Raw genomic sequence first — 53,453 nt, forward strand, 5'->3', positions numbered from 1 at the left:
CAAAACGCGCAAAACTGTTCGCGATGTCCTCGCACACCTGTTCGCGATGTCTCCGGTCCAAACACCCTTGTGGGAGAAGGTGGCCTCGCGAAGCGAGGTCGGATGAGGGGTGCTCCAGCTTGGCACCGGCGGCGCTCCGTCCAACACCCCTCAACCGTCTCGGCGCTGCGCGCCAATCCACCTTCTCCCACAAGGGGAGAAGGAAGAAGCTGCCGCGCTACTCCGCCTCGGCCACCATCTGCCGTCCGCCAGTCCAGTCGCGCCAGGCGCGCTCATCGCCACGGAACACGTTGAGGTCGATGCGGCCTCTTACGCCGTGCGACAGGCCGGAGCCGGAATATTGCCAGAACAGCCATTTGCGGTCGGGATAGACCTTTGACGGGTGCGCCGCCACGGCGCGCAGCCAGAACGGATAATCGGGGAAGGCGCCCCTGAGATTGTCACGGTAGAAGTCGGGCGCGGTGTAGATGATCGGCCGCTGGCCGTAGTAGCGCTCGAGCTTGTCCATGAACACCTGCATCTTTTCCAGCACCTTTTGCCGCGATGGGCGGCGCTTGCAGCTGGAGTCGCCGTTCCACTCGACGTCGATCACCGGCGGCAGCGCACCCTCGACCCGCGGCACGTTGCGGATGAACCAATCGGCCTGCTCGCCGGCGGTGCGGCACCAGTAGAAGAAGTGGTAGGCGCCGCGCTTGAGGCCGGCGGCATCGGCACCGCGCCAGTTCCTGGTGAACATCGGGTCGAGATGATCGCCGCCGTCGGTGGCCTTGATGTAGGCGAAATTGGCGCCCTGGGCACGCAGCTTTCCCCAGTTCACATTGCCCTGCCAGCGCGAAACGTCGACGCCGTGGACGGCGAGACGCCTCGGCGAGGAGGACTTGCCGAAATTGATCGGCTTGGCATCGCGAAAACCATAGCGCGTGACCGGTTCGGCAAGCATTGCTGGTGCCGCGCGTGTCAGCCGCTTCGGCGGCGACATCAGCGCGATCACCTCGGCCGGCGGTTCGACGTCCTGATCGGGTACGTCCATCGCGACCGGCTGTTCGTCCTGCTCCTGTTCGGCAAAAGCGGGCGCAGCATCAGTTTTCGCCACGGATGCCACCGGCGCGGGGGGGCGCACAACCGAGCTGGTGGTCTGGCTGGACGGCACTTGCAGCGCATCGACGCCGGAGGTCGACGTGCAGCCGGCAAGGCACAGCGCTGCGATCGAGAAGATGACGACGCCTGATGACCGCATCTGGACCTGTACGCAAAACACAACAGACCGAAGGCAGGACAACGCCGCCGGACAAACCAAGCTGGATTCCTAACAAGAAACTACCAACAAAGTTTGAATCGAATTGTTAGGGCTTTGCAGCGGGACGTTGGCCGGGCGGAGGTGTGCTGTCCCTCCAATGTCCGGCCACGTCGCTGCCTCGGCTTGACAACTCACGGCATGAGATTAGTCTCTACTAATCTTACGGTGTAAGGCACCACGTGGAGGACGTCATGCAGCCCGCCGCCCTGTCAGAATTGCAGCCCGTAGTCCCGCCGGAGCCATGCTCGCCCGCCATCGGGGTCGACGAGATACCTCGCAACCTCAGTCGCGCCATCGAACGCGCCGAGGTCAATGCGTGGCTCGATCTCTATCGCGCCGCCCCGGCAGACTTTGCCGCAAGGCAAGGCCTTGCCATCGCCGAAGATGGCGATCTCGTCTGGACCACCTGCACGACGATCCCGTTCATCCATTTCAACTGCGTCAAGAATTTCGGTGTCGATAGCGCAGCCACCGAGAGCCGGCTCGACGCGCTTCTGGCGCATTATCGCGACGCCGGCATTCTGCGGCCCTGGTTCTACACCAACCCACACACCGAGCCCGCGACGCTCAGCTGCTGGCTCGAGGCGCGCGGCCTGCAACGTCAGGGCGGCTGGGAACGCATCTTTCGCGACGCGACGCCATTGCCCGCTGAGCCGCTTTTCCCGACGGAGGATGCCTTGGTCGAGCGGGTGACGCCGGCAACGGCAAGGGAATGGGCTGGGTTCATCGACAGGCAATATCGGTTGCCGACCTCACCGTGGTTGCTGGCGCTGGCCGGCCGGCGCGGCTGGCATCATTACATGCTGCGGCGGGAAGACGCGGTGGCGGCGGTGCGCTCGATGTTCATCGGCGCCGACGGCATGGCCTGGAGCGGCATCGACGCGCCGGTGCCCGGCATCATGGCGCCGAGCTTCGACCTCGATGCAATGCTCGGCGAAGCGATGGTGCGCGACGGACTTGCGGCCGGTGCAAAACTGTTCGTGGCCGATATCGAGGCGCCGCGCGCCGAACGCGACGGGCCGGCCTATCGCAACTATGCGCGCCTCGGCTTCACGCTTGCCTATTTCCGCAGCCATTACAGCTACTTGCCGGCAAATTCCGGCTGACCGCTTCAAGACCCTAGCTGCACAACCACAGCTTGTGACAGGTCGTGGCCATCAGGTGGGCCGGCGGTACAAAGCGATCGTTGACCGGCGCATCATCGTCTACCCGGCGGACCTTTTCTTCGAGCAGCGTACGAAGTTCTGCCGGTTGCACGCGGTCGCGCTCCATCACCAGCTTGATCATCGGATCACTCAAGAGCTCGTCCAGGGTGTTGATGCTGTCGTTCATTCCGTCGCCTCCTCGACTGCCGCCCGCACGCAATAGATAGGCAGCAATGATGGCCCGCCAATGACGCTTTGCCGGCTATCTCGTGTCGCTTTGGATTAAATTTTGTCCAGATTTCACCTCAAGCCGGAGGTGGCGCGCCTTCATATTGCGGCAGGCCGTCATCGATCTGCACCCAGGGCTGCTTCGAGGCGGTCCAGATATGCATCTCAGGCCTGAACACCGAGGGATTCATCGAGGGAGCCGGTGGTGATGCCGATGATGCCGGCGGAATCGCGCCGGGAAAACATCGTCGTGCCGCAGCGCGGGCAAAAGCCGCGCTTGAGATCGGGCGAGGAATTCACCGTCGCCAGCGGTCCGTCGACCGTCACATCGTCGATGCGGAACAGCACGCGCGCGTTGAAGGCGGCACCCAGCGCCTTCTGGCACAACCGGCAATGGCAGACGCGCTCATTGATCGGTGCCGCCTCGGCGCGGTAGCGCACCGCACCGCACAAACACCCGCCCTGATATCTTGCCATCACCCGCGTCCCTGCCCTGTGAGGATAGGCGGCATACCTATCGATAGGCGTGGCAGCGTCAATTGAAAAGCTTTGATGGCGCCATCTATAGCTGTGATGCGGCCAATACACGATTGGCCGATGCGCCGGGCCAAGGCCCCATGGGCGACATGCCGGCCATCTCGCGGAAGACGGCCGGCAGACAATTGACTGGGCGTCAGTTCGTTTCGTTGACGACCTCGTCCCAGGTCTTGACCTTGGTCTGGCCATTGAGGAACGGCGGCGCGGCAGCTGTCAGTTCCGGCGCGAAGAACACATCGTAGTGGGTGCGGTTCGGCACGATCGCCAGGCGGTTCTGCGACAGGTTCTCGCGCATCCAGCCGGCGTCCTTCAACCCGCCGCCGAGCATCTGATAGAACTTGATCTCGTGCTCGGGCCGGTACATGTCGCTGTCGCCGAACACCAGCATCACCGGCATTTTCAGCTTCGGCACGTCGGCCGAATAGTCGTAGTCCTTGCGCATATAGGCGCCAAGTTGGTCGAGCAGTTTCGGAAAATCCTCCGGATGCGGCGCAACCGCGACGTAGGATTTGTACATCGGCGTGTCCTTCATCATGTCGGCCATCGCCGCACCGACCTGTGCCTGCTGGCCACGCATCTCGGCATAGAAGCCGTCCGCGGCATAGCCGGTCGAGACCAGCACCAGGCGGCGCACCGTTTCAGGCTGCTGGACGGCCATGCGGAAGGCGACGCCGCCACCCAGCGAATAACCGATGACGTCGACCTTGTCGTAGCCGAGCGCCTTGACGATCGCCGCCATGTCGTCGCCCATCGCCTCCAGGCTGAGCGGCCGGTCGCCGAGTGCGGTGCGGCCATGGCCCTGCAGGTCAACGCCGATGACGGTGCGGTTCTCGGTAAGCTTCGGCAGGATCGGCGCGAACATGTCGGTCGTGCCGAGGCCGCCATGCAGCGGAAGCAGCGGCTCGCCCTTGCCGTAGACGGCGTAATAATAGTTCAGGCCGTTGATCGGCAGCAGGCCGGATTTTTCCGGCGTCGGCAGTGTTGCGGTTGCGGTCGTCATGGCGGGCTTGGCCTCCTCTGCGTTGATGGTGCCCGGCGCGGCAAATAGCGCGGCGGCCGAGGCGAATATGGCGAAAAATACCGATCTGGACACGTCAGTCTCCCTCTCCCGTTTGCATCAAAGTCGCTTTGCGACCTCCTCAAGCTGTTCGGCGCACTGGCCCCAGCCCTCGTGAAAACCCATTTTCTCGTGCTGTTCACGGTCGGCGACCGACCAATGCGCGACGCGGGCAATGTAGCGGGTCTTACCCTCGCCCTCGTCCTCAAAGGTCAGCACGACCGTCATGAACGGCTTTTCGGACGGCTCCCACGCCTTCGTATAGGCATCGGTGAAGACGAGCTTTTTGCCCGGTACGACTTCGAGGAAGATGCCTGGATTCGGGAACTCCTTGCCGTCGGGATCGGCCATGACGACAAGGGTGGAGCCACCGGTCCGCACATCCAATTCGGCGCGCGGCGTCATCCACGGCTTCGGCGAGAACCATTGCGTCAACAGCTTTGACTCGGTCCAGCAGCGATAGACGTTCTCGTGCGGCGCATCGATGATGCGCGCGAGAACCAGCTCGCGATCGGAGTTGGGGGCGATGTCGAGCTTGGTGGTCATGGTGTTTCCTCACATGTCGGCTTTGGCTTTCGTGTCTAGGACGAACCGACAAGACGCAAGCCGACACGGCCCGCGAAAAAATCCGCGGGACAGGAGATTCGAACGACGGAAATAAGTGGCTTCAGTGGCGCTTGGCTTGCACCAGATAGGCGTCGATCTCGGTCTCGCCGAGCCACTTGGCCGCTTCCAGCCGATGCAACCCTTCGACGAGGATATGGCGCTTGCCGTCATGGCGCACCTGGATCGGCATCTTCATGCCGTTTTCCAGAATGTCCTCGGCCAGATGGCGGACGGTCTCGGGATGCAGCGTCTTCTTGCGCGCCGTCGGCACGTAGATATCGTTGACCCTGACCTTTTGCACTCTCAGCATATCGGCTCCCGTGGCGGACAAGGCCGCCCTTTGTGAGATAGTCTGTTTGTCAGGCAAGGCCAAGGGAGCAGCCCGGCAATGGCTGGCCCGATCGTTTCCAATTGACGCTTGGCCGGCGGATGGCGGAAATGGCGGCCTTCGACCTTAGCGGTGTCCATGAACCATCCGCCGACCGAGTTTCCCGATTTCGGACTGACGCCGGAGCAGCGACGCCAGGCGGTGCGCAGCCATTACTGGGAATGGCCCGGTATGGATGGCGGGCGCGGCGAAATCTGGTGCTACAGCGACCGTTTTTCCTATCGTCCTGGCGACATGGTGGCACTGCATGTCAGTTCGACGGCCGCCGGTTTCGGCATCGCGATCATCCGCGACGGCGGCGCGGAAACGACAATGTTCGAAGGGACCGGAATCGCGGCGCGCTGGCAAGATACGCCGGACCAATGTTCGGTCGAAGGCTGCGGCTGGCAAGCGTCGTTCGAGTTTCGCATCGGCGACGACTGGCCGTCCGGCGCCTATCGCGTGACGCTGACGGCAGATGGCCGGGACGGCAAGCCGATCCGCTGCCACCATCTTTTTATCGTCGCGCCGCAGCCCGGCAAGAAGCCTGGCCGTGTGCTGCAGGTGGCGGCCACCGGCACCTGGCTCGCCTACAATACATGGGGCGGTTCCAACCATTACGAAGGCATCACCGGGCCAGGCCGGGACCAATATGCACGAATGGTGTCGACGCAGCGGCCTTGGTGCCGCGGCTTCGTCGTGCTGCCCAAGGATGCGCCGCGCGTGCCGCTCGAAGTCGCGGTGCCGCCGAAAACCGTGCCGCGCTATCCGCACATGGAATGGGCCTTTGCCACCGGCCATTCGAAGAAATACGCCTCAGCCGGCTGGGCAAGCTACGACAGCCATTTCTTCCGCTTCGCCGAGCGTGCCGGCTACGCCGTCGATCTCGCCAGCCAGCACGATCTGCATTTTTCGCCCGACATTCTCGACGGCTATGACTGCGTCGTCTTGGTCGGCCACGACGAATATTGGACCTGGGAAATGCGCGATGCGGTCGACACCTATGTCGAGCGCGGCGGTCATGCGGCGCGCTTTGCCGGCAATTTCATGTGGCAGACCAGGCTGGAGGACGAAGGCCGCCGGCAGGTCTGCTACAAATACCGCGCCCGCGCCGAGGACCCGGCCTATCGCGGCGGCGATATAAGGCGCGCCACCAATTCCTGGGAAGCGCCGGAAATCGGCCGGCCGGGTGCGGCGACCTTCGGCCTCAACGCGACAAGAGGCGTCTATGCCGGCTGGGGCGGCTGCGCGCCGCGCGGCGTACGCGGCTTTCCGGTCTACCGGCCGGAGCATTGGGCGTTTGCCGGCACCGGCATCTACTATGGCGACCTGCTCGGCGCCGACAGCCATGTCTATGGCTACGAGGTCGACGGGCTCGATTTCGAGATCCGCGGCGGCCTGCCCTACCCCAAGCCCGACAGCGGTGCACCGGACGGGCTGCAAGTGCTGGCCGTCGGCATGGCGAGCCAGGTCGAGGAAAGCGCCGACATTGCGTTCGAGGACCAGTTTCTCGGCGACGAGGACGGACGCTTCACCGCCGAGACGCTGTTCGGCGAGGCAAGCGATGCCAACCTCGACAAGGTCAAACGCGGCAACGGCATGATCGTCAATTTCCCGCGAGGCAAAGGCGAGGTGTTTCACGCCGGAAGCTGCGAATGGGTTGCCGGCCTGCTAAGGCAGGATGCGATGGTCGAGCGCGTCACCAGAAATGTCCTCGACCGCTATCTTGGAAAGCCATGACATGTTGAAGTCTCCTGCCCCGGAAACTCGCGAAGCCTCGCATCTGTTTTATCTATCCAGCCTGCGCCGGCCGCTGATCGACCGCGCCGAAGGCATCTACATGTGGACGCAGGATGGCCGCCGCTTCATCGACGGATCGAGCGGTCCGATGGTTGCCAATATCGGCCACTCCAATCGCAACGTGCTCGACGCGATGAAAAGGCAGATGGACCGCGCCACCTTCGCCTACCGCCTGCATTTCGAGAACGAACCGGCCGAGGAGCTCGCGCGGCAGCTGGCCGCCAAACTCCCTGAAGGCATGGACCGCATCTTCTTTGTCTCCGGCGGCTCGGAAGCGACCGAATCCTGCATCAAGCTGGCGCGGCAATGGGCGGTCGCCACCGGCCAGCCCAGCCGTTGGAAGGTGATCTCGCGCTTTCCCTCCTATCATGGCGGCACGCTCGGCGCGCTCGCCGTTACCGGCGACGATGCGCTGTCCGAAACATTTGTGCCGATGATGCAGATGATGCCGACCGTGCCGGCGCCCATCGCCTGGCGCGACCGCGACAATCTTTCGATGGAACAGCGCGGCATCCGCTACGCCGACATGCTGGAGGAAAAGATCCTCGCCGAGGGACCGCAGAGCGTGCTCGCCTTCATCATGGAGCCAGTCGGCGGCGCTGCCACGGCAGCACTGGTGGCGCCGGACAGCTACTATCCGCGTATCCGCGAGATCTGCGATCGCTACGGCATCTTGCTCATCCATGACGAAGTGATGAGCGGTGCCGGCCGCACCGGAAAATTCCTCGGCGGCGACCACTGGAACTGCAAGCCCGACATCGTCGCGCTGTCGAAGGGGCTGGGCTCTGGCTACGCGCCGCTCGGCGCGCTGGCGGCACCGATGCGGCTGGTGCAGCCTTTGCTCGCATCGGGCGGCTTTCAGCACGGCCATACCTACGCCGGCAACCCGCTCGCCTGCGCCGCCGGGCGCGCCGTACTCGGCGAAATGGATCGCCTCGGCCTGATCGCCAACGCGGCTGTCATGGGCGAGCTATTGATGGACGAGCTGAAGGGATTGGCGAAGCGGTTTCCGTTCATCGCCGACGTCCGCGGCAAGGGCCTGCTCACCGGTGCCGAAATGGTCGCCGACCCAGAAACGCTGAGGCCGATCGAGCCGGCAAAGAAGGCCACCCAGCATCTGCTCGACCTCGCCTACGAGCGCGGCCTGATCATCTACGGACGCAAGGTCAAGGGCGGTGTCGACGGCGACAATTTCATGGTCGCGCCGCCGATGATCGTCACCGCCGCGCAGATCGGCGAGATCGTATCCATCATCGGCGACTCGCTCGAGGTGCTGGCCGGCGAGCTCGACCTGCCGGTCGAAGGTTGAGGCGACCATGGCACCGCGCAAAGTCATTATCACCTGTGCCGTCACCGGGTCGGTACACACCCCGTCGATGTCGCCGCATCTGCCCGTGACGCCGGACCAGATCGCCGCAGACGCGATCGCCGCCGCCGAGGCCGGCGCTTCGATCCTGCATCTTCATGCCCGCGACCCCAAGGATGGGCGGCCGACCGCCGACCCCGAGGTGTTCATGCAGTTCCTGCCGCGCATCAAGCAGGCGACCGATGCGGTGATCAACATCACCACCGGCGGATCGTCGCTGATGACGCTCGACCAGCGGCTGGCCGCGCCGCTCAGGGCCGAGCCGGAAATGTGTTCGCTCAATATGGGTTCGATGAATTTTGCGCTGTTCCCGATGCTCGAGCGGCCGCGAGAATGGCAGCACGAATGGGAGCCGAAGCTGCTCGAGGCTACCCGTGACACGATCTTCAAGAACACCTTTGCCGATATGGAGACGGTGCTGGAAAAGCTTGGGCGCGGCTGTGGCACGCGTTTCGAATTCGAGTGCTACGATGTCGGCCATCTCTATTCGCTTGCGCATTTCCGCGACCGCGGGCTGGTGTCGGGACCATTGTTCATCCAATTCGTGTTCGGCATATTGGGTGGTATCGGCGCCGATCCAGAAAACCTGGTCCACATGAAGCGCATCGCCGACAAACTGTTCGGCGAGAGCTACCGGTTTTCGGTGCTGGCCGCCGGACGCCACCAGATGCCGATGATCTCGATTGCGGCGGCAATGGGCGGCAACGTCCGCGTCGGGCTGGAGGACAGCCTCTACGACGGGCGCCAGCTCGCCAAGTCCAATGCCGACCACGTCCGCCGGATCCGCGGCGTGCTCGAAGGGCTGTCGCTGGACGTCGCAACGCCGGCCGAGGCACGGCAGATGCTGGCGCTCAAGGGCGGCGACCGCGTGGCGTTCTGAGATGCGGCCGTGACCAACCCACCGTCAAGAGACATTGTCATCCGCCCCGGCCGGGTTGAGGACGTCGAAACCATCCACGCCGCGCTCCTGCGGCTCGGCGCGCATGTCGGCGCACATCAGGAGATCACCTCGACAGCTCAGGATCTCCGCACCTATGGCTTTGGCGAAAAGCCTGCCTTCTCGACCTTGATCGCCGAAGTCGGTGGCGAATTTGCCGGGCTTTGCTTGTATTTTCCGATCTTCTCGACATGGATGGGACGGCCCGGCGTCTATGTGCAGGACCTCTATGTCGAGGATCGTTTTCGTGGCGGCAGGATCGGCGAGCGCCTGCTGCGCCGGGTCGCGGCGCAATGCCGGAAGGCAGGCGGCGTCTATCTCAGGCTGTCCGTCGATACCGACAACGAGACCGCCAAGGCTTTTTACGAACGGTTGGGCATTGCCTGGTCGAGCTACGAGCAGGTGCAGAAGATCGTCGGCGACGCCTTTTTCGCCTTCGCCGATGCACCGGAGGAGCCAACATGAAAGCCTTCTATGCCGAAGAACAGAAGCGCCACGACCCGAAGGCGTTCCTCTCAAGCGGCGCGCCGCAGCCCAATCCGGAAAGGCCGGAACGGGTCGAGCGATTGTTGGCCGGCGCAAAGGCTGCCGGCTGCACGATCGAACGGCCGCGGGATCACGGGCTCTGCCCGATTGCGGCGGTGCATACGCCGGAATACCTCGATTTTCTCCAGCATATCTTCGCGCGCTGGCAGCGCATCGAGGGCGCCTCGGCCGAGGTCATCCCCAATATCCATCCGATCGCGCGGAACGGCTCCTATCCGGCCTCGGCGGTCGGCCAGGCCGGCTACCACATGGCCGACACCGCCTGCCCGATCTCCAGCGAGACGTGGCAGAGCGCGCTTTGGAGCGCCTGGAGCGCGGTTGAAACCGCCGAGGCGGTGATGTCGGGAGCGCCGGCCGCCTATGCGCTGTGCCGGCCGCCCGGCCATCACGCCTTTGCCGATGTCGCCGGCGGCTTCTGCTTCATCAACAATTCGGCCGTCGCTGCACAGGTTCTGCGCAAGCAGGCGGCGCGGGTGGCGATCCTCGATGTCGACCTGCACCACGGCAACGGCACGCAAGGCATCTTCTATGCCCGGCCGGACGTGCTCACCGTGTCGCTGCATGCCGACCCGGTGCGCTTCTACCCGTTTTTCTGGGGCTATGGCGACGAGCGCGGCGAAGGCGCCGGCCTCGGCTACAATCTCAACCTGCCGCTGCCGCGCAAATCCGGCGATGCAGCGTTCCTCGAAGCGCTGGAGGCATCGTTCCAGCGCATCAACGCCTTCTCGCCCGATGCGCTTGTGGTGGCGCTGGGGCTAGATGCCTTCGAAGGCGATCCGTTCGGCGGGCTGTCGGTGAGCACGCCTGGTTTTTCGCGCATTGGCGAGGTGATCGCCGGGCTCGGCCTGCCAACGGTCATCGTCCAGGAAGGCGGCTATCTCTGCGACGAGCTCGGCGACAATCTCACCGCCTTCCTCACCGGTTTTGGCGGCGCCCACAAGCGATGATCCGCCCGCGAGGGCCGCTCAGGATCGTTCCTGCCTCAGCATGGCGACAACGCGATGCACGCTCTCCAGCGTCTCGTCGATTTCGGCTGAAGTGTTGTAATGAGCGATGCCGATGCGCACCACCCCCTGCTCGGCCGGAATGCCGAGCTGGTGGACGATCTCCCAGGCGTAGTTGTGGCCGGACCACAGGAAGATGTTTTCGGCATTCATCTGCCGCACGATCGTCTCCGGCACGATGCCTTCGACAGTGAACGACACCGTCGGCACACGCTCATTGATCCGCTTCGGATCGGTGATGCCGTGGATGGTCAGGCCGGCAATATCCGACAGACCGCCGATCAGCTGTCGCGTCAGCGGGTTCTCGTAAGCGATTGAAACTTCGAAGGCCTTGGCGATTTTCAACCGACGCGATCCTTGCGGGCCGGCTGCCGCGCCCAACTCGGCAAAATAATCGACAGCCGCCGACAGGCCGGCCATCAATTCAATTTGCGGCGTGCCAAGCTCGAAGCGCTCCGGCAAGGCATTGGACGAGCAACGGCACTTATACGGCTTAAGCGCATCGATAACGTCCAGCCTGCCCCACAAAATTCCCATATGCGGGCCGAAGAACTTGTAAGCCGAGCAGATCAGGAAATCGCAGCCGAGGTTTTGGACGTCGATCAGGCCATGCGGCGCGAACTGGACGGCATCGACGTAGACCAACGCACCAGCCCGCCTGGCGATGCCGGTCAACGCCTTCACCCGGTTGATCGACCCGGTGAGATTGCTGGCGTAGTTGAGCGCGACGAGCCGCGTCCTCTCGGAAAGCAGCGCGGCGAGCGCCGCCTCCTCGATCTGCCAGCTCTGCTGGTCGAAAGGCAGCCAGCGCACGACAAGGCCAAGGTCTTCTGCCAGTTGCAGCCAGGGCGAGACGTTGCCCTCATGGTCCATGCGGGTGAGGATGATCTCGTCCCCGGGCTTCATCGTGCGGCCGAGCGTTCGCGACATGTGGTAGGTCAATGTCGTCATGTTGGCACCGATGATGATTTCTTGCGGGCTCGCAGCGCCGAGAAAATCCGCCATCGCCAGGTGGGCCTCGTCCACGATGTCTTGTGCTGCAACGGTGGTCTCGAAGAAGCCGCCGAGGTTGGCATTGGTGGTCAGCAAGCAACGCGATACTGCATCCGCCACCGCCTGCGGGACCTGCGTGCCGGCAGGATTGTCGAGATAGATGCGCCGGCGGCTCTTGTCGGTCAGCGACAAAGCCGGAAATTTCGCGCGCACCGCGTCGATCCGGAAGTCCACGGCTGTTCCCCTCTCCTTATGACGATCGGACAACCACGTCCCGACGCATCAAGGGCACGGATTGCCGACGCGCTGGTGGATCGCATCAACGGCTTTCTGCATGTCCTCGGTCCAGACCACGTCGGCGGAAGAGAGCGCCATTTCGAGTTGCGAAATGGTGGTGGCGCCGATGATGTTCGAGGTGACCAAGGGCCGGTTCGAGATATAGGCATTGGCAAACAGCGCCGGCTCCATGCCGAAGGTGCGCGCCAACCGGTTGTATTCGAGCTGCACCTCGGCAGCATTCGGAGTCTCGTAGCGCTGGCCGCGGTTGAACAACTGCGAGCGCGAGCCCTGCGGCCGCGCGCCATGATCGTATTTGCCGGTCAAATAGCCTTGCGCCAGCGGCGAATAGGCAAGCAGCGACACCTGCTCGCGCTCGCAGACTTCGGCAAGGTTCACCTCGAAGGTGCGATTGACGAAATTATAGGCGTTCTGCAGCGAGGCGACGCGCGGGCCGAGGCCCTTGTCGGCTTCGGCGATGAAACGCATGACGCCCCAGGAATTCTCGTTCGACAGGCCGAAATGGCGGATCTTGCCGGCCTTCACCAGTTCATCGAATACGGCAAGCGTCTCGGCGATCGACGTCTCGCCCTCCGGCACGCCGGCGGCATCGGAGCGTCGCGGCACAGCGCCGATGCGGTTCGGATTGGCGCCCCACGGCACGTCGCGTTCCGGCCAGTGGATCTGGTAGAGATCGATGTAATCGGTATTGAGCCTGGCCAGCGATTTTTCGACTGCATCGAAGATGTCGGCGCGCACCAGCTTCGACGGGCGGTCGCCGCGAAACCAGGTATTGGCGGTGCGGCCGACCACTTTCGAGGCGATGATCACCTGGCCGCGATTGCGCTTCTCCTTCATCCAATTGCCGATGATTGTCTCGGTACGGCCTTGTGTCTCCGCCTTGGGCGGGATCGGATAGAGTTCGGCGGTGTCGATGAAATTGACGCCGCGAGCAAACGCCAGATCCATCTGGGCGTGACCGTCCGCCTCGGTGTTCTGCTGGCCCCAGGTCATCGATCCGAGGCAGATCTGCGACACGAAAAGATCGGTCTGGCCGAGACGGCGTTTGTGCATGGAGTTTCTCCGGCGGGAATTTTGCGCGGCTGCGCGAGAAGGAAGCAACAGCATACAGGAAAGCGCCGGCCGCTTCCAAGCCCGCCGCCGGCAGGCCAGGCGACTTTCTCAGGACGCCGACGAACGGGGTTTATCCCCGCGGCCAATAAAAAGCCGGACTGCATGTGAATGCAGTCCGGAATTTCGCCAGGAATGGCGAGCAAAAACCGGCCAAGTGCCGGCACTGACTCCTACGGTCGAAGCGCCGCAGAAGTTTCGCCGGAACAGCCGAATTATGTCAAAAAAGATCGGGGCAGCATGGCTGCCATGCGAATGCTGCACTGCACAATCGTCACGATTCGGCTATATTGGAGACCGTGGAGGATCAACAGGGGCTTGAATCATGGGGTTCTTCACTGAAATGTTCGCCCGTCCGCGTCCGCGGGAACAGCTGCGTTATCGTGCGGCACTGGCGCTGCTCCATTCGATGAGCAATGCCGATCGCGCCGATATCGGCGTCAAGCCGGCCGATTTCCCGCGCATCGCCCGGGAAATGTCCCTACGCTAAACAGCGCGCCGTGAGATATCCCGCCGCAGCGGATATCTCACGAGCGAATCTCAACGCAATCCGAGGAAGATCGACTTGCCCAATGGCACGCCGTTGTGGCGCAGGATGTCGTAGGCGGTGGTCAGGTGGAAGTAGAAATTGGGCATGGCGGCATGCAGCAGATACTGCATTCCCGGCATCGAAACCTCGCGTGCCGCAAGCCGCAGTTCGATCATCCTGTCATCTGAACCATCGAATTCGGCCGCCGAAAATGTCGCGAGATGAGCCAATGTCTTGGCAAGGCGGGCCTGCAGATCAGCGAAGCTCGCCTCATTGTCCTCGTATTTTGGCACCTCGCGCCCGGCAAGCCGCGACGGCGCGCCCTTGGCGTGATCGGTGGCAATCTGTACCTGCCTGGTCAGGGCGAACATGTCCGGCGCCAGCCTCGCCGTGAGATACACCTGCGGGTCGATCTTGCGATCAGCGGCATTTTGCTCGGCAATGTTCAGCACATTGGCTAGTGCCTTCAGCCTCGCCGAAAATACCGGCACGGATGCTTCATACATTGATATGGTCACAAGAAATCTCCACGCGGCCCGACTGCCCACGGCGAGAGGTAGCGCTTTCGCAGGCGATTGTTCAAGCGTCACCACGCCGCCGCAATCGATATGATAGGATTTTTCATCGAGTGGAGGTTCCCGATGAGACGCGCCCTTTTTGCAGCGACCGCTTTTTTCTCCCTTGCCGCTACCAGCCAACCGGTGCTCGCCGCCGACGCGCCTTACATAGACGACAGGTCGGATGCCGAAGCGGTCATCCGGTCGCTTTATAGTGCCATCAGCCGGCACGAATTCGCGCGCGCCTGGGACTATTTCGGCGACACCAAGCCGGCCAAGGACTTCGATGCTTTCGTCAAAGGCTATGACGGCACCGACACGGTCGAAGTCAAAATCGGTGGTGTGTCCGAAGACGGTGCTGCCGGCAGCATCTATTACAGCGTCCCCGTCGCCATCCGGGCGACGGCCAACGACGGCAGCGAGAATGTCTTTGCCGGTTGCTACACGCTGCGCCAGATCAACGCTTCGATCCAGGAACCGCCATTTCGCTCGATCTTCATCGACAAGGGTGCGCTGAAACCCTCAAAGGCCGATTTCGAGGATGCCGTGCCGGCAAGCTGCGGCGAAGGACCGACGCCGCCGAAGAAGGACGCAGCGCTTGAGCAGGCCAAGAAGGCCTTCGCAGCGACCTATGGCGACCAATGCGACAAGGACATGCCCGGCGGCGATCCGCGAGGAGAGCCGGACGCCTACTCGCTCCGCTACAAGGATGCGGGGGCGGCCGAAAACGAGCCCGAACGCGAGACACGGCTGTTTCGCTTTTTCTGCTCGATGGCCGCCTACAATGAGAGCGCAGTCTATTACATCTACGACGACGTATCGGGCGTCCGGCAATTGCAATTCGCGTCACCGGAACTCGATATTCGCTATGAGAACAACAATAGCGAAGGCAAGGTCGAGGGCATCAACATCATCGGCTTCCAGACCGACGACCAGTTGGTCAACTCCGAATATGACGAGGCCACCAAAACGATTTCATCCTCGAACAAATGGCGCGGCGTCGGCGACGCCTCGTCGGCCGGCACCTACCTGTTTCGCCACGGCAATTTCTCGCTGGTGCAGTATGAGGTCGATGCCTCTTATGACGGCGAGATCAACCCGCAGACCGTGCTCGACTACAACACCGCGCCCTAAGGGACCTTCGATAACATCCAGTTGAGTGTGTCCCGCCAGTCGGTCATGCGGATCGGCGTGCCATGTGTGCCGGTCTCGAAGCGGACAAAGCGGGTCGGGTAGGCTTTCGATTTGCCCAGAATCGATCGGAAGAAGGCTTCCTGTTTCTCGATTGGAAACACCGGGTCCTTGCTGCCCTGGCCGAAGAAGACCGGCACACGGCGCTTGAATGCGGAGCTTGAGAAGAAACTCTCGTCCCACAGCGAGCCGAGCAGCAGCAGCCCGTCGATGCGCCCGCCGGAGTCCTTGCGCCCTGCCAGCTTCCAGCACAACGCGCCGCCCATAGAGCCGCAGGCGACGAAGATTTTTGCGCGCGGCGACTGTTCGGCATAGTGGCCGATCAATGCGGCGATCTGGGCGGCACCGGTGTCACCGAAATCGGAAAAATCCGGCGACAGATAGAGGCCGCCATTACCGGCCATCAGGTTCTTGATACGGTTGAAATTGCCGCCGAAAGTGAAATCGTCAGCACCCTGCTTACGGCTACCGCCCTGCCCGTGCAGATAGAGCACGATGATGCTGGCGCCCTCGGCGTTGCCGACCGCGATGTGGCGGACATCGCCGGCATCGGTCTTCAGCAACAAATCCTGCTGCACCTTGCGCACACCGATATCGGTGTATTGCGCATGCACCCGGCGCTCAGGCACTTCGTCGCGGGCGTTGATATCGCGCAGCTCACGATAATCGATGACCGTATAGGCGCCGTTGCTTTCGGACGAAAGTGTGGCCGGATATGCGAACAGATCGTCCTTGAAGGGTTTGAGTTCGAGAGCGTTGGCGTAGGCTGCACGAGAGAGCGACAAAAGAATCGCCATCAGCAGGGCCGGGAGGCCGGAGGGAGGCAAGCGGAACCGGAAGCAGGAACGAAAGGCCATCCCTCAGCCATGCGTTTTTCGGCTTCGGTTTGTCAATCCTGCAGCACGCCGCCAGCGCTTTCCAGCGCCTCGCGCGTGTCGACATCGACGGCTGCCCCTTCGCCGATCTCGACGTCGATGACGTCGAACCCTTCGGCCTCGACCAGATGGCGGGCCCCGGTATCGCCTTCGAGGTGAGCGATCGCGGCAAACAGCGAACGCGGCAGCAGCACGGGATTGCCGCGCCGCCCATCGTGCGAGGCCCGCACCACCGATCGGCCTTCGGACCTGCAGAACGCCTCGATCAGCCTGTCGAGGTCGGCCGAGGCGACGCCGGGCATATCGCCGAGGACAATCATGGCGCCGGCGGCGTCGCCGGAAATCTTGGCGATGCCGGCCTTCAGCGACGAAGACAGACCCTCGCCGAAATCCGGATTGTCGGCGAAGGTCATATCGAGGCCAGACAGTGCATCTCGCACGCGCTCGCGCTGGTGGCCAGTGACGACGATGGTGGCCGCGGCTTTCGAACCGACCGCGCGTTCGGCAGTGCGACGGACCAGCGGCTTGCCGTCGAACAGCGCCAAGAGCTTGTTCGGCCCGCCCATGCGGCTGGAGCGGCCGGCGGCCAGAAGCACGATCTCGACCTTTGGTTCGGCTTTGGCCGGCAATGGCTCGCGCGGTTGCGGCCGCGTCGGAATTTCCATCAACAACCCGCCGACACCCATGCCGGCAATATCCCTGGCGGTCACGTCGAGACCGGCGATCAGCCGGTCGAGCACCCAGTCGAAGCCGTTCTCCTTGGGACTGCGGGCGCAGCCCGGCGCACCGATGATGCGCTTGCCGCCGAGTGTGCCGAGCACCAGCAGATTGCCGGGATCGACCGGCATGCCGGCGCGGATGACAGTGCCGCCCGCCCTTTCGATCGCAGCAGGAACGACGTCGCCGAAATCGGCCATCGCCGAAGCGCCGAAGATCACCACCATATCGTTGTCGCGGATCAGCGAGGCCGCAGCCTCGGCGACGGGGATAATTTCATGCGGGGTTCGACGCTCCGCCGTCAGCCTGCCGCCCGAACGCGCCAGGCGCGCTTCGGTGACGCGCAGCGTCTTGTCGAGCACGCTGGGTTTGATGCCGGGCAGCACCGTCTGGATGACGCCGACGCGCACCGGCTGATAGGCGTTGACCGCAAAGATCTCGCCGCCCGCGCAGATCCTTGCCACCGCATCGACCAAAGCGGAGGCGACCGCAAACGGAATGATCTTCACCGTTGCTACCGTCTGACCTTTTTCGACCGGCGCATGCTGCGCGAGCGTGGCGATGGTGATCGTCGGATCGACGGCGTTGATGGCGTTGATCATCGCCGCGTCGACGGTGAACATGCCGGCAGCCTGCGCGTGGAGGTTGACCCTACCTGTCGCGGCGGGCTTCGCCTCGATGTTGCGATGGATCATGGATGCGGCGATCTTTTCGGCAGCGACGTCCTCGCTGAGATCATCGGGCGCCAACACCGCCGCTACGACCTCGGAAATGCCAGCGGCCTTCAACAGGGACACATCCCCGGCGCTTAGCCTGTGCGCCTTGCGGAAGCGGCGCTCTCCGACCGTGGTGGCGTGCGCAAGCACTGCCCCTTCGGCCGTATCGATCGCAACGGGACCAAATTTCACGCGACCGCGCCTTTGGATTCGAGGCCGCGGGAGCGAAAGGCGTGGATCGCTTGCGCCAACACCGCGACGGCGATCTCGGCCGGGCTGGCAGCCCCAATGTCGAGGCCGATCGGGGCATGAATGCGGGCGATCTGGTCGGCTGTCGCTCCCGAAGCCAGCAGGCGTTCCACACGTTTGGCGTGGGTCTTGCGGCTGCCGAGCGCGCCGACATAAAAGCAGCCGGCGTCGAGCGCCGCCTTCAGCGCGGAATCGTCGATCTTCGGATCGTGGGTGAGAGCAGCCAGCGCCGTATAGCTATCGAGCGGCTGACGCGTCAGCACATCCTCTGGCCATTCGGCATGCAGCGCGATATCGGGAAAACGATCGGGCGTGGCAAAGGCCGTGCGCGGATCGATGATCTCGACAGGATAGCCGGCGATCCTGGCCATCGGTGCCAGCGCCTGGCTGATGTGGACGGCGCCGATCACCACCAGCCGCGGCTGCGGCAGATGTGCGTTGAGGAAGAAGGTCCGTCCCTCAGCTTCGACCGAACCGGAATTGCCCGTGCGAAATGCCTTGGCGATGGCCGCCCCGAGTTCGCCGGCTACCCGGTCGCCCTCGCGCACGACACGGTCGCGGCCGTCGTCGAGATCGGTGACCAGGATTGCCGCGCGGCGGGCGCGGCGTTCGGCGTTGAGTGTCTTCAGCGCATAGGGATCCATTCGAGATCAACCCAATCTTTCTACATAGACCTTGATGCGGCCGCCGCATGACAGGCCGACTTGCCAGGCGGTCTCGTCTGCGACGCCGAATTCGAGCATTTTGGCCGTGCCGCTATCGATAACATCGACCGCCTCGGTGACCACCGCGCCTTCGACGCAGCCGCCAGAGACTGAGCCGTGGAAATTGCCTTCCGCATCGATGACCAGGTGGCTGCCGACCGGGCGCGGCGCCGAGCCCCAGGTCTCGACCACAGTGGCAATGGCGACATCCTTGCCGTCCTTCATCCAGCCCTCCGCGATGATCAGCGGGTCGCGGGCCTCATCGAGATAGATACTGCGTTCCATGATTTTCTCCCTGGCAGACATGTGGTTATGCGACGCGCTTCACGCCAGCCTCGATCCACGGGCGCGCGTCGACCGAACGCATAAAAACAGCACGGTTGCCAGCGACCGGTCCGCACATAATCCGCACGGGTTAACAGATCGAGCGTCTCGTCGACCGTCCGCGGCGTCGGACGCGGTTTTCAACTCGGTCATTCTGTTTTCGCGGGCGCGGCCATCTGAAAGCCTCTACAAAGCGTGGTAGCCGCGGTTGTGATAGATCAGCGGCCGCAAATTATCGCCGATGCGCAAACCTGTAACTTGGCCAAAAAGCACACGGTGGGTGGCCAGATCCTTGGAGTCGATCAGTTCGCAGTCGAAGACGGCGAGCGCGCCCTTCAGCGTCGGCGCACCGGTCGAGATCACATCCCATTCGGCCAACGCGAAACGCTCCTCGACCGGCAGGCCGGTAATGCCGGAAAAGCCGATCGACAGCGGCTCCTGATCCGAAGCCAGCGTGTTCAGGGCAAATTTGCCGTTTTCCACGAACGGCTCGTTCTTGGGATTTTCACGATTGAGGCAAACCAGGATGGTTGGCGGCGTGTCCGACACCGAGCAGGCCGCGATCACCGTCGCGCCGCGCCTGCCGGCAGGGCCATCGGTGGTGACTACATGCACATGGCCAGCAAAATGGGCCATCGCGTCGCGGTAGGCCTGCGGCCCGATGTCATTCTTCTTCAGCACCGATGATTTTCCACTAGTCAGAACCAACCGTTATATATGGGGGGATATTGCAGGCCACAAGCGAAGTGCTTGACCTATATCCCGAATTCGCGTGTTGCGCCAAAGCTGGCCAGCCTTTAGGTCTTGACGGCATTGGCGCCGGCAACCACGCGACCGGCGTGGAGGAATTCTTCGCTCGCATGCGACCTTGGACAACCACGATAGCGGTGCTGGCCTGGCTCTCGGTCGCCTGCAGTGCAAATGCCGAGACGCTGCTGGTCGGCGTCGCGGCACCTTTGTCGGGGCCGTCGGCGATCCTCGGCAAACAGATCGAGGCCGGCGCGACAATGGCGGCTGAAGCGAACGATGCCGAAATCAAGACGATCGATGACGCCTGCACGGCCGACGGTGGCGCCGCCGCCGCGCGGGAGTTCACCGCGGCCAAGGTCAACGTCGTCATCGGGTTTTTGTGCACCGACGCAATCGAGGCGGCTCTGCCGATCCTCAAGGATGCCGGCATACCGGTGATCACCGTCGGCGTTCGCACGGAAAGCCTGACCGACCGGCGCGCCAAGACCGGATGGCCGATCTATCGTCTCGGGCCGCGCGGCGACGACGAGCGCAATGCCGTTGCTGCCATCCTCACCCACCTATGGCAGACCGAGCTGTTCGCCATCGTCGACGACGGTACGATCTATGGCCGCGAAATGGCCGAGACATTTCGGGCAGCCGCCGAGCAAGCAGCTCTGAAGCCGGTGTTCGTCGACACGTTCCGGCCGCAGCTCGACAACCAGATCGGCCTGATCGGCCGGCTGAAGAAAGCCGGCGCAACGCATGTCTTTGCCGGCGGCGACGGCGATGATGTCGCCGTTATGGGCCGGGATGCTGGCCAGCTAAATACCGGCATGGTGTTTGCCGGCGGCGAAGCGTTGCGCGCGCCGCTCGGCGACGTGCCTTATGCCGTCGGTACGCTGATGATCGCGCCGCCCGAATGGGCCGATGTCGCCGACCCCAAGGTGCTGCAGAGCTTTGCCGGACAAAACATCGTGCCGGAAGGTTACACGCTTCCCGCCTATGCCGCGGTCGAGATCGCCAAGGCGGCGTCGGCATTGACGCAAAGCTCCGGCGAGAGGCTGGCCAATGCACTGACCGCACATGACTTCACCACGGCGATCGGACCGATCCGCTTTGACGAAAAAGGCGACCTGACGCAAAATCCTTATCGCGCCTTCCGTTTCGACGGCGGCCGTTTCTTGTCGGCGGAGAGCCAATGATGTCCAGCACGGGGATGTTCCGTACCGGTCCGCGCAATCTCATCACCGACGTCGCCGGCGTGCGTGTCGGCAGTGCAGCGAATGCGACGTTGAAATCCGGTGTGACCACCGTCATCTGCGACGAACCAGCCGTGGCCGGCGTGCAGATCCTGGGCGGTGCGCCGGGCACCCGCGAAACCGACCTGCTCGAGCCGCACAATTCGATCCACGCCATCCATGCCGTGGTGCTTTCGGGCGGCTCGGCTTTTGGCCTCGACGCCGCGTCGGGGGTGCAGGCGGCGTTGCGCGAAAGAGGCATCGGCGTCGAGGTCGGCGGCTTTCGCGTGCCGATCGTGCCGGCGGCGATCCTGTTCGACCTGCGCAATGGCGGCGACAAGGATTGGGGCCGGTATCCGCCTTACCGCGACCTCGGCTACGAAGCCGCGCAAGCCGCCGCGATCGACTTTGCGCTCGGCACCGCCGGCGCCGGTGCCGGCGCGCTGAGCTCCGGCCTGAAGGGCGGGCTCGGCTCGGCCTCGACGGTGCTGGACAGCGGCGTCACCATCGGCGCGCTCGCCGCCGTCAACCCGACCGGCTCGGTGACGGTCGCCGGGACCCGCCATTTCTGGGCGGCGCCGTTCGAGATCGGCGACGAGTTCGGCGGGTTAGGCTATCCCCACCCGATGCCTGACGATGCCAGAATGGTCCTGCTGAAGTTCCGTGACAAGCATGCGACAGAACAGGCGGAAACCGGCGCCAACACGACCATCGCCGTGATCGCCACCGATGCGGTACTCACGAAGGCCGCCGCCAAACGTCTGGCGATATCGGCGCATGACGGCTTTGTCCGTGCCATTTGGCCGACACACACGCCCGCAGACGGCGATCTGGTCTTCGCGCTGGCAACGGGCAAGAGCGGCATCGAGCTCGCACCCAACGATGCCGTCGATCTCTACGCCGCGGCCGGCGCCACGATGGCACGCGCCATCAGCCGCGGCGTCTTTGCCGCGACGCCGGCCGAGGGCGATCTGTTCCCGGTCTGGTCGTCGCGCTGAACGCGCAACGCTCATTCGGGTGAGCCGTAATCAGACTGGATTATGATCAGGTGGGTTCGGATTTTTCTTCCTCGAAGGTGACCGCAACATCCGAGTTTGCCGACAGCCGCACCTTCTGGCCCTCGACCTCGGCGACAAGGCTGAGAGGAATGAAGTGGTGATGGCCCCTGTGAGCGCCCTCGCCGCTGTCGCGCTTGGTCAGCTTTATGCGATCTCCGTCAACCTTGTCGACGGTACCGACATGGACGCCGTCGGCGCCGATCACTTCCATACGTTCGCGAATCTTGGCTGCATCTGTCATGGGGGTCTCCCTTAGAGCGCCGCGCGTCCTTTTGAACGCGCAAAGGACACTCTAAACATTTTGAATCAATGCATCGTGGCTTCCGAAAATCGATCCTGATTTTCGGAAGGCACGATGCGGTGAAGCTGCCGACAATAACAAACGACGGCCGGATTGGATGCATCGACTTTGTGTTTCAGTCAGCACGATCTTTTGACGGCATCGTGATAGGAATTTAACGGCGTCGACCGCCGGAATGGAAAGTCCCATGCGAAATCTTGCCCTGTTTGCCGTCTGCCTGCTTGCCCCGCTCGCAACTTTGGCCGCCGCCCACGCAGGCGATGTCGCCGAGCTTGAGATCCTCGGCTTCAGCCGTGATGGCGGGGGGTCTTTGCCTTCGAGGAATACAGCGTCCAGGACGGATCCGGATTTCCCTATGCGATCCGCTATTATATCGACACGGCCGACGACAGTTTCCTCAAGGGCTCGCCGATACGTGTCCGGCTCGACGACGAGAATGCCACGGTGGCCGCAGCGCGGCTGCAGGCCCGGCAAAGGGGCGAAGCGATCGTCAGTCAGGCGGAACTCACGGCAAATCGCGGCATCACCGCCGGCTTCAACCCGGTGACCGAGCTTTCTGCCGATCCCTTCCGCATGGTGGTCAATCCGCGCCCGATCTTCTCGCCGGTCGACGATCCGCTCGAGTTCCGGCTCGACCAGATCGGCATGAACGACACCGAACGCTGCCAGAGCCAGGGCGAGATCAATGGCTTTCGCCTGCTGCGCATCGAGGCGAAGGATGGCGGCCAGACGAGGATCATTCACGAGGACAAATCGATCCCGCAAAGCAGAGGCTGTCCGAATGGCTACCAGATCGGCGCGGTTCAGACATTTTCGCTGGATAGCCTCAGCGCCTATGCCGTGCTGATCGCGGTGCGCCAATACGGCTTCGAAGGGCCGGACTATCGCTGGATCGCGGTAACCGGTCGCCTGTGAAGTTCCCCGCCATGCGCTATCGCGCTCTGGGCCGTCTCCGCCGCTCCTTGCCGCCGCTGCGCACCGCATTTGCCGGTGCCTTGTTGTGGGCCATGGCGATGGGCGCCAGCGCGCTGCTCAATCTGCTGTTGTACGATTGGGAGACCCCGGCGAAGGTCCGCTTCGTCTCGCTGCTTTATGCTGCCGGCGGCGCGCTGGCCTTCCCGGTTGGGCTGTTTCTGGCGCGGCTCGTCTCGCTCGGACGCCACTGGGAAATCGCCCTCGCCGCCGCCTTCGTCTGCCTTCTCGCCGCGACAATTACCTTCACCGGCGGCCTCTTTGGGCTGCAATACCGCTCCTACTATGTCCAATGGCATGCACCCGCGCTCACCATCACCTGGGTTTTCCAGTTCGTGTTCACGATGTTGACGGCGCTCTACCAGTTCGTCGTCCTCGGCATCCGGCTGTATTTTCCGCTCGGTTTCATTGCGCTAGCTGTCGCCAGCGTCTGGTTTGCGCGCCAGCAACGTTGAGCATTTTGCCTGCCTCTGTTAGGACGCGGGCAAATGCTCTCGCAAGTCAGGACCGACTGATGATCCCTCGCTACTCCCGGCCGGAAATGGTGGCCATCTGGTCGCCCGAAACCCGGTTCCGCATCTGGTTCGAGATCGAGGCCTACGCCTGCGACGCATTGGCCGAGATCGGCGTCATCCCGAAGGAGGCCGCCAAGACCATCTGGGAGAAAGGCGGGGCGGCGAAGTTCGACGTCGAAGCCATCGACGAGATCGAGCGCGTCACCAAGCATGACGTCATCGCCTTTCTCACCCATCTTGCCGAATTCGTCGGGCCGGACGCCCGCTTCATCCACCAGGGCATGACATCCTCCGACGTCCTCGACACCTGTTTTGCCGTGCAGCTCACCCGCGCCAGCGACATCCTGCTGGCCGACATTGACGGGCTGCTTGCGGCGCTCAAGCGCCGCGCCTTCGAGCACAAGGACACCATCACCATCGGCCGCAGCCACGGCATCCATGCCGAGCCGACCACCTTCGGCGTCAAGCTGGCGCAGGCCTATGCCGAATTCTCGCGTTGCCGCGAGAGGCTGGTGCATGCACGCGAGGACATCGCCACGTGCGCCATCTCTGGTGCGGTCGGCACCTTCGCCAATATCGACCCTTATGTCGAAGAATACGTGGCCAAGAAACTCGGACTGAAGCCGGAGCCGGTGTCGACGCAGGTGATCCCGCGCGACCGCCACGCGATGTTCTTCGCCACGCTCGGCGTGATCGCCTCGTCGATCGAGCGGCTGGCGATCGAGGTGCGCCATCTGCAGCGCACCGAGGTACTTGAAGCAGAAGAGTACTTTTCACCCGGACAGAAGGGCTCGTCGGCGATGCCGCACAAGCGCAACCCGGTGCTGACCGAGAACCTGACCGGCCTTGCCCGCATGGTGCGCTCCTTCGCATTGCCGGCAATGGAGAATGTGGCGCTCTGGCACGAGCGCGACATCTCGCATTCCTCGGTCGAGCGCATGATCGGGCCCGACGCGACGGTGACGCTCGATTTCGCGCTCTCACGCCTGACCAGCGTCGTCGACAAACTGCTAGTCTACCCCGACAACATGCTGAAGAACATGAACAAATTCCGCGGCCTCGTGCATTCGCAGCGCGTGCTGCTGGCGCTGACGCAAGCCGGCGTTTCGCGCGAGGACGCCTACCGGCTGGTGCAGCGCAACGCCATGAAGGTGTGGGAGCAAGGCGCTGATTTTCTTGAGGAACTTCTGGCCGACAAGGACGTTGTCGCAGCCTTGCCCGAGGCCGAGATCCGCGAGAAATTCGACTTGGGCTATCATACCAAGCACGTCGATACGATCTTTAGCCGAGTGTTTGGAGAAGCCTGATGATTTCGTCGGCCGGAGATTTCGATTTCCTTGCCCTGCCCGGGCGCGGCAATTCCGGGCCGGATCATTGGATGTCGCATTGGTGCCGGGTGTTCCCCAATTCGAGCCGCGTGCTGCAGGCCGAGTGGGACCGGCCAAAGCCTGAAGACTGGATCGGCCAGGTGGATGCCGCGGTGGCCGCCGCACCGCGCCGCGTCGTGCTGCTTGCGCATTCGCTGGCGGTGGCGACGGCGGTGAAGTGGGCTGCCGGCGCCAGTCAAAGCCAACTCGACAAGGTCGCGGCGGCATTCCTGGTTGCCGCGACCAATGTCGAGGATGCCGATCCCTCATTCGACGCGGTGCGCCCGTTCGCGCCGATGCCGCTGAAGCGCCTGCCCTTCCCGACATTGGTGGTGGCGAGCCGCAGCGACCCACGCGTCACCTTCGACAAGGCGACCGCCTTCGCCGCAGCCTGGGGTGCCGAACTCGCCGATGCGGGCGATCTCGGCCATATGGGAAACGAGGCCCGCCTCGGCCTGTGGCCGGCGGGCCTGCTCATGCTTGGCCGCTTGCTCGAAAAAGCGAACCTCTAACCTACGCCTTACCGGGAACCGTCCTTATCACCGTGCCCCACGGATCCTCGCGGGTGGTCTCGCTTGCGGCATTGTCCGAGCGCATCTCGACCCAGGCCAAGCCGGAGCGGGCGGGATCGCGGCGACCGGCGCCCGCGCTCTGCCACGCATTTGCGCCAATGTGGTGATGATAGCCGCCGGACGACAGGAACACCGCCGCGCCACCGTACTTTGCCACTGTGTCGAAACCGAACTCCTGATGCCACCATGCTTCGGCTTCTTCCGGCCTGCCGACCCGCAAATGGACGTGGCCGATAATGCTGTTTTCCGGCGCGCCCTGCCAGCCGGTGTCGCCGGCCGGCACCTCGGCAACAACCGACGGAATGTTCAGCCGCTCCGTCGCCATCGCTATCTTGTCACCGTTCCATTTCCAGTCCTGCGGACGGCGGTCGGCATAGATCTCGATGCCGTTGCCTTCCGGATCGGTTAGGTAAAGAGCCTCGCTGACCAGATGATCGGATGCGCCCTCGATGCCGATCTTGCCGGCGATGGCGTGATTGATCCAGCGGCCGAGATCGGCCCGTCTGGGTAGCAGGAAGGCGGTGTGGAAAAGACCGGCGCTGCGCGGGTCATCGGGTTTCGCGGCCGGATCCGCTTCGATGTCGAGCAAAGGGCGATGGACTGCGCCGAGCGTAATCGTGCCGCCGGCGCGGCTCAGTTCCTGCAAACCGACGACTTTGCGATAGTAGGCAGCGAGATTGTCTGCATCGCGCGCCCGCAAGCCGACGCGGGCAACGCTGACCGGGGTCGTCGCGGCAAAAGGCAGTTCGCTCATCAAAGTGCTCCGTTCAGGCGGCGCTCGACAAGCTTCCAACACAGCAATCCGGCGCCATCAATCATTCTACGCCATGTCCGTGCCAAAATCTCGGAACAGCCATTCTTCTTTCCTGGCGACAGATCGTTGATCGCGATCGTTCACACAAGAGCGCAAGAAGCGAACAGGGTGTTCACAATAGCGAGCAGAACCGGGCTCATGAGCGGCCGTTTGCGTGTCGCTGTTTAGTTCATACCCGGTTGCACCCGACAGCGCCTCTCGCTACATGCGCGCCATGAAAGTCAGGGAAGCAGATATTCTCATCGTGCCGGGCTACACCAATTCCGGCCCTGATCATTGGCAGAGCCGCTGGCAGTCGAAACTATCGACAGCGCGCCGCGTCGAACAGGCGGAATGGTCGAAGCCGGTGCGCGAGGATTGGACGGCCGGTGTCGCCAAGGCGGTTAACGAGGCCGAGCGGCCGGTCGTCATCGTCGCCCATTCGCTTGGCGTCGCGGCGGTCATTCAAGCATTGCCTCGGTTCGAGAGGCCGGTCGCCGGCGCTTTCTTCGTGGCGCCGCCCGATGTCGCCAATCCAGAGATAAAGCCGAGGCACCTGATGACCTTCGGCCCCTATCCGCGCGACCCGCTGCCGTTTCCGTCGGTGGTGATCGCCAGCCGCAACGACCCGTTCTGCGCCTTCGGCGTCGCCGAGGACATTGCCGCGGCGTGGGGCTCGCTGTTCATCGACGCCGGGGATGCCGGTCATCTCAACACGGATTCCGGCTTCGGCCCCTGGCCTGAAGGCTCGATTACGTTCGCGAAATTCCTCACGGATCTCTAGGAAGCGATCGAATCCCTGACGCTGTTCAGCAGGGTCTTTGCCCCAAGCGAAATCAGCGAATGCTCGGAACCCATCGCCAGCAGCCGGTAGCCCATCGACACCACGCGACCGGCAACGGCCGGTTCCATCACATAGATCGCCGCATGCTTGCCGGCCTTGCGGGTGCGCTCGGCGATCGAGGCGACGGTCTCCATCATGCTCTCCAGCGTCGAACTGACGGTGGTCCCCTTCGACCAGGCGATCGAGAAATCCGACGGGCCGAGGAAGATCCCGTCGATACCCGGCGTGTCGAGAATGCCGTCGAGTGCATCAAGCGCGGCCCGCGTTTCGACCATGGCGAACGCCATGGTGCGCTGGTTGCTGTCGCGCAGCCAGTCGGCATAATCGCCCTTGCCATGGCGCGGAAAAGCATAGGTCGGACCCCAGGAGCGCTCGCCGAGCGGCGGGTATTTCATGGCGGCGGCAAACAGCTTTGCGTCCGCCACTGAATTCACCATCGGCGCAATCACAGCCTCGGCGCCGAAGTCGAGCGCGCGGCTGGCCATGTCGAAGCGGCCGACCGGGATGCGCACCAAAGCCGGCTTGTTGGCGGCCAGCACCGGCACAAGCCCGCGCAGCACGCTGTCCTCGTGATGGCCCCCATGCTGCATGTCGAGCGTAACCGCGTCGAATCCTTGCCTGGCCAGTATCTCGACCGTCAAGGCATCCGGCACGCCGGACCATGCGGTGAACAGCGTCTCGTCGGCCGCAAGGCGTGACTTCAGGGACATTGGCGATTTCCTCTTTGCTTGCAGCAATTCAGCCGGAAATGACCGCAAAGGCAAAGAAAAACCGCCCGGTGAGGCCGGGCGGTCGATTGGTCCAGCATTCGAAGAGTATCGATGGGGATCAGGTGTTCTTGATCTGCTCGATCGCCTGCGCCATCAATTCATCCATGGTGCGGCGGATCTGATGGTCCGACTGGTCGATGCCGGCCGCATCGAAATCCTTGCGTATCTTGCGGAAAACGTCGTGATCGCCGGCTTCCTCGATGTCGCTGACGACCACTTCCCTGGCATAAGCGTCGGCATCGGCGCCGGACTTGCCGAGCTTTTCGGCAGCCCACAGGCCGAGCGCTCTGTTGCGGCGTGCCGCAGCCTTGAACCGAAGTTCCTCGTCGAATGCGAATTTGCGCTCAAAGCCCTCTTCGCGGTCTTTCATGCTGCTCATGGCATCCCTCCGTGAAATCCGATTCGTTGTGCCAATATGTGTTGCCGGAGCACAAACCAAAAGGGCGCCGGCCGGTCAATATGCTACATTGCTTGCTGCGCTGCGGCATTTCGGTGCCCGAAAGCGGTTGATTGAAAGGATTTGCCGATTGAGCAAACAGTGCGATTGGGATAGACACCGGCATTGAACCCCACCGTCGCCATCTTATTTTAGGCAGACGGACAGGAACTGGTCGCTTGCCGCCTGCCCGCAAATCCAGAGAAAAATCAGATGAAAAATCGCCGCCGCATTTATGAAGGCAAGGCCAAGATCCTTTATGAGGGACCGGAGCCTGGCACGCTGATCCAGTTCTTCAAGGACGACGCTACCGCTTTCAACAAGAAGAAGCATGAAATCGTCGATGGCAAAGGCGTGCTCAACAACCGCATTTCCGAGCACATCTTCAATCATCTCAACCGGATGGGCATTCCGACCCACTTCATCCGCCGGCTCAACATGCGCGAGCAGTTGATCAAGGAAGTCGAGATCATCCCGCTCGAAGTGGTGGTGCGCAACGTCGCCGCCGGCTCGCTGGCCAAGCGCCTGGGCATCGAGGAAGGCACCGTGCTGCCGCGCTCGATCATCGAATTCTATTACAAGGCCGATGCGCTCGACGATCCGATGGTCTCGGAAGAGCACATCACCGCCTTCGGCTGGGCGAGCCCACAGGAGATCGACGATGTCATGGCGCTGGCCATTCGCGTCAACGACTTCCTTTCCGGCCTGTTCATGGGCGTCGGCATCCAGTTGGTCGATTTCAAAATTGAATGCGGCCGCCTGTTCGAAGGCGATATGATGCGCATCGTCGTTGCCGATGAGATCTCGCCGGATTCCTGCCGGCTGTGGGACGTGGCGACGCAGGACAAGCTCGACAAGGATCGTTTCCGCCGTGACATGGGTGGGCTGGTCGAAGCCTATCAGGAAGTTGCCCGCCGCCTCGGCATCATGAACGAGAACGAGCCGCCGCGCCCGGCCGGACCGGTGCTCGTCGCATCGACCGACGGCGTCAAAGGCAAGCCACATTGATGGCTTGCCAGCTCAACAGGTGAACAGGAGCATGTCCAGCGTGATCAAGGCCCGCATTACCGTAACCCTCAAGAACGGCGTGCTCGACCCACAAGGCAAGGCAATCGAGCATGCGCTGTCCGGAATGGGTTTCGGCGGCATCGGCCAGGTGCGGCAAGGCAAGGTTTTTGATATCGAGCTTGCCGAGGGCGATAAGGCCAAGGCCGAGGCGGATCTGAAAGCCATGTGCGACAAGCTTCTGGCGAATACGGTGATTGAGAATTACGCGGTGGAGATCGCCTGAGGTGAAATCAGCCGTCGTCCTGCTCCCCGGCCTCAATCGCGACCGCGACATGATCGCGGCGCTGACCAAGATTTCCGGCACGCCGCCGGTCACCGTCTGGCAGACCGACACCGACATTCCCGATGTCGACCTGATCGCCATTCCCGGCGGCTTTTCGTTTGGCGATTATCTGCGCTGCGGCGCCATTGCCGCGCGCATGCCGGTAATGCGGGCTGTCGCCGAAAAGGCGGCCAAGGGCGTCATGGTCATCGGCGTCTGCAACGGTTTCCAGATCCTGGTCGAGGCCGGCCTGCTGCCGGGCGCATTGATGCGCAACACCTCGCTGAAATTCGTCTGCCGGCAAGTCAAGCTGCAGATTGCTAATGCCAACACGATGTTTACCCGCCGCTATCAGCCGGGCCAGGTCATCCGCGCGCCGGTGGCGCACCATGACGGCAATTATTTTGCCGATGCCGAAACGCTGGCCCGCCTCGAAGGGGAAGGCCAGGTGGTATTCCGCTATGCCGAAGGCACCAATCCCAATGGCTCGATCAACGACATTGCCGGCATCGTCAACGGCCGCGGCAATGTGCTCGGCCTGATGCCGCATCCCGAGAACCTGATCGAAGCGGCGCATGGCGGCAGCGACGGCCGGGCGCTGTTCGAAAGCGCGCTGGGCATCGCCGCTTGATGCCTTCAATTTTCCTCCTGGAGCGACGGTCATGAAACTCTATTCGCGGCCGTTGTCGCCCTATTCGTCGATCGTGCGGGCGTTGGCCTACATCAAGAACGTGCCGCTCAAGCTCATTGTACCGCCGCCGGGGTTTCCCATCCCCGAGGCATTTCGTGCCATCTCGCCGCTCAACAGGATTCCGGTGCTGATCACCGGTTCCGGCGAAACGATCGTCGAATCGGTAGTCATTGCCGAATATCTGGAGGAGCGTTTCACCGAGCCGGCGCTGCTGCCCAAGGATACGAAAGACCGGGCGTTGGTGCGCATGTTCGCCCGCATCACCGACCTCGACGTGCTCGCCCCGACCATGAAGCTGTTCGAACTCTATTTCGTGCCGCAGCGCAATGAGGCGGAGATCAAGGCACAGTTCGCCCGATTGCATCACGGGCTTGCGGCAATCGAGGCCCGCATGGCGCATGGCCCGTTCGCGCTCGGCGACGACATCTCCTTTGCCGATGCGTGGTTGACGCCGACCCGGTTCGTCTTCAACAATTTCAGGACAACGATCGGCCGCCCCGATTTGCTTGACGCCTATCCGAAATTCGATGCCTATGAGCAAATCGCCTTGCAGCATCCGGCGCTGTCGCGCGTCTGGGGTGAGATGACAGACGGTCTGAAGATCTTTCTGTCCGAACTCGAGATGGGCGCCGCTTGAACATGAGACCGACGACCACGCGCCTCGCCCTCGCCGCTTCCGCCGGTCTTGTACTCGCCTCCTGCCAGTCAGGCCCGAAGAGCGCGCCGGCGCCGGCGGGCAAGAGCGCGTCACTGCTTGCCATGGAGCAGGTGGCAATAGCTGCCCACAAATGCTGGATCGCCAGCAAGGACCCTGCCTTCAAATCGTACCAGATGGCCAACGAGCTGAATTCGTTCAGCGGCACGCCGCGCTTCCTGCTGGTGCCGGCCAAACATTATGGTGGAAAGCCGTTGCTGGTCGTGCAGGCGCAAGGCAATTCGAGCCGCGTCGACGTGTTCGGCCCATTGATGGCGGAACCGCTCGGCGCCCGCATCGGCTCGGACATTGCCCGCTGGCAGGCGGGCAATCCGGGCTGCGGCGCTGCTGCCTAGCCCAATGGGTCGCGTGCTGCAGATCACCGGTCTGGTCGTCGGCCTGGCCGGGCTCGTCCTGCAACTCTGCATCACCGTCCCGGCATCAATGGAAGCCGGCCGCGGCTTTGCCGGCTCGCTGGTCTTCTATTTCAGCTTCTTCACCATCCTGACCAACATCGGCGCGGTGCTCGTCCATGCCTCGTTGCTGTCGTCGACGGGTTATGCCTGGTTTCCGGCCTTTGCCGCGCCACGGATGCGGGCGGGCGTAGCCGTCGCCATAACGCTGGTCCTCATCGTTTATGCAACGGTCCTGGCGCAGCTTTGGCAGCCGCAAGGGCTGTTCCTGCTCTGCGATGTGCTCCTGCACTATGTGACGCCGGTGTTGTTCGTGCTGTGGTGGCTTGTGGCAGGCGCCGACGGCTCGACGCGGTGGCGCGACATCTCCTGGTGGATGATCTATCCGATCGCCTATCTGGCCTACGCGCTGCTGCGGGCGCCGATTGCCGGTGAAGTGCCCTACCCGTTCCTCGATCTCGCTAAGAACGGCGCGACCAGCGTCGCCGTCTCGGCTCTGGCCATCACCGGGCTCTTTCTGATGCTGTGCATTGTGGCGGTGCTTGTGGACCATGGTGTCACGCGGATCAGGGCGGCGGACATCCGCTAAAGTGCGATAGCGCCCCGTCGAACTCCTCAGTCCCAGAACGGCCTCAGACCTTCACGATGGGCATCGCAGCGTGAAATGCCGATATCCTTGAGCTGGGCGTCGGTCATCTCGAGCAGGACCAGCCGACTGCGGCGGCGATCCAGCAGGCTGTCGATCCATCGGACGAATGACGTGACCACTTGCACGAGCCCGCGAACATAGGATCTCCGGCCCGACGAGCGGCTTCCGGTCAATTCAACTGCCGCGTAGCGGATTGTCTCTATTGTACCCATTTTCTTTCTGCCAAGATTGCAATTGTGCCTTTTCGTACGGCCCGCTCCATATGTATTGACTCTCATTTCGGTGCAATGTAAAAAATTGTCACCATGACAACTTGGCTTCCAGACCTGACCGCCCGCACCGGCCCGCTCTATCAGCGGCTTGCTGATTCCATCGAGACGGACATCGACCGCGGCCTGATCGGTGCAGGGGCAAAGCTGCCGCCGCAGCGCGATCTGGCATACGACATCGGCACGACCGTCGGCACGGTCGGCAGGGCCTATCAATTGCTGCGCGAGCGGGGATTGGTGAGCGGCGAGGTCGGCCGCGGAACCTATGTTATCGCTCAACAGTCGGAGAGCGCAAAGCCGGATTTCCTGGGGCCGGTCGAACAAGGCACGCGCTATATGGATGCGCCCGGCGACAAGCTGCGCTTCGATAGCACGGCCGCACCGGATGTCGGCCAGGGTGCCATCGTCGCAGACGTGTTGACACGCACGGCGCAAGACCATCCGCATGAGATTTCAAGCTACACGCGTGATTTCCCGGACCGCTGGTTCGAAGCCGGCAGGCGCTGGCTGTCACGCAATTCCTTTCGCCCGGCCGCAGATGCCATTGTCCCCACGCTCGGCACCCACGCGGCGGTAATGGCAACCATTGCGGGGCTCACCGCCCCCGGCGACTATGTCGTTTTCGAACACCTCACCTATTCGCAGATCTCGCGCAGCGCCGGCCTGATCGGTCGCCGGACCGCACTGGTGGCGGCTGATGACGAGGGCATCGATCCCGAGGATTTCGAGCGCGTCTGCGCACAAAAGCATCCGAAGATGATGTTTTTGATGCCGACGGCCAAAAACCCGACGCTGACAACGCTGTCGGCCGCGCGCCGCGAGGCAATCGCGCGTATCGCCCGTCAATATAACGTCGTCCTGATCGAGGACGATCTCTATGGCGGACTGACCGACGACCCAACGCCTTTATTGGCCGAATATGCTCCCGAACGGACCATCGTTGCCGGCGGCCTGTCGAAATCGGTCGCGGCGGGTGTTCGCGGCGGCTGGCTCGCTTGCCCGCCGGCCTATCGTCACCGCATCCGGGTTGCCCACAAGATGATGACGGGCGGCCTGCCCTTTCTGCTGGCGGAGGTGGGCAGCCGGCTGGTGCTGTCCGGTCAGGCCGCTGAGATGCGCAAACGCAGCATTGCCGAGATCGGTGCACGCATCGCGATCGTGCGCGAGACACTCGACGGCTTCGAGTTCAAGACGCTGGATAATGTGCCGTTCGTCTGGCTCACTTTGCCGGACCCATGGCTTTCCGGCACTTTCAAGCAGGCCTGCCTCGAACATGGCGTGCTCATCGACGACGAGGACGAGTTCAAGGCAGGGCGTTCCGAACAGGCCTTTCACGGCGTGCGGTTTGGCATCTCGCAGCCGCGACAGCGGGACGATATCGCGCACGGCGTCGCGGTAATCCGGCGGCTTCTGGACGAAGGCCGCGCCGGCTACGACAGCTTTTCCTGAACCGGCTTGAAACCGGCGGGTCGAGTGGCGATCTTTCGCTACTTGCGGTCAGCTGTTGCTTTCCATCGTTTTAGTCATCCAACGGGGTGTATCGGCTGCAACGCTTGCGATAAGACGGGACTCGATCCCAAGGACACAATTGCCGATCATGACCATTTCCAATTCCGTGCCGATCACTCCTGAACTCATTGCCGCGCACGGGCTGAAGCCCGACGAGTACCAGCGCATCCTCGACCTCGTCGGGCGCGAACCGAGCTTTACCGAACTTGGTATTTTTTCGGCGATGTGGAACGAGCATTGTTCCTACAAATCCTCGAAGAAGTGGCTGCGCACGCTGCCGACCACCGGGCCGCAAGTCATCCAGGGCCCGGGCGAGAATGCCGGCGTGGTCGACATCGGCGACGGCGACTGCGTCGTCTTCAAGATGGAGAGCCATAACCACCCCTCCTATATCGAGCCCTATCAGGGAGCTGCGACCGGCGTCGGCGGCATCCTGCGCGATGTCTTCACCATGGGCGCGCGGCCGATCGCGGCGATGAACGCGCTGCGCTTCGGCGCGCCGGACCATCCCAAAACCAGGCACCTCGTTGCCGGTGTCGTTTCCGGCGTCGGCGGCTATGGCAATTCCTTCGGCGTGCCGACGGTCGGCGGTGAGGTCAATTTCGACGCCCGCTACAACGGCAATATCCTGGTCAATGCGTTTGCCGCGGGCCTCGCGAAAACAGACGCAATCTTTCTGTCCGAGGCCAAGGGCGTCGGCCTGCCGGTCGTCTATCTCGGCGCCAAGACCGGGCGCGATGGTGTCGGGGGCGCTACCATGGCCTCGGCTGAGTTCGACGACAAGATCGACGAGAAGCGCCCCACCGTGCAGGTTGGCGACCCGTTCACCGAAAAATGCCTGCTCGAAGCCTGCCTCGAACTGATGGCGTCCGGCGCCGTTATCGCCATCCAGGACATGGGTGCCGCCGGCCTCACTTGCTCGGCGGTCGAGATGGGCGCCAAGGGCGACCTCGGCATCGAGCTGGATCTCGACAAGGTGCCGGTGCGTGAAGAGCGCATGAGCGCCTATGAGATGATGCTTTCGGAGAGCCAGGAGCGCATGCTGATGGTGCTGCGCCCCGAAAAGGAAAAACAGGCCGAGGCGATCTTCCACAAATGGGGCCTCGACTTTGCCATCGTCGGCAAGACCACCGACGATCTGCGCTTTCGCGTGCTGCATCAGGGCGACGAGGTTGCCAATCTGCCGATCAAGGATCTCGGCGACCAGGCGCCGGAATATGACCGTCCCTGGGTCGAGCCGAAGAAGCCGGCGCCGCTGGATGGCGATGCACCGCAAGCCGACGTGGCCGAGGCACTGCTCAAGCTGCTGGGCGGACCGGACCTGTCCTCGCGCCGCTGGGTGTGGGAGCAGTACGATACGCTGATCCAGGGCAATTCGTTGCAGCTTCCCGGCGGCGATGCCGGCGTCGTGCGCGTCGACGGTCATCCGACCAAGGCGCTCGCCTTCTCCTCCGACGTGACGCCGCGCTATTGCGAGGCCGATCCCTACGAGGGAGGCAAGCAGGCGGTCGCCGAATGCTGGCGCAATCTTACCGCCACCGGTGCCCTGCCGCTCGCGGCCACCGACAACCTCAATTTCGGCAATCCGGAACGGCCGGAGATCATGGGCCAGCTGGTTGGTGCCGTGAAAGGCATCGGCGATGCCTGCCGGGCGCTTGGCTTCCCGATCGTCTCCGGCAACGTCTCGCTCTACAATGAGACCAACGGCCAAGGCATCCTGCCGACACCGACCATTGGCGGCGTCGGGCTGATTGCCGACTGGTCGAAAATGGTGCGGATCGGCTTTGCCGCCGAAGGCCAGATGATCGTGCTGGTCGGCGCGCCGAGCATGTGGGGCACGCATCTTGGCCAGTCCGCCTATATGCGCGACATTCATGGCCGCGCCGACGGCCCGCCGCCGCCGGTCGATCTCGACCACGAGAAGCGGGTCGGCGACCATGTGCGGGCGCTGATCGGCTCCGGTGTCGTTACCGCGGCGCATGACGTTTCCGACGGCGGGATCGCGGTGGCGCTGGCCGAGATGGCGATGGCCTCAGGCATCGGTGCGACCATCCCCGGCCTGATCGGTACAGATCCGATCCCGGTCTGGTTCGGCGAGGATCAGGGCCGCTATCTGCTGACGCTGTCGATCGATCCGCAGAGCGAGGGGTGGGACGTCATACGCGAACAGCAAAGCCGGCTCGGCATTTTTGCACCGTGGATCGGCTCGACCGGCGGCAGCGAATTGAAGCTCGGCGAGGCGCGTGCGATACCGGTCAGCGAATTGACCGCCGCCCACGAATCCTGGTTCCCTCGCTTCATGGCAAATGAGGTCGTGGACCCGTGATGTGATCGAGAGGGGCCGTTTCGCTGTGGTTCATCCGCCATTTCGACCATATCTATGAGATCACGACCTGAACAAGGAATCCTCACATGGCAATGGACGCCCACGACATCGAACGGCTGATCAAGGAAGGCATTCCGGACGCCAAGGTGACGATTCGCGACCTGGCCGGCGACGGCGACCATTATGCGGCTGAGGTGGTGGCCGAAAGCTTTCGCGGCAAAAGCCGCGTCCAGCAGCACCAGATGGTCTATGACGCGCTGAAGGGCAACATGGGCGGCTTACTGCACGCGCTTGCCCTGCAGACCAGCGTGCCGGAGTGAGCTCTCTTGCAGTTACCGGCTCGCAAGCTTCTTACCGGTCACGGCAATGATCGGCCCCGCCGGATAGTTTCCACCAACAATCATCCGCTCGCCGTTCGACAGCGCCGAAACGACCCCGTCGAAGAAAAGCGCGTTGGGACAATTGAGCGCATCTCGAAACAGCCGTGCGAAGCTGCCGAGGCTGACTTCAGAGCGTGAGATCGCCAGCACGACGGTGTTTTCGTCACGCACGCCGACGCCATTGCGGATATAGCGCGATGTGCCGTTTTGCTCGAAGCGGGGATGAAGCCGGCCGTCGATCACCAGCATCGGGCCGGATTGCGTGGCAAACATCACGTCCGGCCTGGCGGCGGCATAGGCGCTTGTCTCCATGACCGCCGCCTTGCCGTCCTTCCGGACCAGGAAGACGCCGTTCGGTTTCAGGAAGAAATTGCCTTCGCTGTCGGCGACGTTGATCGTCGCCTTCTCCCGGCCGTCTTCGACGAGAAGGCCGACCGGAGTCAGGTCTTGGTGATACATGCCGGCGTTCATGGCGAGCAGCACCGGCCGGCCCTGATCCGCCATCGCCTTGTCGAATTTGTCCAGTGAACCGAAAGCCTTGCCGTCAAAGCCTGCGTGGAACACACCGATGTCATAGTGGCGCAGATCGATTTCGCAGACGACATAGGCGACCGCCTCGAAGCTCGCGTCGCGGCACGGCGCCGGCAATTCACCGCCGACAACGAGGGGTGGTTGTCTCGGCGACCTGGCCCACCAGATCAAGGACAGTGCGGCGAGCAGAACGGCGAGGAGGATCCCGGCGAGATATCGTCTTTTCATCGCGCCTCGGGAAAGATGGTGGCCAACGCTCTTGGCCCAAGATCAGACGTTCCTTTGCGCCATTTGCATGGCAAGGCGGCAAACATCTTGTTTCGCGCAACCCATGGGTTTATTTGAAGGGTAATGTTCGAGCCTGACTCCCACAGGCATGAAAGGGTATTCCATGAGCGGCATCAACGACTACATCGACAATGAAGTGAAGGGCAACGACGTCGTTCTCTTCATGAAGGGCACGCCCGGCTTCCCGCAATGCGGATTTTCCGGCCAGGTCGTGCAGATCCTCGACTATATCGGCGCCGACTATAAGGGCGTCGACGTGCTGACGTCGGCCGAACTGCGGCAAGGCATCAAGGACTATTCCAACTGGCCGACCATCCCGCAGCTCTACGTCAAGGGCGAGTTCGTCGGCGGCTGCGACATCATCCGCGAGATGTTCCAGGCGGGCGAATTGCAGACCTTCCTCGTCGAAAAGGGCGTCAGCGTCAAAGGCGCCGCCTGACTTGTGTTTCTGCGGATGACCTTCCGCCTGCGATTTTCGGGGGTCATGCGCTAAGCGCCAGGGCAGCCCCCACCTTGGCAAAAAGTTCTGTCCGCTATCGGGCAATCAACGAATGGATGCGTCGGCCAGCCGGCGCATTTTCGTTTGAGGATCGGACTGGCCGTGGATCAGCAAGCACAAGCGCAGCAAAAGGCAAGCACCTTGCCCATTCCGCGCTGGGAATTCATTGCGCTGTGCGCGGCGCTGATGGCGCTCAATTCGCTGGCCATCGACATTATTTTGCCGGCGCTGCAGCAGATCGGCGCTTCGCTTGGCATCGAAAATGAAAACCACCGGCAATATGTGGTCACCGCCTATATCCTTGGCTTTGGCGGCGGACAGCTGTTCTTCGGGCCGATCTCGGACCGCTTCGGGCGCCGCGCGCCGCTTGTCGCAGGGCTGGTGATCTACGTCGTGGCGGCCGGCGCTGCGGCAATCGCCCCGTCATTCACCACGCTTCTGCTATGCCGGGCCGTGCAAGGCATCGGTGCGGCGGCGACGCGCGTCATTGCCGTCTCGATCGTGCGCGATACGTTCGACGGAAGGCGCATGGCCGAAGTCATGTCCTTGATCTTCATGGTGTTCATGGCCATTCCGGTGGTGGCGCCCGGTATCGGCCAGTTCATCATGCTGTTTGCGACCTGGCATGTTATCTTCGTCACCATGGCAGCCGGCGCGCTGATCGTGTCCGCCTGGTCGCTGCTGCGCCTGCCCGAGACACTACACCCCGAATATCGCCGGCCGCTCACGGTATCCTCCATCATCGGCGGCTTCCGCATCGTTCTCACCAACCGCATCGCGCTCTGCTACGCCTTCGCCAGCACCTTCATCTTCGGCGCCATGTTCGGCTTCATCGCCTCGGCCCAGCAGATCTATGTCAGCGTGTTCAATGTCGGCGAGATGTTCCCGGTCATCTTCGCGGGGGTTGCCGGCGTGCTTGCTTTTTCGAACTACCTCAATTCGCGCCTCGTCGGCCGCATCGGCATGCGCCGTCTGTCGCAAAGCGCACTGCTGCTGTTTCTGGCCATCAGCCTTGCCTGGCTGGTCGTTTCCATCGAAATAAAGATGCCGCTCTGGCTCTTCATTACCTTCTTTGCCTGCGCCATGGTCCCGTTCGGCGCGCTCGGCGCGAACTTCAACGCGCTCGCCATGGAGCCGCTGGGGCACCTGGCCGGCACTGCGTCGTCGATCCTTGGGTTCATGCAGACATTTCTTGGCGGCATTCTCGGCACGCTGATCGGCCAAGCCTTCAACGGCACGGTGACGCCGCTGGCCGCCGGGTTCTGCAGCGTGTCGGTGGCGGCGCTGCTGATGATCCTGCTGGCCGAGCGCGGCAGACTGTTCCAGCCGCATAACCCGCCGGTTTAATGCACATTGCGCGTGCGCCTAGGATGCACCCTCACTGACCGCGGTGAAGCGGGGGAACAGCGTACGTCCTGCGATTGCTCCACCCATACTGTCCGAAACGGGCAGTGGAAGAGCCTTGTCGAGCGCCTCGAGGACGGAAGCCACGAAGGCCCGATTGAGCGGACCATCGTCCCCTAGATGGGAGTAGGTGGCGCGCGGCTTGCCGATAAGCGTGCCGTTTCGGCGAATTGAGAACTGCAGCGTCAGGGTCATGCCCGCGGTTCCGCGCGGCGGCTTCCAACAGGCGAAGATCGCGGAGAACATCTCGTCTATGGTGTCGACGGAGTCGGGACTGCGACATGCGCGTTCCCCAGCGCTTGCTTCATTGACACCGGCAACCAAGGCAAGGGCAAAGGCCGTTGCAACAATTGCGGACCGAGGTTTCATTCGAGATCTCCGGTTTCGCACAAGATTGGACAACTTTGGCAGCGAAGAGCTATTCTGCCCAGAGCTCGCGGCGCAGCTCCCGCCAGCTCTCCCGGTCCGGCGCGACCAGCAGGCCACCCCCGACATGCGACGGCAGATAGGCGCTGCCGTCGAAGCGCGCGGCATGGCCGCCGGCCTCCGCATGGATCAGCACGCCGGCCAGGTGGTCCCAAGGCATCAGCTTGTTGTAGACGACGAAATGGCCGTGGCCGCTGGCCAGCAGGCGGTATTCGTGGGCGGCGCAGCGATAATTGAACTGCGATAGCGACTTGGTCTGGTTGCGCGCCAAACGTGAGCGGTCCGGCTCGGGCACATAGTGCCATGAGACCGCACCGGTCATTTCCGACATCGGCGCCGGTTTGGCGACATGGACCTTTTCCAGATTGCCATGGGCATGGCGGATATGGCTGCCGGCGCCACTAACGCCGATCAGCCAATCCTTGCCGACGGGATCGTGAATGATGCCGGCGACCGTCTCGCCCTTGATCACGACGCCAAGCATGACGCCGAAAAGCGGCACGCCGGAGGCGAAGTTGAAGGTGCCGTCGACCGGGTCGATGACGAAGGCGAGTTCGGCATCGCCGAGACCGTCGAGCAGCGTCGGGTCGTCGGAGCAGGCCTCCTCGCCGACGATCATTGCGTGGGGATAACGCTGGCGCAGCCTGGCGGTGATGAGCCGTTCGGCATTGACGTCGGCCTCGGTGACGAGATCGGCGGCCGAGGTCTTGCGACGGACGTCGCCCTCGCTCAACCGGCGAAAGCGCGGCATGATCTCGGCGACGGCGGCTTCCGACAGAAGGTCGGCAAGCCAGTCGATCGCGCTGTCGTCAAATGTCATCGGGACGCCTGGTGGTGAGGGTTTCGTTGAGGGCGGCGAAATCGAACAGTTTCCTGTCGAGCAGATGCGAACGCCGCACATTGGTCATGGCGCGGATCATCGTGTCCTTGCGGCCGGGCATGCGCTTCTCGATGTCGTCGAGCATCGCCTTCATGGCGTTGCGCTGCAGGCCTTCCTGGCTACCGCACAGATCGCACGGAATGATCGGGAACTTCATGGCGCCGGCGAATTTCTCTAGATCGGCTTCCGCACAATAGGCGAGCGGCCGCAGCACCATGACATCGCCTTCGTCGTTGAGCAGCTTCGGCGGCATGGCGGCGAGGCGTCCGCCATGGAACAGGTTCATGAAGAAGGTTTCCAGTATGTCCTCGCGGTGATGACCGAGCACCAGCGCCGAGCAGCCCTCCTCGCGGGCAATGCGATAGAGATGGCCGCGCCGTAGCCGCGAGCACAGCGAGCAATAGGTGCTGCCCTCGGCCAGCTTGTCGGTGACCACCGAATAGGTGTCCTGATATTCGATGCGATGCGGAATGGCATGGCTGTCGAGATAATCGGGCAATATGTGCTTGGGAAAGTTCGGCTGGCCCTGGTCGAGATTGCAGGCCAACAGCTCGACCGGCAGCAGCCCGCGCCATTTGAGATCGAGCAGCACGGCAAGCAGGCCGTAGGAATCCTTGCCGCCCGACAGAGCGACCAGCCAGCGGTCGCCGGGCCTCACCATGGAGAAATCGTCGATCGCCTGGCGGGCAAGCCGCAACAGCCGCTTGCGCAGCTTGTTGAACTCGACGGAGGACGGCACATCGGCAAACAGCGGATGAAAGCCGCCTTCGGTATCGGCGACCGGTTCGAGTGTTTCGGCGTCTGGCAGCATATTCATGGCGCGTCGGCCCCAAGATCCTGTTGCCGCCCGCAGTAGCGCATCGGACCGAAAACCGAAATCGATTTCGGAATCACGCCGCGGAAAAGGAAACGAAAAAAGAAAAGGCCGCCTCGACGGGCGGCCTTCGATTGTATCGCGACGAACGCGCCGATCAGCGCGAATAGAATTCGACGACCAGGTTCGGTTCCATCTGCACGGCAAACGGAACGTCCGCCAGGCCGGGGATGCGCGTGAAAGCCGCGGTCATCTTGTTGTGGTCGGCCTCGATGTAGTCGGGCACGTCGCGCTCGGCCAGGCCCACCGATTCCAGCACGATGACCAGCTGCTTCGACTTCTCGCGCACTTCGATGACATCGCCCGGCTTGCAGCGGTACGAGCCGATGTTGACGCGCTTGCCGTTGACGTTGACGTGGCCATGATTGACGAACTGGCGCGCCGCAAAGATGGTCGGCACGAACTTGGCGCGATAGACGACTGCGTCGAGGCGCGATTCGAGCAGGCCGATCAGGTTCTCCGAGGTGTCGCCCTTGCGGCGGTCCGCCTCTTCATAGACCTTGCGGAACTGCTTTTCCGACACGTCGCCATAGTGGCCCTTCAGCTTCTGCTTGGCGCGCAGCTGCAGGCCGAAATCGGAAAGCTTGCCCTTGCGGCGCTGGCCATGCTGGCCGGGGCCGTATTCACGCTTGTTGACCGGGGACTTCGGGCGGCCCCAGATGTTTTCGCCAAGACGGCGGTCGATCTTGTACTTCGCGGATTCGCGCTTGCTCATCGCATTCCCTTTCAAAACAATGCACCCGGAACCTCATGGTCCGGGTGAAGGAAACGCGCCCTCCTCTGGCCTCCGTTTTCGAGACCTGACAGGGTTTTCCACGCAACGCGACGGAAAACCCACGGGACACGTCATTTCAAACAAGACATAGGGAAAGTAAAACCGGCTTCCCAAACGTCTCGCACACATAAAGAAAACCACCGGGCATTGCGGCCCGGTGTTGGTGGGCTGGTTAAACGGAGATTTAACCGCTGTCAAGCTTCCGGCTGGCGCGAATCGCCGAACCGGATAGTGTTACGGTTGTAGAACGTGCCGGATGTGGCGGGAGGTTGCGCCAGCGGCATCAGGAAGGGACTGAAGTCAGAGGAGCTGGAATTCGCATGAAGAAGTTCTTCCTTACGTTGGTAGGAGCCGCGGTGATGGCCGGCACGATGGCGGTCGCGCCCGAGCCGGCGCAGGCCCGGCATTGGCATGGGCACAGGCATCACCAGGTCTGCCGCATCGTGGTCAAGAAGAAGGTGGTGTGGCGCCACGGTCATCGCAAGGTGATCCGCTACAAAGTGCGGCGCTGCGGGTGGGGCTGGAACTGGTAATTTTCGTCCTCGCCCGTTGAGACTTCATGGCCCGCGGCTCAGCCGCGGGCCTTTTATTGACCGGCATCCGCCGTCAGAATGGCCAGTCGATCAGTGTTTCGACTTCTTTTCCGGCAGGCCCTTGCGCTTGGTCTCGGCGAATTCCTCGAGCTGTTTTTCGCTCATGGATTTATACATTCCCTTCGACGCGCCTTTGAGCGCGCCCTTCTTGGTCTCGCCGCGCTTGGCTGACAATGCCGCGCCGGCCGCTTTCTGCTGGGCTTTTGAGGTGGCTGGCATGATGGTTTCTCCTGTTTCCAATGAGGGGAAAACGCATTGTCCGGTGTGATGTTCCCAAAGCGAAAATTGCCTGCGGTCAGGATATCGCCAGGCCAAATCCCTGCATCAGCCGGCGCGTCGGAAAATCGGCGCTGTTCGAGGTGAAGAATGCAAGGTCGGCGCCTTCCGGCAGTGCCTCTCTGCGATAGCGGGCCTCGGTATCGGCAAGCAGCGACAGCGCGCGGCGTGCGATCGCCTCGGCCGGGTCGAGCCAGTCGACCGGCCACGGTGCTGTCTTGCGCATGCGGTTGGCCAAAAACGGATAATGGGTGCAGGCAAGCACGACGATGTCGGTGCGCAGCCCGTCATGCTCGACGAAGCACGGCGCGATCTCGGCGCGCACGGCGTCCTCGTCGACAAAGCCATCGCGCATATAGGCTTCGGCCAATCCCGCCAGCCTGTCGCTGCCGACCAGGCGGACATGGCATTTCTGCGCCCATTTGCTGATCAGGTCGCGCGTGTACTGGCGCTTGACGGTGCCGGGCGTAGCCAGCACCGAAACCAGGCCTGAGCGCGTGCGTTCCGCCGCCGGCTTGATGGCCGGCACGGTGCCGACGAAAGGGTGGCCGGGAAACCTCTCGCGCAAGGCATCGATGACCAGTGTCGAGGCGGTGTTGCAGGCGATGACCGAGATAGCCGGCGAAAACCGGTCGAGCAGCCTGGCGAACAACTCCAGGATATGTGTTCTCAGCGCCGGCTCCTCCCAGCCGCCGAAGGGGAACGCCGCGTCGTCGGCGACATAGATGAAGCGGCGATCAGGCATCAAGACACGCGCCTCACGCAGCACGGTGAGGCCGCCAATGCCGGAATCGAACATCAGGATCGGACGGGCGCTCGATGGATCGGTCATTGTCATTGAGTCACTAAGGGCTGGGAATCACAAACGAGATCACGAGGGAGGCCCGGCCGATGCTTTCTGCTTCGGCCAATGATGCTTTATCCCGGCCGCTTCTATGTGGAACCATCATGGCCTTGATGCGGCGAGCCGGTCACACAAGGCCGCGCTTGCCGAAGCCGCCGGGCCGCGGCCGGCCGTTCGCCGGAGATGCAGGTTGAGATGCAGGGTGGTTCGACGGCACCGGCGCGGCCCGCGTGGCGTAGGCTGGAGCCAGGGCCGTCGCGCCGGCGGCTGACGCTGAATGGAGCGCGGCGGCGCCGCGCAGCGGCCCGGGCGGGTCGAAATCGTCGAAACTCAGGGATGACGCCATATCCGCAGAGCCACCGCCCGCCGGCTTGCCCGCCAAGATGACGGCCCACAGCCCGACAAGAGCCAATCCCAGCAGGTTAAGGCCGGAATGCGAATCTTCGCCGTCGAATTTTACGACAAGAACAGTGCCGGCCTGCAGGATCGCGAACAGCGTCGAGAACACGATATACGACCAAAGGATCCAACCCGACCCTTGCGCGTCGCGGCTTCGACGCCAGGCGAAATTCGCGCGGAACAGAACAATCACCAGCGAGGTAACGAGAACAGCCGCGGCCAGCCCTTCCCTGGAAGGTCCGGGCTTCGAATTGGCCAAACCCTCGATGCCGATGGTCAGCACGACGCACAGCACAAAGGTCACGATTTCCGCAACCAGCAAGGCCGCAGAATAGAAGAAAAAGCGAAGACGCCCGATATTTGAATTGAACATCCGAGGACCCATCGTTCGCCGGACAATGGATCATATCGAATAACATTCGGTTACTGGTGAGGTGGCGGGATTCGAAGCTTAGGGCCGTTGACAAAGTCGGCTTTGTTCACTGAAGCCCAAATGCTACCCGCTTCAAAACGTCGTTCACCTGAAGCCTAAAATCGACGGTGTAGAAGGTCGATTGAACGACTGCGCCTTCTTTGATCTCTAAAATGCTGTCTCGACTGAATGTGCATCCCGTTGCGTCCAGAAGGCTTGATACCGCAGCTATCGCACCGACGGTTTTTTCATCTAGGCGATAGAGTGCCGGATATATCGGGGCGCACTTGTTCCCAGCATTCTCAACTAAGCGCCATTCCGTGTCGAAGAAATACGTCGCACGTGCCTTCGCATCAGATCGCGTGCCACCATGCTCATCGCCCCATCTTGAATGCAAACCGTTGGCCCAGTCGTCTATTGAAATCAGGTTCGAGGTATTTGACTCGACTCCGTATACTATCGAGTAGACGTGGCTGCCGGTTAGCGGCGACGTCAACGCAAACCTATATCTGAATATCAGGTTCTGCTCTTTCTCTTCGTGAGATATTGAGATGGTCTGCAAATATGCAGAGCGAGCCTCCAGTGAAAGTGACATGTCCTTGCGGTTGTTGAGCGCTCGTTTCTTTTCCGAACGCTCCCAATCGGGATAGCGTGACCTGATAACTTCCTCCAGTTCCTGTCTAGGCATTCCGACGCGGAGCACGGAATTGGGTAACAATCTTTCAATGGCTTGCTGTGCGGGAAGTGTGCTCGATGGCTTTTCAAATTCCGACGCCGCAGACATTTCAGATAACAGACAGAATAAGACAAACGCGGGCAAGATAGCTCTGGGCACGATCTCTCTCACTGATTAAGGGCGTCGCCAGCAGAAGAAGCACACCCGCCTTGGCAGTCAATGGCAATTGCTTTTTATGCGCTCCCGTTGGGAACAAACACCTAGTCTTTGTCTGTCGCCTTACCAGCGCGCCGGGCCGCCGCCGGGAGCCGCCTTGGATCGTCGCCGGGCGATCCGTCGCCGCGCGGCATGGCCGGCGAGAACCTGTCCAGCGATGATATTATGCCGCGCAGCACCTTGAGCTCCGGCTCGGCAAAGCCGGGGCGGGTCAGCACAGCGCGCAAATTGTCGACCATCTTCGGCTTCTTCGCTGCCGGGCGGAAATAGCCGCGCGCCTCCAGTGCACCTTCCAGATACGCAAACAGGCCGTGCAATTCTTCCTTGGCAGCCGGTGGCATTTCGGGGCCGGAGAAGTTGGTCCTGGTCTCGTCTTCCAGGCCGGACTTCATCCATTCATAGGACATCAGCAGGGCCGCCTGGGCGATGTTGAGCGAGGAGAAGGCTGGATCGACGGGGAAGGTGACGATCTCGTCGGCAAGGCCGACCTCGTCATTATAGAGGCCGAAGCGCTCGCGACCGAACAGGATGCCGGTGCGCTGGCCGGCCCGCTGCCGCGCGCGCAGCGCCCTGCCCGCCTCGACCGGACCGCGCACCGGCTTGAAATTGTCGCGCGCGCGCGCCGTGGTGGCGAAGACGAAATTCAGATCGGCGACTGCCGAGGCGAGGTCATCGAACACCGTGACGGCATCGATGACGTGGTCGGCGCGGCTTGCGGCGGCACGCGCCTTCTCGCTCGGCCAGCCGTCGCGCGGATTGACGAGCCGCAGCTCGGAAAGGCCGAAATTGGCCATGGCGCGTGCAACCATGCCGATATTCTCGCCGAGCTGCGGCTCGACCAGGATGATCGCCGGTCCGGACGCTGGAGTTCCGGAGGCAAGAGGGGTGTCGGGATCCTGGGTAGCGGCCATGGTTGTCAGTGAACTGCTGTTTGCGGCATTTCGCAGTCCCCTGCCACATTTGGCGACGAAAATGAAGCTTTCGCAAGGAATGCCGGCACTACGGCGCGGTTCGCCGTTTGCGCGGCCAAAAAGCCTTTGATATACGGGCCGCATCCCAGGGCCGGCAGCCGTGCGGGCAAGGCCGTTCCGTTCCCCAAAAGCGAGGCATTCTTTCCATGGCGAAGATCAAGGTGGCGAACCCGGTCGTCGAACTCGACGGCGACGAGATGACCCGCATCATCTGGCAGTTCATCAAGGACAAGCTGATCCACCCTTATCTCGACCTCAAGCTCGAATATTACGACCTCGGCATCGAGCACCGCGACGCCACCAACGACCAGGTGACCATCGATTCCGCCAACGCCATCAAGAAATACGGCGTCGGCGTGAAATGCGCGACGATCACGCCCGACGAGCAGCGCGTCGAGGAATTCAAGCTGAAGAAGATGTGGAAGTCGCCGAACGGCACCATCCGCAACATCCTCGGCGGCACCATCTTTCGCGAGCCGATCATCATGAAGAACGTGCCGCGGCTGGTGCCCGGCTGGACCAAGCCGATCATCGTCGGCCGCCACGCCTTCGGCGACCAGTACCGCGCCACCGACTTCCGCTTCCCCGGCAAGGGCAAGCTGACGATCAAATTCGTCGGCGAGGACGGCCAGGTGATCGAGCACGACGTCTTCGACGCACCCGGCGCCGGCGTCGCCATGGCCATGTACAATCTCGACGAATCGATCCGCGAATTCGCCCGCGCCTCCCTGAACTACGGCCTGCTGCGCAATTACCCCGTCTACCTCTCGACCAAGAACACCATCCTCAAAGCCTATGACGGCCGCTTCAAGGACATCTTCCAGGAGGTCTACGAGGCGGAGTTCGAAACAGAATTCAAAGCGAAGAAGCTCTGGTACGAGCACCGGCTGATCGACGACATGGTGGCCTCCAGCCTGAAATGGTCGGGTGGCTATGTCTGGGCCTGCAAGAATTATGACGGCGACGTGCAGTCCGACACGGTGGCGCAAGGCTTCGGCTCGCTCGGCCTGATGACCTCGGTGCTGATGACGCCGGACGGCAAGACCGTCGAGGCGGAAGCCGCACACGGCACCGTTACCCGCCACTATCGCCAGCACCAGAAGGGCGAGGAGACCTCGACCAATTCGATCGCCTCGATCTTTGCCTGGACGCGCGGCCTCGCGCACCGCGCCAAGCTCGACGACAATGCCGAACTGAGGCGCTTTGCCGAGACGCTGGAAAGGGTCTGCATCCAGACGGTCGAGTCCGGCTTCATGACCAAGGACCTGTCGCTGCTGATCGGCCCCGACCAGCCATGGCTTTCGACCACCGGCTTCCTCGACAAGATCGACGAGAATTTGCAGAAAGCGATGGCCTGAGCCCAACCGGCATGGGCAAGCCCGTCGTCTACGGCGCGGACTACAGCGTCTATGTGCGCATCGTGCGGCTGGTGCTGGAGGAAAAGGGCGTCGGCTACGAGCTCGTGCCCGTCGACATCTTTGCCGCGGACGGCATTCCCGGCTGGTATTTCGAGCACCAGCCGTTCGGCCGCATCCCGGCCTTCGAGCATGACGGCTTTCGCCTCTACGAGACCGGCGCGATTGCCCGTTATGTCGACGAAGCCTTTGGCGGCCCGGCGCTGCAACCGGTCGAAGCCCGGCCTCGAGCACGCCTGAACCAGATCACCGGCCTGCTCGACGCCTACGCCTACAGGGCCATGGTCTGGGATGTCGCTGTCGAGCGGCTGGAAAAAACGCCGCCCGACGAAGCCGTGATCGCCAACGGGTTGCGGCAGGCGAGAACGGCATTGCAGGCGCTCTCCTCGCTGAAAGCCGAAGGGCCTTGGCTGTTGGGAACGGACCTGACGCTGGCCGACCTGCACGCCGCACCGATCATCGGCTATTTCATCAAGGTCGCCGAGGGACAAGCCCTGCTGGCCGAGTTTGCCGAGATCCGGGATTGGTATGTGCGCATCACTCAACGCGCGAGTTTTGCGAAAACCGAAAAGGCAGGGTGAAACCGCCGCGAGGCGCGGCAACTTCGCACGACCTGGGTTCCTCGCCTCGCTTGCGGGGAGAGCTGGCTCGGCGAAGCCGAGACGGAGAGGGGAAATCGGCGCATTCCTAAAGCGCCTTTTGATTGCGCAGGCCCCCTCTCCGGCCGCTTCGCGGCCACCTCTCCCCCACTTCGTGGGGGCGAGAAACCGGAGCCAAGCCGCTCAATCGGGAAGGTAGATCTCCGCCTTCATGAAGGTCTTCGCACGGCCTGTGATCAGCACGCGATCTCCGGCCAGTTCGCATAGCAAATGCCCGCCGCGCTGCGAGCATTGGAATGCCGACAGATGCGTCTTGCCGAGTTTTTCAGCCCAGTAAGGCACCAGCGTCGCATGAATGGAGCCGGTAACCGGATCCTCGGGAATGCCCGCCCCGGGCACGAAGTAACGGGAGACGAAATCGTGGGCTCGCCCAGGCGCGGTAATGACCAGGCCGAGAGGATGAAAACGTCCGATCCTGAGCAGATCGGGAACGAAAGATCGCACGGTTGTCTCGTCGGCAAGCTCGACAAACAGGTTCTCGAAATTGCGGAAGCTCGCAACCGGCCGCTGAGGCAATATCGCTTGCAGCGCCGAGTTCAGCTCTTCCTCGACGGGCTGCGGCGGAAAACAAGGCAGATCGAGCTGATAGCCCCCTTCCCACCGGGAAACCCGCAGCTCGCCGACCCGGGTGGCGAAGGCCATTTCGCCCTGACCATTGTATTCCGTAGCCAGCACATGGGCTGCCGCAAGAGTGGCGTGGCCGCAGAAGTCGACTTCATGGACCGGCGTGAACCAGCGCAAATCCCAACCTTTGCCATTCGGCCGCACAAACGCGGTTTCAGCAAGATTGTTTTCGTTGGCGATGGCCTGCATTACCTGCTCCGACAGCCATTCCTCTAAAAGGAGAACGGCGGCAGGGTTACCCTGGAAGGCCCGTTCGGCAAAGGCATCGACCTGATACATCGTCAGCGTCGGCATATCGGCCCTCAAAGATATCCGCTGGGCGGCGCGCCATTTCGGCCGTGCCGCCCCCGGTGTAGGTTCACGCCGCTTCGAGAGCCGCTTTCACCGCAGCGATCGCGTCTTCGGCCTTCGAGCCGTCCGGGCCGCCGGCCTGGGCCATATCGGGTCGCCCGCCGCCGCCTTGCCCGCCCAATGCCGCGGACGCGACGCGCACCAGATCGATGGCGTTGAAGCGGCCGGTCAGATCATCGGTGACGGCGACGACGACGCTCGCCTTGTTGTCCTCGCCGGCGCCGACAAAGACGACGATGCCGGAGCCGAGCGACTTCTTGCCGGCATCGGCCAACGGCTTAAGATCCTTTGGCGAGACGCCCGATACCGCCTTGCCGAGAAAACCGACACCGGCAATGGTTTCGTTTTCCGCAGGCACACCGGCTGGCGAGCGATCGCCCAGCGCCAGCTTCTTGCGCGCCTCGATCAGCTCCTTTTCGAGCTTCTTGCGTTCGTCCAGCAGCGCCTCGACGCGGGCCGGCACATCGGCCGGCGAAATCTTCAACGCGGCGGCGGCCGCCTTCAACCGCTTGTCCTGTTCGTCGAGATGCTTTCTGGCCGCCTCGCCGGTCAACGCCTCGATGCGGCGCACGCCGGCAGCGACCGCGCTGTCGGACACGATGCGCACCAGGCCGATATCGCCGGTCGCCCTGACATGGGTGCCGCCGCATAGCTCGACCGAGTAAGGCCGGTTGGCCTTGGCGCCATGCAAGCCCGTGCCCATCGAAACGACGCGCACTTCATCGCCATATTTCTCGCCAAACAGCGCCATGGCGCCTTCGGCAATGGCGTCGTCGACAGACATCAGCCGCGTGGTTACAGGGCCGTTCTGAACGACGATCTCGTTTGCCATGCGCTCGACCTCTTCGAGCTCGTCAGGCGAGATCGGCTTGTTGTGCGAAATGTCGAAGCGCAGACGCTCGGGCGCGACCAGCGAGCCCTTCTGCGCCACATGGGTACCCAGCACCTCGCGCAGCGCCTCATGGATCAGATGCGTGGCGGAATGGTTCGCGCGCAGCCTGGTGCGACGCGCGTGGTCCACCTTCAGCTCGACGGTCGCGCCCGTCTTGACCGTGCCGGTAGCCACCTTGCCGAGATGGACGAAAAGCCCATCGGCCTTCTTCTGGGTATCGGATATCTCGATCGAGAACCCGTCGCCTGAAATGACGCCGGTATCGCCCATCTGGCCACCGGACTCGCCATAGAACGGCGTCTGGTTGACAACCACGGCAACGGCGTCGCCTTTGCCGGCGCTTTCCACGGTCTTGCCGTCCTTGACCAGCGCCTGGACGAGGCCTTCGGCCTGCTCGGTCTCATAGCCCAGGAATTCGGTGGCGCCGGTCTCCTCACGCACCGCGAACCATATCGTCTCGGTTGCGGCCTCACCGGAACCAGCCCAGCTTTTGCGCGCCTCCGCCTTCTGCCGCTCCATCGCCTCGGTGAAGCCGGCAAGGTTGACCGAGATGTTGCGCTGGCGCAGCGCATCCTGCGTCAGATCGAGCGGAAAGCCATAGGTGTCGTAGAGCTTGAACGCTGTCTCGCCATCCAGCATGTCGCCGGAGGCCAGCTTTTCCGTCGCCTCGGAAAGCAAGCCCAAGCCGCGCACCAGCGTCTTGCGGAAACGAGTTTCCTCAAGCTTCAGCGTTTCGGTGATCATCTGTTCGCCGCGCACCAGTTCCGGGTAGGCTTGGCCCATCTCGCGGACCAGTGCCGGCACCAGGCGCCACATCAGCGGATCGCGGGCGCCGAGCAACTGCGCGTGGCGCATGGCGCGGCGCATGATGCGACGAAGCACGTAGCCGCGTCCTTCGTTGGACGGCAGCACGCCGTCGGCGACCAGGAAGCAGGACGAACGCAAATGGTCGGCGATGACACGGAACGATGCGACGGTGCCCGCATCCGGACCTTTGCCAAGCGCCGACGACGCAGCGTCGATCAGGTGGCGGAACAGGTCGGTTTCGAAGACGCTTTCAACGCCTTGCAGGATGGAAGCCATGCGCTCGAGGCCCATGCCTGTGTCGATCGACGGACGCGGCAGGTCGACGCGCTCTTCCTTCGTCACCTGTTCGTACTGCATGAACACCAGGTTCCAGAATTCAAGGAAACGGTCGCCATCCTCCTCGGGGCTGCCGGGAGGGCCGCCCCAGATATGCTCGCCACGGTCGATGAATATCTCCGAACACGGCCCGCAAGGCCCGGTGTCACCCATCGCCCAGAAGTTGTCCGAAGTCGCGATGCGGATGATGCGATCGTCCGAAAGGCCGGCGATCTTCTTCCAGTACGAAGCCGCCTCGTCGTCGGTGTGGTAGACGGTGACCAGCAGCTTGTCCTTCTTCAGCCCGAACTCCCTGGTGATCAGGTTCCAGGCAAGCTCTATGGCCCGCTCCTTGAAATAGTCGCCGAAGGAGAAATTGCCGAGCATCTCGAAGAAGGTCAGGTGGCGCGCGGTGTAGCCGACATTGTCGAGGTCGTTGTGCTTGCCGCCGGCGCGAACACTCTTCTGGGCGGTCGTGGCGCGCGAATAGGGCCGCTTCTCCAGACCGGTGAAAACGTTCTTGAACTGCACCATGCCGGCATTGGTGAACATCAGCGTCGGGTCGTTGCGCGGCACCAGCGGGCTTGACGCGACGACCTCGTGACCTTCCTTGCGAAAATAGTCGAGAAATGCCGACCGGATCTCGTTGACGCCACTCATGAATACTGCCTTTTCGAGAGAACCGCCGGATGCCGGCGGAAAATAGACATGGCCTTTTAGCGGTCGCACCGCAGCCTGTCCAGAAACACCAAATGGGCTCAAATCCCGGCGTTCACCAGCGCCTTGAAATGCGTCTGCCTCGCCGTCAAACGCGAACCGCCGGCCCTGGGCCGGCGGTTCGAAACGCATCGATTACGCAAACTCAAAATCAAAACATCAAATCGAAACCTGGCTGAGGCTCAGCGAGGCGTCGCTTGCCCTACATCACCCCAGCGTCGTCCTCGAAACCGTCGTCGCTGCTTTCGGAGCCGCCGTTCTCAAGGAATTTCTCAGCGATCAGTCCGGCATTCTGCCGTAGCGCCAGCTCGATCTCGCGCGCCGTGTCGGGATTGTCGCGCAGGAACAGTTTTGCGTTTTCGCGGCCCTGGCCAAGACGCTGCGAATTGTAGGAGAACCAGGCGCCCGACTTTTCGACCACGCCCGCCTTGACGCCGAGATCGACCAGCTCGCCGGTCTTGGAGACGCCCTCGCCATACATGATGTCGAACTCGACCACCTTGAAGGGCGGCGCCAGCTTGTTCTTGACGACCTTGACGCGGGTCTGGTTGCCGACGACCTCGTCGCGATCCTTGACCGAGCCGATGCGGCGGATGTC

General features: G+C 62.7%; 59 protein-coding genes and 3 pseudogenes (1 of these 62 running past the window's edge). 29 read left to right on the forward strand and 33 right to left on the reverse strand.

Translation table 11 applies throughout. The features are described 5' to 3' along the window. Positions 1-217 precede the first annotated feature (217 nt). Complete coding sequence (locus NKJ20_RS17345) at positions 218-1,237, reverse strand: GH25 family lysozyme (protein WP_352745640.1); 1,020 nt, start codon at positions 1,235-1,237, stop codon at positions 218-220. A 251-nt stretch (positions 1,238-1,488) separates the two neighbouring features. On the opposite strand from NKJ20_RS17345, the gene NKJ20_RS17350 reads away from it, so the two are divergent. Further along, positions 1,489-2,403 carry a hypothetical protein gene (locus NKJ20_RS17350; protein ID WP_352745643.1) on the forward strand — a complete coding sequence of 305 codons (915 nt, stop codon included), beginning with the start codon at positions 1,489-1,491 and terminating at the stop codon, positions 2,401-2,403. Positions 2,404-2,416: 13 nt separating this feature from the next. Here the strand turns inward: NKJ20_RS17350 and NKJ20_RS17355 are convergent, their stop codons facing one another. From NKJ20_RS17355 to NKJ20_RS17375, 5 genes and pseudogenes are all read right to left on the reverse strand, one after another. Next, positions 2,417-2,629 (reverse strand): hypothetical protein, encoded by a 213-nt coding sequence (locus NKJ20_RS17355; protein WP_352745645.1) that lies wholly within the window; start codon positions 2,627-2,629, stop codon positions 2,417-2,419. 118 nt (positions 2,630-2,747) lie between these two features. Then, positions 2,748-3,147 (reverse strand): annotated as a pseudogene (locus NKJ20_RS17360) (GFA family protein). Between the two features lie 196 nt (positions 3,148-3,343). Continuing rightward, positions 3,344-4,300 carry an alpha/beta fold hydrolase gene (locus tag NKJ20_RS17365; protein ID WP_352745648.1) on the reverse strand — a complete coding sequence of 319 codons (957 nt, stop codon included), beginning with the start codon at positions 4,298-4,300 and terminating at the stop codon, positions 3,344-3,346. A 24-nt stretch (positions 4,301-4,324) separates the two neighbouring features. Next, complete coding sequence (locus NKJ20_RS17370; RefSeq protein ID WP_352745651.1) at positions 4,325-4,810, reverse strand: SRPBCC family protein; 486 nt, start codon at positions 4,808-4,810, stop codon at positions 4,325-4,327. A 121-nt stretch (positions 4,811-4,931) separates the two neighbouring features. Beyond that, the gene (locus NKJ20_RS17375) at positions 4,932-5,180 is read right to left on the reverse strand and encodes a ParB N-terminal domain-containing protein (protein WP_023674751.1); all 249 of its coding nucleotides are present in this window, start codon (positions 5,178-5,180) and stop codon (positions 4,932-4,934) included. Between the two features lie 156 nt (positions 5,181-5,336). Between NKJ20_RS17375 and NKJ20_RS17380 the strand changes: the two genes are divergently transcribed. From NKJ20_RS17380 to NKJ20_RS17400, 5 genes are read left to right on the forward strand one after another with little or no spacing between them, the layout of a single operon-like run. Beyond that, positions 5,337-6,977, forward strand: coding sequence for a N,N-dimethylformamidase beta subunit family domain-containing protein (locus NKJ20_RS17380; RefSeq protein ID WP_352684234.1), 1,641 nt, complete (start codon positions 5,337-5,339; stop codon positions 6,975-6,977). A 1-nt stretch (position 6,978) separates the two neighbouring features. Continuing rightward, positions 6,979-8,346: an aminotransferase family protein gene (locus tag NKJ20_RS17385; protein WP_352684232.1), complete on the forward strand. Its 1,368-nt coding sequence runs from the start codon at positions 6,979-6,981 to the stop codon at positions 8,344-8,346. Positions 8,347-8,353: 7 nt separating this feature from the next. After that, a complete protein-coding gene (kce, locus tag NKJ20_RS17390; protein WP_352684230.1) occupies positions 8,354-9,283 on the forward strand; it encodes a 3,5-dioxohexanoate:acetyl-CoA acetone transferase in 930 nt (309 codons plus the stop codon). A gap of 9 nt (positions 9,284-9,292) precedes the next feature. Next, a complete protein-coding gene (locus tag NKJ20_RS17395) occupies positions 9,293-9,805 on the forward strand; it encodes a GNAT family N-acetyltransferase (RefSeq protein ID WP_352745653.1) in 513 nt (170 codons plus the stop codon). Then, positions 9,802-10,833 carry a histone deacetylase family protein gene (locus NKJ20_RS17400; RefSeq protein WP_352449419.1) on the forward strand — a complete coding sequence of 344 codons (1,032 nt, stop codon included), beginning with the start codon at positions 9,802-9,804 and terminating at the stop codon, positions 10,831-10,833. Before NKJ20_RS17395 ends, NKJ20_RS17400 begins: the two co-directional genes overlap by 4 nt. Positions 10,834-10,851: 18 nt before the next feature. Here the strand turns inward: NKJ20_RS17400 and NKJ20_RS17405 are convergent, their stop codons facing one another. Together NKJ20_RS17405 and NKJ20_RS17410 are read right to left on the reverse strand one after the other, a co-directional pair. After that, positions 10,852-12,117 carry a cysteine desulfurase-like protein gene (locus NKJ20_RS17405; protein ID WP_352745656.1) on the reverse strand — a complete coding sequence of 422 codons (1,266 nt, stop codon included), beginning with the start codon at positions 12,115-12,117 and terminating at the stop codon, positions 10,852-10,854. A 48-nt stretch (positions 12,118-12,165) separates the two neighbouring features. After that, a complete protein-coding gene (locus NKJ20_RS17410) occupies positions 12,166-13,233 on the reverse strand; it encodes an aldo/keto reductase (RefSeq protein WP_352699971.1) in 1,068 nt (355 codons plus the stop codon). A 382-nt stretch (positions 13,234-13,615) separates the two neighbouring features. Between NKJ20_RS17410 and NKJ20_RS17415 the strand changes: the two genes are divergently transcribed. Continuing rightward, complete coding sequence (locus NKJ20_RS17415) at positions 13,616-13,780, forward strand: hypothetical protein (RefSeq protein WP_023674744.1); 165 nt, start codon at positions 13,616-13,618, stop codon at positions 13,778-13,780. 50 nt (positions 13,781-13,830) lie between these two features. Here the strand turns inward: NKJ20_RS17415 and NKJ20_RS17420 are convergent, their stop codons facing one another. Next, positions 13,831-14,337 carry a DUF1993 domain-containing protein gene (locus NKJ20_RS17420; protein WP_352684221.1) on the reverse strand — a complete coding sequence of 169 codons (507 nt, stop codon included), beginning with the start codon at positions 14,335-14,337 and terminating at the stop codon, positions 13,831-13,833. A gap of 123 nt (positions 14,338-14,460) precedes the next feature. Between NKJ20_RS17420 and NKJ20_RS17425 the strand changes: the two genes are divergently transcribed. Then, on the forward strand, positions 14,461-15,510 hold the full coding sequence (locus NKJ20_RS17425) for a DUF1176 domain-containing protein (protein WP_352684218.1): 1,050 nt from the start codon (positions 14,461-14,463) through the stop codon (positions 15,508-15,510). On the opposite strand, the gene NKJ20_RS17430 is transcribed toward NKJ20_RS17425, so the two are convergent. The 6 genes and pseudogenes from NKJ20_RS17430 to NKJ20_RS17450 all read right to left on the reverse strand — a co-directional run bounded on the left by NKJ20_RS17430 (position 15,507) and on the right by NKJ20_RS17450 (position 19,833). After that, on the reverse strand, positions 15,507-16,364 hold the full coding sequence (locus NKJ20_RS17430; protein ID WP_352684216.1) for an alpha/beta hydrolase: 858 nt from the start codon (positions 16,362-16,364) through the stop codon (positions 15,507-15,509). The genes NKJ20_RS17425 and NKJ20_RS17430 overlap by 4 nt on opposite strands. 92 nt (positions 16,365-16,456) lie before the next feature. Then, on the reverse strand, positions 16,457-18,067 hold the full coding sequence (locus NKJ20_RS17435) for an NTP transferase domain-containing protein (RefSeq protein ID WP_352745659.1): 1,611 nt from the start codon (positions 18,065-18,067) through the stop codon (positions 16,457-16,459). Then, positions 18,064-18,768 carry an XdhC family protein gene (locus NKJ20_RS17440; RefSeq protein WP_352449412.1) on the reverse strand — a complete coding sequence of 235 codons (705 nt, stop codon included), beginning with the start codon at positions 18,766-18,768 and terminating at the stop codon, positions 18,064-18,066. Before NKJ20_RS17440 ends, NKJ20_RS17435 begins: the two co-directional genes overlap by 4 nt. A 6-nt stretch (positions 18,769-18,774) precedes the next feature. Continuing rightward, complete coding sequence (locus tag NKJ20_RS17445; protein ID WP_023674738.1) at positions 18,775-19,113, reverse strand: XdhC family protein; 339 nt, start codon at positions 19,111-19,113, stop codon at positions 18,775-18,777. Between the two features lie 63 nt (positions 19,114-19,176). After that, positions 19,177-19,305 (reverse strand): annotated as a pseudogene (locus NKJ20_RS34165) (AAA family ATPase); the annotation flags it as partial. A gap of 33 nt (positions 19,306-19,338) precedes the next feature. Then, a complete protein-coding gene (locus tag NKJ20_RS17450) occupies positions 19,339-19,833 on the reverse strand; it encodes a flavin reductase (RefSeq protein ID WP_352449411.1) in 495 nt (164 codons plus the stop codon). Positions 19,834-20,012: 179 nt separating this feature from the next. On the opposite strand from NKJ20_RS17450, the gene NKJ20_RS17455 reads away from it, so the two are divergent. Beyond that, the gene (locus NKJ20_RS17455) at positions 20,013-21,086 is read left to right on the forward strand and encodes a branched-chain amino acid ABC transporter substrate-binding protein (protein ID WP_352449410.1); all 1,074 of its coding nucleotides are present in this window, start codon (positions 20,013-20,015) and stop codon (positions 21,084-21,086) included. 14 nt (positions 21,087-21,100) lie between these two features. Further along, positions 21,101-22,120 (forward strand): P1 family peptidase, encoded by a 1,020-nt coding sequence (locus tag NKJ20_RS17460; protein ID WP_352745778.1) that lies wholly within the window; start codon positions 21,101-21,103, stop codon positions 22,118-22,120. 46 nt (positions 22,121-22,166) lie between these two features. Here NKJ20_RS17460 and NKJ20_RS17465 read toward each other — a convergent pair whose 3' ends face one another. After that, positions 22,167-22,421: a DUF2171 domain-containing protein gene (locus NKJ20_RS17465; protein ID WP_023674734.1), complete on the reverse strand. Its 255-nt coding sequence runs from the start codon at positions 22,419-22,421 to the stop codon at positions 22,167-22,169. Positions 22,422-22,668: 247 nt separating this feature from the next. Here NKJ20_RS17465 and NKJ20_RS17470 point away from each other — a divergent pair. The 4 genes and pseudogenes from NKJ20_RS17470 (at position 22,669) to NKJ20_RS17485 (ending at position 25,847) form a co-directional block, all read left to right on the forward strand. Further along, positions 22,669-23,396: pseudogene (locus NKJ20_RS17470) on the forward strand (DUF2259 domain-containing protein). A gap of 11 nt (positions 23,397-23,407) precedes the next feature. Continuing rightward, on the forward strand, positions 23,408-23,908 hold the full coding sequence (locus NKJ20_RS17475; RefSeq protein WP_352745663.1) for a hypothetical protein: 501 nt from the start codon (positions 23,408-23,410) through the stop codon (positions 23,906-23,908). 59 nt (positions 23,909-23,967) lie between these two features. Continuing rightward, positions 23,968-25,275 (forward strand): adenylosuccinate lyase, encoded by a 1,308-nt coding sequence (purB, locus tag NKJ20_RS17480; protein ID WP_352702469.1) that lies wholly within the window; start codon positions 23,968-23,970, stop codon positions 25,273-25,275. Next, a complete protein-coding gene (locus tag NKJ20_RS17485; RefSeq protein ID WP_352474659.1) occupies positions 25,275-25,847 on the forward strand; it encodes an alpha/beta hydrolase in 573 nt (190 codons plus the stop codon). Before purB ends, NKJ20_RS17485 begins: the two co-directional genes overlap by 1 nt. Position 25,848: 1 nt before the next feature. Here the strand turns inward: NKJ20_RS17485 and NKJ20_RS17490 are convergent, their stop codons facing one another. Next, positions 25,849-26,661, reverse strand: a complete 813-nt coding sequence (locus tag NKJ20_RS17490) for a VOC family protein (RefSeq protein WP_352745665.1) — start codon at positions 26,659-26,661, stop codon at positions 25,849-25,851. A gap of 274 nt (positions 26,662-26,935) precedes the next feature. Here NKJ20_RS17490 and NKJ20_RS17495 point away from each other — a divergent pair, with 274 nt between their 5' ends. After that, the gene (locus NKJ20_RS17495; RefSeq protein WP_352745780.1) at positions 26,936-27,484 is read left to right on the forward strand and encodes an RBBP9/YdeN family alpha/beta hydrolase; all 549 of its coding nucleotides are present in this window, start codon (positions 26,936-26,938) and stop codon (positions 27,482-27,484) included. On the opposite strand, the gene NKJ20_RS17500 is transcribed toward NKJ20_RS17495, so the two are convergent. Both NKJ20_RS17500 and NKJ20_RS17505 read right to left on the reverse strand, forming a co-directional pair. After that, the gene (locus tag NKJ20_RS17500) at positions 27,481-28,254 is read right to left on the reverse strand and encodes an HpcH/HpaI aldolase family protein (protein ID WP_352745668.1); all 774 of its coding nucleotides are present in this window, start codon (positions 28,252-28,254) and stop codon (positions 27,481-27,483) included. The genes NKJ20_RS17495 and NKJ20_RS17500 overlap by 4 nt on opposite strands. A 118-nt stretch (positions 28,255-28,372) precedes the next feature. Beyond that, a complete protein-coding gene (locus NKJ20_RS17505; RefSeq protein WP_023674726.1) occupies positions 28,373-28,693 on the reverse strand; it encodes a DUF1476 domain-containing protein in 321 nt (106 codons plus the stop codon). 270 nt (positions 28,694-28,963) lie between these two features. On the opposite strand from NKJ20_RS17505, the gene purC reads away from it, so the two are divergent. Genes purC through NKJ20_RS17535 form a run of 6 tightly spaced genes read left to right on the forward strand, consistent with a single transcriptional unit; the run spans position 28,964 to position 32,467 of the window. Next, on the forward strand, positions 28,964-29,758 hold the full coding sequence (purC, locus tag NKJ20_RS17510; protein ID WP_023674725.1) for a phosphoribosylaminoimidazolesuccinocarboxamide synthase: 795 nt from the start codon (positions 28,964-28,966) through the stop codon (positions 29,756-29,758). A gap of 40 nt (positions 29,759-29,798) precedes the next feature. Continuing rightward, a complete protein-coding gene (gene purS / locus NKJ20_RS17515; protein WP_352745782.1) occupies positions 29,799-30,041 on the forward strand; it encodes a phosphoribosylformylglycinamidine synthase subunit PurS in 243 nt (80 codons plus the stop codon). Position 30,042: 1 nt separating this feature from the next. After that, positions 30,043-30,711 (forward strand): phosphoribosylformylglycinamidine synthase subunit PurQ, encoded by a 669-nt coding sequence (purQ, locus tag NKJ20_RS17520; RefSeq protein WP_352614096.1) that lies wholly within the window; start codon positions 30,043-30,045, stop codon positions 30,709-30,711. A gap of 31 nt (positions 30,712-30,742) precedes the next feature. Then, the gene (locus NKJ20_RS17525) at positions 30,743-31,408 is read left to right on the forward strand and encodes a glutathione S-transferase family protein (protein WP_352745670.1); all 666 of its coding nucleotides are present in this window, start codon (positions 30,743-30,745) and stop codon (positions 31,406-31,408) included. Between the two features lie 2 nt (positions 31,409-31,410). Beyond that, positions 31,411-31,821 carry a hypothetical protein gene (locus tag NKJ20_RS17530; protein WP_352745672.1) on the forward strand — a complete coding sequence of 137 codons (411 nt, stop codon included), beginning with the start codon at positions 31,411-31,413 and terminating at the stop codon, positions 31,819-31,821. Positions 31,822-31,825: 4 nt separating this feature from the next. After that, positions 31,826-32,467, forward strand: a complete 642-nt coding sequence (locus NKJ20_RS17535) for a Pr6Pr family membrane protein (protein ID WP_352745675.1) — start codon at positions 31,826-31,828, stop codon at positions 32,465-32,467. 26 nt (positions 32,468-32,493) lie between these two features. Here NKJ20_RS17535 and NKJ20_RS17540 read toward each other — a convergent pair whose 3' ends face one another. Continuing rightward, the gene (locus tag NKJ20_RS17540) at positions 32,494-32,739 is read right to left on the reverse strand and encodes a DUF1127 domain-containing protein (protein ID WP_352449398.1); all 246 of its coding nucleotides are present in this window, start codon (positions 32,737-32,739) and stop codon (positions 32,494-32,496) included. Between the two features lie 93 nt (positions 32,740-32,832). On the opposite strand from NKJ20_RS17540, the gene NKJ20_RS17545 reads away from it, so the two are divergent. From NKJ20_RS17545 to NKJ20_RS17555, 3 genes are all read left to right on the forward strand, one after another. Further along, positions 32,833-34,245 carry an aminotransferase-like domain-containing protein gene (locus tag NKJ20_RS17545; protein ID WP_352745678.1) on the forward strand — a complete coding sequence of 471 codons (1,413 nt, stop codon included), beginning with the start codon at positions 32,833-32,835 and terminating at the stop codon, positions 34,243-34,245. 148 nt (positions 34,246-34,393) lie between these two features. Continuing rightward, positions 34,394-36,631 carry a phosphoribosylformylglycinamidine synthase subunit PurL gene (purL, locus tag NKJ20_RS17550; RefSeq protein ID WP_352745680.1) on the forward strand — a complete coding sequence of 746 codons (2,238 nt, stop codon included), beginning with the start codon at positions 34,394-34,396 and terminating at the stop codon, positions 36,629-36,631. Between the two features lie 86 nt (positions 36,632-36,717). Beyond that, complete coding sequence (locus tag NKJ20_RS17555) at positions 36,718-36,951, forward strand: BolA/IbaG family iron-sulfur metabolism protein (protein WP_352745681.1); 234 nt, start codon at positions 36,718-36,720, stop codon at positions 36,949-36,951. A gap of 12 nt (positions 36,952-36,963) precedes the next feature. Here NKJ20_RS17555 and NKJ20_RS17560 read toward each other — a convergent pair whose 3' ends face one another. After that, the gene (locus tag NKJ20_RS17560) at positions 36,964-37,770 is read right to left on the reverse strand and encodes a phosphodiester glycosidase family protein (protein WP_352745684.1); all 807 of its coding nucleotides are present in this window, start codon (positions 37,768-37,770) and stop codon (positions 36,964-36,966) included. Positions 37,771-37,933: 163 nt separating this feature from the next. Here NKJ20_RS17560 and grxD point away from each other — a divergent pair, with 163 nt between their 5' ends. Further along, a complete protein-coding gene (grxD, locus tag NKJ20_RS17565; RefSeq protein ID WP_023674712.1) occupies positions 37,934-38,269 on the forward strand; it encodes a Grx4 family monothiol glutaredoxin in 336 nt (111 codons plus the stop codon). A 207-nt stretch (positions 38,270-38,476) separates the two neighbouring features. After that, positions 38,477-39,676, forward strand: coding sequence for a multidrug effflux MFS transporter (locus NKJ20_RS17570; protein ID WP_502902816.1), 1,200 nt, complete (start codon positions 38,477-38,479; stop codon positions 39,674-39,676). Positions 39,677-39,694: 18 nt separating this feature from the next. On the opposite strand, the gene NKJ20_RS17575 is transcribed toward NKJ20_RS17570, so the two are convergent. From NKJ20_RS17575 to rpsD, 4 genes are all read right to left on the reverse strand, one after another. After that, on the reverse strand, positions 39,695-40,102 hold the full coding sequence (locus NKJ20_RS17575) for a UCP034077 family protein (RefSeq protein WP_352474640.1): 408 nt from the start codon (positions 40,100-40,102) through the stop codon (positions 39,695-39,697). A 49-nt stretch (positions 40,103-40,151) separates the two neighbouring features. Beyond that, the gene (locus NKJ20_RS17580) at positions 40,152-40,979 is read right to left on the reverse strand and encodes an inositol monophosphatase family protein (protein WP_352492462.1); all 828 of its coding nucleotides are present in this window, start codon (positions 40,977-40,979) and stop codon (positions 40,152-40,154) included. Then, entirely contained in the window at positions 40,969-41,856 is an 888-nt protein-coding gene (gene ttcA, locus NKJ20_RS17585) for a tRNA 2-thiocytidine(32) synthetase TtcA (protein ID WP_352702488.1), read from the reverse strand. Before ttcA ends, NKJ20_RS17580 begins: the two co-directional genes overlap by 11 nt. A 154-nt stretch (positions 41,857-42,010) precedes the next feature. After that, the gene (gene rpsD, locus NKJ20_RS17590) at positions 42,011-42,628 is read right to left on the reverse strand and encodes a 30S ribosomal protein S4 (protein ID WP_023717376.1); all 618 of its coding nucleotides are present in this window, start codon (positions 42,626-42,628) and stop codon (positions 42,011-42,013) included. A 380-nt stretch (positions 42,629-43,008) separates the two neighbouring features. Here rpsD and NKJ20_RS17595 point away from each other — a divergent pair, with 380 nt between their 5' ends. After that, complete coding sequence (locus NKJ20_RS17595) at positions 43,009-43,221, forward strand: hypothetical protein (RefSeq protein WP_023674706.1); 213 nt, start codon at positions 43,009-43,011, stop codon at positions 43,219-43,221. A gap of 90 nt (positions 43,222-43,311) precedes the next feature. On the opposite strand, the gene NKJ20_RS17600 is transcribed toward NKJ20_RS17595, so the two are convergent. The 5 genes from NKJ20_RS17600 to NKJ20_RS17620 all read right to left on the reverse strand — a co-directional run bounded on the left by NKJ20_RS17600 (position 43,312) and on the right by NKJ20_RS17620 (position 47,015). Continuing rightward, complete coding sequence (locus NKJ20_RS17600; protein ID WP_023674705.1) at positions 43,312-43,500, reverse strand: DUF3008 family protein; 189 nt, start codon at positions 43,498-43,500, stop codon at positions 43,312-43,314. Between the two features lie 76 nt (positions 43,501-43,576). Further along, positions 43,577-44,389, reverse strand: coding sequence for a glutamate racemase (murI, locus tag NKJ20_RS17605; RefSeq protein WP_352745689.1), 813 nt, complete (start codon positions 44,387-44,389; stop codon positions 43,577-43,579). A 139-nt stretch (positions 44,390-44,528) separates the two neighbouring features. After that, positions 44,529-45,185 (reverse strand): DUF805 domain-containing protein, encoded by a 657-nt coding sequence (locus NKJ20_RS17610; protein ID WP_502902815.1) that lies wholly within the window; start codon positions 45,183-45,185, stop codon positions 44,529-44,531. Positions 45,186-45,279: 94 nt separating this feature from the next. Continuing rightward, the gene (locus NKJ20_RS17615; RefSeq protein WP_352745694.1) at positions 45,280-46,032 is read right to left on the reverse strand and encodes a hypothetical protein; all 753 of its coding nucleotides are present in this window, start codon (positions 46,030-46,032) and stop codon (positions 45,280-45,282) included. 116 nt (positions 46,033-46,148) lie between these two features. Then, positions 46,149-47,015: an RNA methyltransferase gene (locus NKJ20_RS17620; RefSeq protein WP_352745696.1), complete on the reverse strand. Its 867-nt coding sequence runs from the start codon at positions 47,013-47,015 to the stop codon at positions 46,149-46,151. A gap of 206 nt (positions 47,016-47,221) precedes the next feature. Between NKJ20_RS17620 and NKJ20_RS17625 the strand changes: the two genes are divergently transcribed. Both NKJ20_RS17625 and NKJ20_RS17630 read left to right on the forward strand, forming a co-directional pair. Next, positions 47,222-48,433 carry an NADP-dependent isocitrate dehydrogenase gene (locus tag NKJ20_RS17625; RefSeq protein WP_352449387.1) on the forward strand — a complete coding sequence of 404 codons (1,212 nt, stop codon included), beginning with the start codon at positions 47,222-47,224 and terminating at the stop codon, positions 48,431-48,433. 11 nt (positions 48,434-48,444) lie between these two features. Next, entirely contained in the window at positions 48,445-49,071 is a 627-nt protein-coding gene (locus tag NKJ20_RS17630; RefSeq protein ID WP_352745698.1) for a glutathione S-transferase family protein, read from the forward strand. Between the two features lie 201 nt (positions 49,072-49,272). Here the strand turns inward: NKJ20_RS17630 and NKJ20_RS17635 are convergent, their stop codons facing one another. From NKJ20_RS17635 to recA, 3 genes are all read right to left on the reverse strand, one after another. Further along, complete coding sequence (locus NKJ20_RS17635) at positions 49,273-50,067, reverse strand: PhzF family phenazine biosynthesis protein (RefSeq protein ID WP_352745700.1); 795 nt, start codon at positions 50,065-50,067, stop codon at positions 49,273-49,275. 64 nt (positions 50,068-50,131) lie between these two features. Further along, the gene (alaS, locus tag NKJ20_RS17640) at positions 50,132-52,798 is read right to left on the reverse strand and encodes an alanine--tRNA ligase (RefSeq protein ID WP_352745703.1); all 2,667 of its coding nucleotides are present in this window, start codon (positions 52,796-52,798) and stop codon (positions 50,132-50,134) included. Between the two features lie 259 nt (positions 52,799-53,057). Continuing rightward, positions 53,058-53,453, reverse strand: partial view of a recombinase RecA gene (gene recA / locus NKJ20_RS17645; protein ID WP_023674696.1) — the final stretch only. 702 nt of this gene lie beyond the right edge of the window; only the last 396 of its 1,098 coding nucleotides appear in the window; the start codon falls outside the window, past its right edge; it ends in the stop codon at positions 53,058-53,060.

It is taken from the genome of Mesorhizobium sp. M0185, assembly GCF_040322175.1.
GTDB lineage: Bacteria > Pseudomonadota > Alphaproteobacteria > Rhizobiales > Rhizobiaceae > Mesorhizobium.

Excerpts from the sequence above, each read along its gene's own strand:
- NKJ20_RS17385 (WP_352684232.1), top strand. The coding sequence starts at position 6,979 with ATGTTGAAGTCTCCTGCCCCGGAAACTCGCGAAGCCTCGCATCTGTTT.
- NKJ20_RS17465 (WP_023674734.1), bottom strand. The coding sequence starts at position 22,421 with ATGACAGATGCAGCCAAGATTCGCGAACGTATGGAAGTGATCGGCGCC.
- rpsD (WP_023717376.1), bottom strand. The coding sequence starts at position 42,628 with ATGAGCAAGCGCGAATCCGCGAAGTACAAGATCGACCGCCGTCTTGGC.
- NKJ20_RS17410 (WP_352699971.1), bottom strand. The coding sequence starts at position 13,233 with ATGCACAAACGCCGTCTCGGCCAGACCGATCTTTTCGTGTCGCAGATC.
- NKJ20_RS17370 (WP_352745651.1), bottom strand. The coding sequence starts at position 4,810 with ATGACCACCAAGCTCGACATCGCCCCCAACTCCGATCGCGAGCTGGTT.
- alaS (WP_352745703.1), bottom strand. The coding sequence starts at position 52,798 with ATGAGTGGCGTCAACGAGATCCGGTCGGCATTTCTCGACTATTTTCGC.
- NKJ20_RS17575 (WP_352474640.1), bottom strand. The coding sequence starts at position 40,102 with ATGAAACCTCGGTCCGCAATTGTTGCAACGGCCTTTGCCCTTGCCTTG.
- purL (WP_352745680.1), top strand. The coding sequence starts at position 34,394 with ATGACCATTTCCAATTCCGTGCCGATCACTCCTGAACTCATTGCCGCG.
- NKJ20_RS17635 (WP_352745700.1), bottom strand. The coding sequence starts at position 50,067 with ATGCCGACGCTGACGATGTATCAGGTCGATGCCTTTGCCGAACGGGCC.
- NKJ20_RS17495 (WP_352745780.1), top strand. The coding sequence starts at position 26,936 with ATGAAAGTCAGGGAAGCAGATATTCTCATCGTGCCGGGCTACACCAAT.
- NKJ20_RS17430 (WP_352684216.1), bottom strand. The coding sequence starts at position 16,364 with ATGGCGATTCTTTTGTCGCTCTCTCGTGCAGCCTACGCCAACGCTCTC.
- purC (WP_023674725.1), top strand. The coding sequence starts at position 28,964 with ATGAAAAATCGCCGCCGCATTTATGAAGGCAAGGCCAAGATCCTTTAT.
- purB (WP_352702469.1), top strand. The coding sequence starts at position 23,968 with ATGATCCCTCGCTACTCCCGGCCGGAAATGGTGGCCATCTGGTCGCCC.
- NKJ20_RS17350 (WP_352745643.1), top strand. The coding sequence starts at position 1,489 with ATGCAGCCCGCCGCCCTGTCAGAATTGCAGCCCGTAGTCCCGCCGGAG.
- NKJ20_RS17415 (WP_023674744.1), top strand. The coding sequence starts at position 13,616 with ATGGGGTTCTTCACTGAAATGTTCGCCCGTCCGCGTCCGCGGGAACAG.
- NKJ20_RS17460 (WP_352745778.1), top strand. The coding sequence starts at position 21,101 with ATGTTCCGTACCGGTCCGCGCAATCTCATCACCGACGTCGCCGGCGTG.
- NKJ20_RS17455 (WP_352449410.1), top strand. The coding sequence starts at position 20,013 with ATGCGACCTTGGACAACCACGATAGCGGTGCTGGCCTGGCTCTCGGTC.
- NKJ20_RS17505 (WP_023674726.1), bottom strand. The coding sequence starts at position 28,693 with ATGAGCAGCATGAAAGACCGCGAAGAGGGCTTTGAGCGCAAATTCGCA.
- NKJ20_RS17475 (WP_352745663.1), top strand. The coding sequence starts at position 23,408 with ATGCGCTATCGCGCTCTGGGCCGTCTCCGCCGCTCCTTGCCGCCGCTG.
- NKJ20_RS17445 (WP_023674738.1), bottom strand. The coding sequence starts at position 19,113 with ATGGAACGCAGTATCTATCTCGATGAGGCCCGCGACCCGCTGATCATC.
- NKJ20_RS17580 (WP_352492462.1), bottom strand. The coding sequence starts at position 40,979 with ATGACATTTGACGACAGCGCGATCGACTGGCTTGCCGACCTTCTGTCG.
- NKJ20_RS17525 (WP_352745670.1), top strand. The coding sequence starts at position 30,743 with ATGAAACTCTATTCGCGGCCGTTGTCGCCCTATTCGTCGATCGTGCGG.
- NKJ20_RS17530 (WP_352745672.1), top strand. The coding sequence starts at position 31,411 with ATGAGACCGACGACCACGCGCCTCGCCCTCGCCGCTTCCGCCGGTCTT.
- NKJ20_RS17345 (WP_352745640.1), bottom strand. The coding sequence starts at position 1,237 with ATGCGGTCATCAGGCGTCGTCATCTTCTCGATCGCAGCGCTGTGCCTT.
- NKJ20_RS17425 (WP_352684218.1), top strand. The coding sequence starts at position 14,461 with ATGAGACGCGCCCTTTTTGCAGCGACCGCTTTTTTCTCCCTTGCCGCT.
- NKJ20_RS17540 (WP_352449398.1), bottom strand. The coding sequence starts at position 32,739 with ATGGGTACAATAGAGACAATCCGCTACGCGGCAGTTGAATTGACCGGA.
- NKJ20_RS17630 (WP_352745698.1), top strand. The coding sequence starts at position 48,445 with ATGGGCAAGCCCGTCGTCTACGGCGCGGACTACAGCGTCTATGTGCGC.
- ttcA (WP_352702488.1), bottom strand. The coding sequence starts at position 41,856 with ATGAATATGCTGCCAGACGCCGAAACACTCGAACCGGTCGCCGATACC.
- NKJ20_RS17440 (WP_352449412.1), bottom strand. The coding sequence starts at position 18,768 with ATGGATCCCTATGCGCTGAAGACACTCAACGCCGAACGCCGCGCCCGC.
- NKJ20_RS17355 (WP_352745645.1), bottom strand. The coding sequence starts at position 2,629 with ATGAACGACAGCATCAACACCCTGGACGAGCTCTTGAGTGATCCGATG.
- NKJ20_RS17595 (WP_023674706.1), top strand. The coding sequence starts at position 43,009 with ATGAAGAAGTTCTTCCTTACGTTGGTAGGAGCCGCGGTGATGGCCGGC.
- NKJ20_RS17535 (WP_352745675.1), top strand. The coding sequence starts at position 31,826 with ATGGGTCGCGTGCTGCAGATCACCGGTCTGGTCGTCGGCCTGGCCGGG.
- murI (WP_352745689.1), bottom strand. The coding sequence starts at position 44,389 with ATGACCGATCCATCGAGCGCCCGTCCGATCCTGATGTTCGATTCCGGC.
- NKJ20_RS17400 (WP_352449419.1), top strand. The coding sequence starts at position 9,802 with ATGAAAGCCTTCTATGCCGAAGAACAGAAGCGCCACGACCCGAAGGCG.
- NKJ20_RS17380 (WP_352684234.1), top strand. The coding sequence starts at position 5,337 with ATGAACCATCCGCCGACCGAGTTTCCCGATTTCGGACTGACGCCGGAG.
- NKJ20_RS17490 (WP_352745665.1), bottom strand. The coding sequence starts at position 26,661 with ATGAGCGAACTGCCTTTTGCCGCGACGACCCCGGTCAGCGTTGCCCGC.
- grxD (WP_023674712.1), top strand. The coding sequence starts at position 37,934 with ATGAGCGGCATCAACGACTACATCGACAATGAAGTGAAGGGCAACGAC.
- NKJ20_RS17485 (WP_352474659.1), top strand. The coding sequence starts at position 25,275 with ATGATTTCGTCGGCCGGAGATTTCGATTTCCTTGCCCTGCCCGGGCGC.
- NKJ20_RS17555 (WP_352745681.1), top strand. The coding sequence starts at position 36,718 with ATGGCAATGGACGCCCACGACATCGAACGGCTGATCAAGGAAGGCATT.
- NKJ20_RS17560 (WP_352745684.1), bottom strand. The coding sequence starts at position 37,770 with ATGAAAAGACGATATCTCGCCGGGATCCTCCTCGCCGTTCTGCTCGCC.
- NKJ20_RS17600 (WP_023674705.1), bottom strand. The coding sequence starts at position 43,500 with ATGCCAGCCACCTCAAAAGCCCAGCAGAAAGCGGCCGGCGCGGCATTG.
- kce (WP_352684230.1), top strand. The coding sequence starts at position 8,354 with ATGGCACCGCGCAAAGTCATTATCACCTGTGCCGTCACCGGGTCGGTA.
- NKJ20_RS17610 (WP_502902815.1), bottom strand. The coding sequence starts at position 45,185 with ATGGGTCCTCGGATGTTCAATTCAAATATCGGGCGTCTTCGCTTTTTC.
- NKJ20_RS17545 (WP_352745678.1), top strand. The coding sequence starts at position 32,833 with ATGACAACTTGGCTTCCAGACCTGACCGCCCGCACCGGCCCGCTCTAT.
- NKJ20_RS17500 (WP_352745668.1), bottom strand. The coding sequence starts at position 28,254 with ATGTCCCTGAAGTCACGCCTTGCGGCCGACGAGACGCTGTTCACCGCA.
- NKJ20_RS17620 (WP_352745696.1), bottom strand. The coding sequence starts at position 47,015 with ATGGCCGCTACCCAGGATCCCGACACCCCTCTTGCCTCCGGAACTCCA.
- NKJ20_RS17375 (WP_023674751.1), bottom strand. The coding sequence starts at position 5,180 with ATGCTGAGAGTGCAAAAGGTCAGGGTCAACGATATCTACGTGCCGACG.
- NKJ20_RS17625 (WP_352449387.1), top strand. The coding sequence starts at position 47,222 with ATGGCGAAGATCAAGGTGGCGAACCCGGTCGTCGAACTCGACGGCGAC.